Source organism: Citrobacter sp. FP75 (genome assembly GCF_018342065.1).
Lineage (GTDB): Bacteria > Pseudomonadota > Gammaproteobacteria > Enterobacterales > Enterobacteriaceae > Citrobacter.
On record NZ_JAFDOE010000006.1, the window covers coordinates 1 to 57,671 of the forward strand.

At 52.4% G+C, this 57,671-nt stretch carries 51 protein-coding genes and 3 tRNA genes (1 of these 54 running past the window's edge); 29 read left to right on the forward strand and 25 right to left on the reverse strand.

The window, feature by feature from the left end; all coding sequences use genetic code 11:
- Window positions 1-226 precede the first annotated feature (226 nt).
- The gene (locus JQ822_RS18400) at window positions 227-1,933 is read left to right on the forward strand and encodes a SulP family inorganic anion transporter (RefSeq protein WP_213134679.1); all 1,707 of its coding nucleotides are present in this window, start codon (window positions 227-229) and stop codon (window positions 1,931-1,933) included.
- Between the two features lie 67 nt (window positions 1,934-2,000).
- Here the strand turns inward: JQ822_RS18400 and JQ822_RS18405 are convergent, their stop codons facing one another.
- The 4 genes from JQ822_RS18405 to JQ822_RS18420 form a co-directional block, all read right to left on the reverse strand.
- Window positions 2,001-3,065 carry a sugar phosphate isomerase/epimerase family protein gene (locus JQ822_RS18405; protein WP_213134680.1) on the reverse strand — a complete coding sequence of 355 codons (1,065 nt, stop codon included), beginning with the start codon at window positions 3,063-3,065 and terminating at the stop codon, window positions 2,001-2,003.
- Window positions 3,066-3,136: 71 nt separating this feature from the next.
- Window positions 3,137-4,090 carry a substrate-binding domain-containing protein gene (locus tag JQ822_RS18410; protein WP_213134681.1) on the reverse strand — a complete coding sequence of 318 codons (954 nt, stop codon included), beginning with the start codon at window positions 4,088-4,090 and terminating at the stop codon, window positions 3,137-3,139.
- A 66-nt stretch (window positions 4,091-4,156) separates the two neighbouring features.
- Window positions 4,157-5,077 (reverse strand): ABC transporter permease, encoded by a 921-nt coding sequence (locus JQ822_RS18415; RefSeq protein ID WP_213134682.1) that lies wholly within the window; start codon window positions 5,075-5,077, stop codon window positions 4,157-4,159.
- 43 nt (window positions 5,078-5,120) lie between these two features.
- A complete protein-coding gene (locus JQ822_RS18420; RefSeq protein ID WP_213134683.1) occupies window positions 5,121-6,608 on the reverse strand; it encodes a sugar ABC transporter ATP-binding protein in 1,488 nt (495 codons plus the stop codon).
- 301 nt (window positions 6,609-6,909) lie between these two features.
- On the opposite strand from JQ822_RS18420, the gene JQ822_RS18425 reads away from it, so the two are divergent.
- Window positions 6,910-8,475, forward strand: coding sequence for a transglycosylase SLT domain-containing protein (locus tag JQ822_RS18425; protein WP_213134684.1), 1,566 nt, complete (start codon window positions 6,910-6,912; stop codon window positions 8,473-8,475).
- A gap of 83 nt (window positions 8,476-8,558) precedes the next feature.
- On the opposite strand, the gene JQ822_RS18430 is transcribed toward JQ822_RS18425, so the two are convergent.
- From JQ822_RS18430 to aspA, 7 genes are all read right to left on the reverse strand, one after another.
- Window positions 8,559-8,634: transfer RNA gene (locus JQ822_RS18430), tRNA-Phe, on the reverse strand.
- 114 nt (window positions 8,635-8,748) lie between these two features.
- Window positions 8,749-10,821 carry a DUF1176 domain-containing protein gene (locus JQ822_RS18435; protein ID WP_213134685.1) on the reverse strand — a complete coding sequence of 691 codons (2,073 nt, stop codon included), beginning with the start codon at window positions 10,819-10,821 and terminating at the stop codon, window positions 8,749-8,751.
- Window positions 10,822-10,888: 67 nt separating this feature from the next.
- Complete coding sequence (locus JQ822_RS18440; protein WP_213134686.1) at window positions 10,889-11,464, reverse strand: transcriptional regulator; 576 nt, start codon at window positions 11,462-11,464, stop codon at window positions 10,889-10,891.
- A 35-nt stretch (window positions 11,465-11,499) separates the two neighbouring features.
- Window positions 11,500-13,209, reverse strand: coding sequence for a protein-disulfide reductase DsbD (locus JQ822_RS18445; RefSeq protein ID WP_213134687.1), 1,710 nt, complete (start codon window positions 13,207-13,209; stop codon window positions 11,500-11,502).
- Window positions 13,185-13,532 carry a divalent cation tolerance protein CutA gene (cutA, locus tag JQ822_RS18450; RefSeq protein WP_213134688.1) on the reverse strand — a complete coding sequence of 116 codons (348 nt, stop codon included), beginning with the start codon at window positions 13,530-13,532 and terminating at the stop codon, window positions 13,185-13,187. The genes JQ822_RS18445 and cutA overlap by 25 nt, the downstream gene beginning before the upstream one ends.
- A 129-nt stretch (window positions 13,533-13,661) precedes the next feature.
- Window positions 13,662-14,963 (reverse strand): anaerobic C4-dicarboxylate transporter DcuA, encoded by a 1,302-nt coding sequence (gene dcuA / locus JQ822_RS18455; protein ID WP_135323446.1) that lies wholly within the window; start codon window positions 14,961-14,963, stop codon window positions 13,662-13,664.
- Between the two features lie 114 nt (window positions 14,964-15,077).
- Window positions 15,078-16,514 (reverse strand): aspartate ammonia-lyase, encoded by a 1,437-nt coding sequence (aspA, locus tag JQ822_RS18460; RefSeq protein WP_135323445.1) that lies wholly within the window; start codon window positions 16,512-16,514, stop codon window positions 15,078-15,080.
- Between the two features lie 337 nt (window positions 16,515-16,851).
- Here aspA and JQ822_RS18465 point away from each other — a divergent pair, with 337 nt between their 5' ends.
- The gene (locus JQ822_RS18465; RefSeq protein WP_213134689.1) at window positions 16,852-17,331 is read left to right on the forward strand and encodes an FxsA family protein; all 480 of its coding nucleotides are present in this window, start codon (window positions 16,852-16,854) and stop codon (window positions 17,329-17,331) included.
- 51 nt (window positions 17,332-17,382) lie between these two features.
- Here the strand turns inward: JQ822_RS18465 and yjeH are convergent, their stop codons facing one another.
- Entirely contained in the window at window positions 17,383-18,633 is a 1,251-nt protein-coding gene (yjeH, locus tag JQ822_RS18470; protein ID WP_213134690.1) for an L-methionine/branched-chain amino acid transporter, read from the reverse strand.
- A gap of 275 nt (window positions 18,634-18,908) precedes the next feature.
- On the opposite strand from yjeH, the gene JQ822_RS18475 reads away from it, so the two are divergent.
- The 3 genes from JQ822_RS18475 (at window position 18,909) to JQ822_RS18485 (ending at window position 21,498) form a co-directional block, all read left to right on the forward strand.
- Window positions 18,909-19,202, forward strand: coding sequence for a co-chaperone GroES (locus JQ822_RS18475; RefSeq protein WP_000027827.1), 294 nt, complete (start codon window positions 18,909-18,911; stop codon window positions 19,200-19,202).
- A 43-nt stretch (window positions 19,203-19,245) separates the two neighbouring features.
- Entirely contained in the window at window positions 19,246-20,892 is a 1,647-nt protein-coding gene (groL, locus tag JQ822_RS18480; RefSeq protein WP_213134691.1) for a chaperonin GroEL, read from the forward strand.
- Between the two features lie 252 nt (window positions 20,893-21,144).
- Window positions 21,145-21,498, forward strand: a complete 354-nt coding sequence (locus JQ822_RS18485) for a DUF4156 domain-containing protein (RefSeq protein ID WP_213134692.1) — start codon at window positions 21,145-21,147, stop codon at window positions 21,496-21,498.
- 119 nt (window positions 21,499-21,617) lie between these two features.
- On the opposite strand, the gene yjeJ is transcribed toward JQ822_RS18485, so the two are convergent.
- Window positions 21,618-22,481 (reverse strand): YjeJ family protein, encoded by an 864-nt coding sequence (gene yjeJ, locus JQ822_RS18490; protein ID WP_213134693.1) that lies wholly within the window; start codon window positions 22,479-22,481, stop codon window positions 21,618-21,620.
- Between the two features lie 184 nt (window positions 22,482-22,665).
- On the reverse strand, window positions 22,666-23,694 hold the full coding sequence (gene epmB / locus JQ822_RS18495; protein ID WP_213134694.1) for an EF-P beta-lysylation protein EpmB: 1,029 nt from the start codon (window positions 23,692-23,694) through the stop codon (window positions 22,666-22,668).
- 40 nt (window positions 23,695-23,734) lie between these two features.
- Between epmB and efp the strand changes: the two genes are divergently transcribed.
- The 3 genes from efp to ecnB all read left to right on the forward strand — a co-directional run bounded on the left by efp (window position 23,735) and on the right by ecnB (window position 24,746).
- A complete protein-coding gene (gene efp, locus JQ822_RS18500) occupies window positions 23,735-24,301 on the forward strand; it encodes an elongation factor P (protein ID WP_203359193.1) in 567 nt (188 codons plus the stop codon).
- A gap of 56 nt (window positions 24,302-24,357) precedes the next feature.
- Complete coding sequence (ecnA, locus tag JQ822_RS18505; RefSeq protein ID WP_213134695.1) at window positions 24,358-24,492, forward strand: lipoprotein antitoxin entericidin A; 135 nt, start codon at window positions 24,358-24,360, stop codon at window positions 24,490-24,492.
- A 107-nt stretch (window positions 24,493-24,599) separates the two neighbouring features.
- Window positions 24,600-24,746 carry a lipoprotein toxin entericidin B gene (gene ecnB, locus JQ822_RS18510; RefSeq protein ID WP_003025482.1) on the forward strand — a complete coding sequence of 49 codons (147 nt, stop codon included), beginning with the start codon at window positions 24,600-24,602 and terminating at the stop codon, window positions 24,744-24,746.
- Between the two features lie 30 nt (window positions 24,747-24,776).
- Here ecnB and JQ822_RS18515 read toward each other — a convergent pair whose 3' ends face one another.
- On the reverse strand, window positions 24,777-25,376 hold the full coding sequence (locus tag JQ822_RS18515) for a LuxR C-terminal-related transcriptional regulator (RefSeq protein WP_213134696.1): 600 nt from the start codon (window positions 25,374-25,376) through the stop codon (window positions 24,777-24,779).
- Between the two features lie 259 nt (window positions 25,377-25,635).
- Between JQ822_RS18515 and sugE the strand changes: the two genes are divergently transcribed.
- Entirely contained in the window at window positions 25,636-25,953 is a 318-nt protein-coding gene (gene sugE / locus JQ822_RS18520) for a quaternary ammonium compound efflux SMR transporter SugE (RefSeq protein ID WP_213134697.1), read from the forward strand.
- Here the strand turns inward: sugE and JQ822_RS18525 are convergent.
- Both JQ822_RS18525 and blaCMY read right to left on the reverse strand, forming a co-directional pair.
- The gene (locus JQ822_RS18525) at window positions 25,950-26,483 is read right to left on the reverse strand and encodes a lipocalin family protein (RefSeq protein ID WP_213134698.1); all 534 of its coding nucleotides are present in this window, start codon (window positions 26,481-26,483) and stop codon (window positions 25,950-25,952) included. The genes sugE and JQ822_RS18525 overlap by 4 nt on opposite strands.
- 91 nt (window positions 26,484-26,574) lie before the next feature.
- Window positions 26,575-27,720, reverse strand: coding sequence for a CMY-2 family class C beta-lactamase (gene blaCMY / locus JQ822_RS18530; RefSeq protein WP_213134699.1), 1,146 nt, complete (start codon window positions 27,718-27,720; stop codon window positions 26,575-26,577).
- A 131-nt stretch (window positions 27,721-27,851) separates the two neighbouring features.
- Between blaCMY and ampR the strand changes: the two genes are divergently transcribed.
- Window positions 27,852-28,727 carry a LysR family transcriptional regulator AmpR gene (ampR, locus tag JQ822_RS18535; protein WP_213134700.1) on the forward strand — a complete coding sequence of 292 codons (876 nt, stop codon included), beginning with the start codon at window positions 27,852-27,854 and terminating at the stop codon, window positions 28,725-28,727.
- Between the two features lie 41 nt (window positions 28,728-28,768).
- Here the strand turns inward: ampR and frdD are convergent, their stop codons facing one another.
- Genes frdD through frdA form a run of 4 tightly spaced genes read right to left on the reverse strand, consistent with a single transcriptional unit; the run spans window position 28,769 to window position 32,062 of the window.
- Window positions 28,769-29,128, reverse strand: a complete 360-nt coding sequence (gene frdD / locus JQ822_RS18540) for a fumarate reductase subunit FrdD (RefSeq protein ID WP_048212909.1) — start codon at window positions 29,126-29,128, stop codon at window positions 28,769-28,771.
- Window positions 29,129-29,138: 10 nt separating this feature from the next.
- A complete protein-coding gene (frdC, locus tag JQ822_RS18545; protein ID WP_213134701.1) occupies window positions 29,139-29,534 on the reverse strand; it encodes a fumarate reductase subunit FrdC in 396 nt (131 codons plus the stop codon).
- Window positions 29,535-29,544: 10 nt separating this feature from the next.
- The gene (frdB, locus tag JQ822_RS18550) at window positions 29,545-30,279 is read right to left on the reverse strand and encodes a fumarate reductase iron-sulfur protein (protein WP_135323432.1); all 735 of its coding nucleotides are present in this window, start codon (window positions 30,277-30,279) and stop codon (window positions 29,545-29,547) included.
- The gene (gene frdA, locus JQ822_RS18555; protein WP_135323431.1) at window positions 30,272-32,062 is read right to left on the reverse strand and encodes a fumarate reductase (quinol) flavoprotein subunit; all 1,791 of its coding nucleotides are present in this window, start codon (window positions 32,060-32,062) and stop codon (window positions 30,272-30,274) included. Before frdA ends, frdB begins: the two co-directional genes overlap by 8 nt.
- A 324-nt stretch (window positions 32,063-32,386) precedes the next feature.
- On the opposite strand from frdA, the gene epmA reads away from it, so the two are divergent.
- Complete coding sequence (epmA, locus tag JQ822_RS18560) at window positions 32,387-33,364, forward strand: elongation factor P--(R)-beta-lysine ligase (RefSeq protein ID WP_213134702.1); 978 nt, start codon at window positions 32,387-32,389, stop codon at window positions 33,362-33,364.
- A 211-nt stretch (window positions 33,365-33,575) separates the two neighbouring features.
- The gene (gene yjeM / locus JQ822_RS18565) at window positions 33,576-35,078 is read left to right on the forward strand and encodes a glutamate/gamma-aminobutyrate family transporter YjeM (protein WP_213134703.1); all 1,503 of its coding nucleotides are present in this window, start codon (window positions 33,576-33,578) and stop codon (window positions 35,076-35,078) included.
- 52 nt (window positions 35,079-35,130) lie between these two features.
- On the opposite strand, the gene mscM is transcribed toward yjeM, so the two are convergent.
- The 3 genes from mscM to rsgA form a co-directional block, all read right to left on the reverse strand.
- Entirely contained in the window at window positions 35,131-38,445 is a 3,315-nt protein-coding gene (gene mscM, locus JQ822_RS18570) for a miniconductance mechanosensitive channel MscM (RefSeq protein WP_213134704.1), read from the reverse strand.
- A 17-nt stretch (window positions 38,446-38,462) separates the two neighbouring features.
- Entirely contained in the window at window positions 38,463-39,431 is a 969-nt protein-coding gene (asd, locus tag JQ822_RS18575) for an archaetidylserine decarboxylase (protein WP_213134705.1), read from the reverse strand.
- A 92-nt stretch (window positions 39,432-39,523) separates the two neighbouring features.
- A complete protein-coding gene (rsgA, locus tag JQ822_RS18580) occupies window positions 39,524-40,576 on the reverse strand; it encodes a small ribosomal subunit biogenesis GTPase RsgA (RefSeq protein WP_213134706.1) in 1,053 nt (350 codons plus the stop codon).
- A gap of 105 nt (window positions 40,577-40,681) precedes the next feature.
- Between rsgA and orn the strand changes: the two genes are divergently transcribed.
- The 3 genes from orn to JQ822_RS18595 all read left to right on the forward strand — a co-directional run bounded on the left by orn (window position 40,682) and on the right by JQ822_RS18595 (window position 41,731).
- Window positions 40,682-41,227, forward strand: a complete 546-nt coding sequence (gene orn / locus JQ822_RS18585) for an oligoribonuclease (RefSeq protein ID WP_213134707.1) — start codon at window positions 40,682-40,684, stop codon at window positions 41,225-41,227.
- 196 nt (window positions 41,228-41,423) lie between these two features.
- Window positions 41,424-41,499: transfer RNA gene (locus JQ822_RS18590), tRNA-Gly, on the forward strand.
- 156 nt (window positions 41,500-41,655) lie between these two features.
- A tRNA-Gly gene (locus tag JQ822_RS18595) sits at window positions 41,656-41,731 on the forward strand.
- Window positions 41,732-42,000: 269 nt separating this feature from the next.
- Here the strand turns inward: JQ822_RS18595 and queG are convergent.
- Complete coding sequence (gene queG, locus JQ822_RS18600; RefSeq protein WP_213134708.1) at window positions 42,001-43,140, reverse strand: tRNA epoxyqueuosine(34) reductase QueG; 1,140 nt, start codon at window positions 43,138-43,140, stop codon at window positions 42,001-42,003.
- Between queG and nnr the strand changes: the two genes are divergently transcribed.
- From nnr to rnr, 13 genes are all read left to right on the forward strand, one after another.
- Window positions 43,139-44,689, forward strand: coding sequence for a bifunctional ADP-dependent NAD(P)H-hydrate dehydratase/NAD(P)H-hydrate epimerase (nnr, locus tag JQ822_RS18605; RefSeq protein ID WP_213134709.1), 1,551 nt, complete (start codon window positions 43,139-43,141; stop codon window positions 44,687-44,689). The genes queG and nnr overlap by 2 nt on opposite strands.
- Window positions 44,658-45,119, forward strand: coding sequence for a tRNA (adenosine(37)-N6)-threonylcarbamoyltransferase complex ATPase subunit type 1 TsaE (tsaE, locus tag JQ822_RS18610; protein ID WP_213134710.1), 462 nt, complete (start codon window positions 44,658-44,660; stop codon window positions 45,117-45,119). The genes nnr and tsaE overlap by 32 nt, the downstream gene beginning before the upstream one ends.
- Window positions 45,120-45,135: 16 nt before the next feature.
- Entirely contained in the window at window positions 45,136-46,470 is a 1,335-nt protein-coding gene (gene amiB, locus JQ822_RS18615) for an N-acetylmuramoyl-L-alanine amidase AmiB (RefSeq protein ID WP_213134711.1), read from the forward strand.
- Between the two features lie 9 nt (window positions 46,471-46,479).
- Complete coding sequence (gene mutL, locus JQ822_RS18620; protein ID WP_213134712.1) at window positions 46,480-48,336, forward strand: DNA mismatch repair endonuclease MutL; 1,857 nt, start codon at window positions 46,480-46,482, stop codon at window positions 48,334-48,336.
- Window positions 48,329-49,279 (forward strand): tRNA (adenosine(37)-N6)-dimethylallyltransferase MiaA, encoded by a 951-nt coding sequence (miaA, locus tag JQ822_RS18625; protein ID WP_213134713.1) that lies wholly within the window; start codon window positions 48,329-48,331, stop codon window positions 49,277-49,279. The genes mutL and miaA overlap by 8 nt, the downstream gene beginning before the upstream one ends.
- Window positions 49,280-49,487: 208 nt before the next feature.
- Complete coding sequence (gene hfq, locus JQ822_RS18630) at window positions 49,488-49,799, forward strand: RNA chaperone Hfq (protein ID WP_096758588.1); 312 nt, start codon at window positions 49,488-49,490, stop codon at window positions 49,797-49,799.
- Window positions 49,800-49,873: 74 nt separating this feature from the next.
- Complete coding sequence (gene hflX, locus JQ822_RS18635; protein WP_213134714.1) at window positions 49,874-51,154, forward strand: ribosome rescue GTPase HflX; 1,281 nt, start codon at window positions 49,874-49,876, stop codon at window positions 51,152-51,154.
- 189 nt (window positions 51,155-51,343) lie between these two features.
- Window positions 51,344-52,597 carry an FtsH protease activity modulator HflK gene (gene hflK, locus JQ822_RS18640; protein WP_213134715.1) on the forward strand — a complete coding sequence of 418 codons (1,254 nt, stop codon included), beginning with the start codon at window positions 51,344-51,346 and terminating at the stop codon, window positions 52,595-52,597.
- A 2-nt stretch (window positions 52,598-52,599) separates the two neighbouring features.
- Complete coding sequence (gene hflC, locus JQ822_RS18645) at window positions 52,600-53,604, forward strand: protease modulator HflC (protein ID WP_135323416.1); 1,005 nt, start codon at window positions 52,600-52,602, stop codon at window positions 53,602-53,604.
- Window positions 53,605-53,686: 82 nt separating this feature from the next.
- Window positions 53,687-53,884 carry a DUF2065 domain-containing protein gene (locus JQ822_RS18650; protein ID WP_096758584.1) on the forward strand — a complete coding sequence of 66 codons (198 nt, stop codon included), beginning with the start codon at window positions 53,687-53,689 and terminating at the stop codon, window positions 53,882-53,884.
- A gap of 102 nt (window positions 53,885-53,986) precedes the next feature.
- Complete coding sequence (gene purA / locus JQ822_RS18655) at window positions 53,987-55,285, forward strand: adenylosuccinate synthase (RefSeq protein WP_135323414.1); 1,299 nt, start codon at window positions 53,987-53,989, stop codon at window positions 55,283-55,285.
- A gap of 218 nt (window positions 55,286-55,503) precedes the next feature.
- Window positions 55,504-55,929, forward strand: coding sequence for a nitric oxide-sensing transcriptional repressor NsrR (nsrR, locus tag JQ822_RS18660; RefSeq protein ID WP_213134716.1), 426 nt, complete (start codon window positions 55,504-55,506; stop codon window positions 55,927-55,929).
- Window positions 55,930-55,967: 38 nt separating this feature from the next.
- On the forward strand, window positions 55,968-57,671 hold the 5' portion of the coding sequence (gene rnr, locus JQ822_RS18665; protein ID WP_213134717.1) for a ribonuclease R. 759 nt of this gene lie beyond the right edge of the window; only the first 1,704 of its 2,463 coding nucleotides appear in the window; it begins with the start codon at window positions 55,968-55,970; the stop codon falls past the right edge of the window.

Below are 57,671 nucleotides of genomic sequence, written 5' to 3' on the forward strand. Positions count from 1 at the left end.
TCTCCCCATGCGAGAGTAGGGAACTGCCAGGCATCAAATAAGTGAAGAAGCCCATCCTGCCGGATGGGCTTTTTTGCGTCTGCGTTTTTTGTTCTGTCCGGCCTGATATCTCTTCATCCTGCCCGTGCACGACACAGATTTCCTGATTTCCTGTGAAAATATCAGCCTCTACCGCAACGCCACCGTGTATCTTTATCTCTAAGCGAGGAAATATTCGGAGAATAGTGTGTTCGGAAACGTTTTATTAAACTACATGCCAGGGCTAAAGCATTTATTAGCGTATGAAAAAAGCTGGCTAAAACATGATGTTAAAGCTGGGTTGTCCGTTGCTGCTGTCGCGCTTCCGGTTGCTATTGCTTATGCTGAGCTGGCGGGGGTGGGGGCTATCGTAGGGTTGTATTCCTGCGTGCTCCCGATGATATTTTATGCGCTGTTTGGATCTTCCCGCCAGCTTATTGTTGGCCCTGATGCCACCACCTGTGCGGTGATTGCAGCGGTCGTGGTTCCTTTGGCTGCAGGAAATCCCGAACTTCACTGGCAACTGACGATCGTCATGACCTTGATGATGGGAGGATGGTGCCTGCTTGCCAGTAAATTTCGCCTGGGCGCACTTGCCGACCTGCTTTCTCATCCCATTCTGACAGGGTTGCTTAACGGTGTTGCCGTGACGATTATTGTCGGGCAATTCGGCAAGGTTTTGGGGATCTCGCTAAATGAAGAACAAGTGATCGAGAAAATCATTGCGCTACCCGGCCGAATTTCAGAGAGCCATTTATTAACCTTAGGGATATCCGTTTTAACTTTGGTGATTTTAATGGTTATCAAAACGTTTCGTAGCCATTGGCCAGCGCCTTTGATTGCCATTGTGATAGCCACGGCATTGGTATGGAGCACATCTGCGCAACAATATGGTATTGCCACTATTGGGAGTAATGGCTTCCAGTCGGGGCTGCCCGTTGTTCACTGGGGAGCATTCCAGCCTGCTCTGATGCGTGATTTAGTGATCCCAGCGCTGAACCTGGCGTTAGTCAGTTTTGTCAGCCTGATGCTGACCGCGCGAAGTTTTGCCGCCAGGAATGGGTATGAAATTAATGCTGATGCTGAGTTCAGAGCATTGGGCATCGCAAATATCATGTCTGGATTATCTCAGGGGTTTGCTATTAGTGGAGCCGATTCCAGGACCGCGGTTAATGATTCCAGTGGGGGAAAAAGCCAACTGGTTTCCGTGGTTGCCGCCTTAATCATTGGCATCGTCGTGGTATTTTTCACCCAGCCCTTACAATATATCCCGGTCGCTGCATTAGGCGTTGTTTTAATTTATGCCTCGTGGTCATTGATTGATTTACGAGGGCTATGGAGTCTGAGGCGAAGAAATAAGCAAGCTTTTCGCCTGGCCTGTTTTACTTTTGTCTGCGTTTTAATTATCGGCGTGATCCAGGGCATCGGCCTTGCGGTGTTACTTGGCCTGTTGCAGTTCCTGCGTACTGTCTTTCGTCCCACTGAACATCTTTTAGGCACTGATGAAAATGGAATGATTCACTCATTAGGGAATACCACCGATGTAAAAATGATCCCCGGTGTGCTGATGTATCGATTTAACTCACCATTGACCTATTTTAATGTGGCCTATTTTAAACGACGCGTATTGAATTTAGTCGATGGTGCAGCGCTACGACCGAAATGGGTGGTTATTGATGCCGTAGCGTGTTTCACCTATTCAGATATTAGCGTCTTAGCCACAATTAGTGAATTAAAGCGTGACCTGAAAGCGCGGCAAATTAAGTTAATCCTGGCGGGCAGAAAAACAGAATTAACGCGCTGGTTTAAGGACAGTCGGCCAACCATGAAAGATGATGATCTTATTCTGGTGCCAGACCTCTATCTGGCGCTGCGACTCATTCAAAGCAAAGAGAGTATGAGTGAGGGGGGATAAGGGGATGCGGAGCCAACCCGATGCGCGGTAGTCACGGTGCGTAGCGATCATCCCGTCGGGCGGCGATTCATGTTTTCGTCCCTATCCCCAGCAAGGTGGATAACTGAGCAGGATTGAGGTGGCTATCGGCAAAGTCATCGAAGGCATGTTCCGCCACCCGAATAATGTGCTGGCGAATGAACTGCGCCCCTTCAGCAGCCCCGCTCTCAGGGTGCTTAAGGGCGCATTCCCACTCGAGTACAGCCCAGCCTGAATAGTCATACTGGGTCAGCTTCGAGAAAATAGCCCCAAAGTCGATCTGACCATCACCCAGAGAGCGGAAACGGCCTGCACGATCCTGCCAGTCCTGATAGCCTCCATACACTCCGTGACGTCCGGTGGGGCGAAACTCGGCATCCTTCACGTGAAATGCTTTAATGCGTTGATGGTATATGTCGATAAATGCCTGATAATCAAGTTGTTGCAATAAGAAGTGACTGGGGTCATAGAGGATATTCGCTCTCGGATGCGCATCCAGTGCCGCCAGAAAACGTTCGAATGTCACTCCATCATGCAGATCTTCACCAGGGTGCAGCTCATAACAAACGTCAACACCCTGCTCATCAAAGACATCGAGGACAGGGCGCCAACGGCGTGCCAGCTCAGCAAAGGCTTCATCGATAAGCCCTGTCGGTCGTTGGGGCCAGGGGTAAAGATAAGGCCAGGCGAGGGCGCCGCTAAAAGTCGCATGTGCCGTTAGCCCCAGACGATGGGAGGCCTTTGCTGCGGCCTTCAGTTGATTAACCGCCCACTCGGTACGTGCGGTTGAATTCCCCCGTACTTCGGGTGCAGCAAATGGGTCAAACAGGGAATCATAGGCCGGATGCACCGCCATCAATTGCCCCTGCAAGTGTGTAGAAAGCTCCGTAATGACGAGCCCATGTTCTGCCAACTGTCCGGCGATCTCGTCACAATAGGTTTGACTCTGTGCAGCCTGGTTCAAATCGAACAGATGGGGATGATTCGTGGGGAGTTGGAGACCCTGGAAACCCAGACCTGCGGCCCAGCCAGCTAATCCCTGTAATGTATTGAAGGGAGGGTGTTCACCGATAAATTGTGCAAGAAAGATCGCCGGTCCTTTGATGGTTTTCATGCGCTGCTCCTTCATCATGCAGTGATAGTAGATGTTGCAGGGTGCTCGGCACACCCCGCATGGAGGAAAACTCAGAACGGTGAATCAGGGAAGTAGAACTCTTTGGCATTTTCTTTGGTGATTAACACCGAAGGAATAATGGTTTTGGCGGGCAGGTCTTTGCCCTGCAGGCGTGCCTCTGCGGTCAGTTTGATCGCATCGTAGATAAACTTGGGTGAATAAGAGACATTCGCCTGGATGCGCGGATCGCTTCCCTCTATTAACGTTTTGATCGCCCCTTTGGCACCTGCGCCACCAAAGACAATTTTGATGTCATCACGTTTGGCCTGGTTAATGGCCTTGAGCACGCCTACCGCCATATCATCATCGGCAGCCCAGACGGCATCGATATGCTTATAGCGTGTGAGGTAGTCTTGCATCACTTTGAAGGCATCATCCCGGTTCCAGTTGCCATATTTGGCATCAAGAATTTTCATATCAGGATATTGTTTTATCACTCCAGAGAATGCTTCAAAACGCTCATTATCCAGTGTGGTCGGAATGCCGCGCAAGACGACCAGATCGCCTTTACCGCCCATGGTCTTCGCCAGATATTCGGCAGGCAGTTTACCAAAGGCTGTGTTGTCACCAGCAACGTAAGCATCCTGGGCTTTGGCGTCGGTCAGCCCTCTGTCAACGACCGTGACATACACGCCTTTTTCTTTAACCTGAGCCACTGGCTTGGTCAGCGTTGCGGATTCAAACGGGAAAATTACCAGGGTATTCATTTTGTTTACTGTCAACAAATCCTGCAGCTGGTTAGCCTGCTCGGGGGCGTTAGCGGCCGTTTTCACGATGACCTTGAGATCGGGATGCTCCTTCTCTAAATCTTGTTTGGCCTTGTTGGCCCACCAGACAATACCGGAGGTGAAGCTGTGGGTAGCTGTAGGAATAGAAACACCCATCGTTACACTCTCTGCCGCCCAGCTCGTGTTGAGCGAACACGCAAGGACACTGGCACCAATAATGCGAAGCACGTTATTCATCGAGTTATCTCCAGTTAATCGAACGGTTTGCCCGCGTGCCCGCGGATTTCCTCTGTTGCCACTACCTCAGCGCCCACGTTGCAGAAACGCGACGATGATAATCACCACCCCCTGAACGGCGGCGTTGAGATAAACACTGATGATGCTAGTGAGATTAAGAATGTTACTGATCACGGAAAGCAGGATGGCACCGATCACCGTACCAACAATGCGGCCTTCGCCACCCTTGAGGGTCGTCCCGCCCACTACTACGGCAGCGATCGCTTCCAGCTCCCACAACAAGCCGGTGCTCGGTGTGGCGGAGCCCAGTCGTGGAACATACAGTAAGGTCGCGATCCCTACACAGAAACCGAGCAGCGCATAAGCTAAGATCTTGATGCGATCGACGCGGATCGCGGCATAACGAGCGACTTGTTCGTTCGAACCGATGGCCTGCGCGTAGCGGCCAAAAGCAGTACGATTGAGTAACAGCCAGCCCGCCAGCGCCACGATGGCAAACACCCAAACCGGAATAGGCACGCCGAGCAAATTGCCATAATAGACAGGGCTGTAGATATCCGCCTGCGCGTCAGCGAGAGTGAGTGCGCCCCCATCGGCCAGCCAGGTGAGGCAGGCCCGAAAAATACCCAGGGTGCCCAGAGTGACGACAAAGGCTTCGATTTGCCCTTTGGTAATTAAAACGCCATGTAAGGTACCAAACAGTGCGCCCAGCACCAAAGCAAACAGCGCCCCCAACACGACGCTGGCCAGGGGGTTATCGGTGAAGTGATTAATAAACAGGATCACGCAGCCGGCGATCAGTGCTGCCATGGAACCAACCGAAAGATCGATACCACCGGACATAATGACAAAGGTCATACCCACTGCAATGATGCCGATGAAAGCCGTGCGGGTCAGCACATTCATCATGTTATCGAAGGTGGCAAAATCTGGGTTAAGCAGGGTGCCGGCGACACATAGCAGAATCAAGCCAATCAGTGGGCCCACTCCCGAAAGATGAGCCCAGGTGCGGCGGAAGACCAGAAAACGATCAGCAGGTACCGGTGGCATGGGTGATCAGCTCCTTTTCGTTCAGGTTCTCTGCACTAAGCTCTGCCTGCAACCGTCCCGCACGTAACACCAGTACGCGATGGCACAAACCGATCAGTTCAATCAACTCGCTGGAGATGACGATGACGGCTCGTCCTTCTGCTGCGAGTTGCTGAATCAAAAAATAGATGTCCCTTTTGGCCCCCACATCGACGCCTCGGGTGGGCTCATCAAGCACGATGATGCGCGGGTCCGGGTGCAGGTATTTGGCAAGCGCCAGTTTTTGCTGATTCCCCCCAGAAAGCATGCGCGCCCTGGCGCTAAGATCGCCTACTTTGAGCCCAAAGAGCGTTACCGCCTGCTTAAGCGCCTCCTGCTCAGCACGTTGATTGAGTAAGGGTCTGGCGTAGCGATCTAAGGTCATCAGCGTCAGGTTTTCGCTCAGCCCGAGGTTGATATGTAAACCTTTGCCTTTGCGATCTTCCGGCAAATAGGTGAGACCATGACGCATGGCATCGCGTGGGTTATCGCACTTCACTGTTTTTCCCCCCAGCGTTACTGTACCTGCACTGCGTGGTCGCAGCCCGATGATCGCTTCAAAAGCCTCAGTGCGCCCGGCACCCACCAGACCGGCGAAGCCGAGGATCTCTCCCGCGTGCACGTTAAAGCTGAGCTCGTCGATCCAGTCAGGTACTGACAACCCCTCCACGGCCAGAGCAATGAGCGCCTCGCTGGCAGGTGAAACCTTCGGCGGAAACATGTCGGACATGTCACGCCCCACCATCAGGTTTGCCATCTGTTGGCGCGTAAGATCGGCGGTGGCGGCACGGGTAACGAAGCGGCCATCGCGCATCACGATAACCTCATCGGTGATGCTTTTGACCTCATCAAGTTTGTGAGAGATATAGATAACGGTGACCCCATTTTCCTTAAACTTGCCTATCAGTGCGAATAATCGCTCTGTTTCCGCGGGTGTCAGCGTGGCGGTAGGTTCATCCATGATCAATAAACGCGCCTGGCGTGATAACGCTTTGGCGATCTCGACTAACTGCTTTTCTGCGACGATCAGCCGCCGTACCAGCGTATTCGGCGAGATTCTGAGACCTACTTCGGTAAGACAGTGCGCGCTCGCTTTTTCCATCGCGCGCTCATCAAGCAGCCAGCCCCGTTTGTATTCATGGCCGAGGAAAATATTTTGGGTAATCGAGAGATGTTCGGCTAGGTTGAATTCCTGATGGATCAATACGATACCGGCCTGCTCTGCCTCACGAGAAGAACGGAAGTGGCAGGCAGTGCCGTCAATACGCAGCTCTCCTTCACTGGCCTGCTCGTACCCGGCGAGGATTTTCATCAGGGTCGATTTACCGGCACCGTTTTCCCCCAGTAGGCCGTATATTTTTCCCGGTGCCAGCGCAAAACTCACCCCATGCAACACGCGCACCGGTCCAAATGCTTTGCAGATATCGACAAATTCAATGGTGAGGCTCACAAGAACGTCCCTTGTGTTACCACACCCGGTGCCGGGTACATCTCCTCCCACGCTGCGTCGCTGATCCCCATCATTCTCACCCGATGTTGTCGTTTGTCTCCTGAATTTGAGTGCAGTGCACAAGGTCTAAAAATGCAAGTCAGCACAATGATTTCTGCCGAGCGGCGCAATATTTGGGTTTTTAAACGCGTCAGAAATGACGTAACGCAGTTTCAGGAAACAGTCGAAGTGCAGCAGATATGCACCAGAGAGCTTCGGCGTTGGCTAAAATGAATAGATGCACCATGCGGAGTCTCGCGCTATGAATGCCCTCTCTGTTCACCGTTTTTTCATCGCTCTTATTGCCGCTCTGCTGCTCGTCTTCCCCCTGCTTGCTGTTTCTGCTGAGCAAAGTCAGTCTCGGCAGGAGGAGCGAGAGGCGCTTGAAGTCAACAAGGATGAGCTGTTGCAACCCTGGCTAGGCGATCTGCCTGGGATGGTCGATCGCCGGGTGATCCGGGTACTGACGACCTACAGCAAGACGTTTTTCTTCATCAACAAGGGAACTCAGCGCGGCGCTACCCATGACATGTTTATGGCGTTTGAACGCGAATTTAACGCCAGATTACTAAAGGAGGAGAAGCTACAACAACGTCACCTCAAGGTGCGTATTATCTTCGTACCGGTGGCGCGTGATCGGCTATTTGCGGCTCTCAATGAGGGACGGGGAGATATCGCTGCCGCAAATCTGACTATCACCCCGGACCGTCAAAAACTTGTGGATTTCACTATCCCCCTGTACCTCAATGTCCACGAGCTGCTGCTTTCGGGTCCCAACTCCCCGAAAGTAGAAACCCTGGAGCAACTTTCGGGCAAGACGGTATTTGTGCGGCTTTCATCAAGCTATTACGATAGCCTGAAGGCGCTTAACGCACGCTTTGCTAAAGCGTCGCTTCCCCCTGTTGTTCTCGAAGTCGCACCTGAATCACTTGAGGACGAAGATCTTATCGAAATGCTGAATGCTGGCCTCATCCCGCTGATCGTCGTCGATCGCTATAAAGCTGAGTTCTGGAAACAAGTATTTCCAAAAATTCAGATACATGAAGATATCGTGTTGCGTAATGATGCCAATATCGCGTGGGCAGTACGCAAAAATAGCCCAGAACTTCTGGCGCAGCTGAATGACTTCGTTAAGGAAAATGGTCAGGGTAGCAAACTGGGTAACACGATTTTGTTTCGTTACCTGAAGAGCGCAGAATATGTCAAAAGTGCGGCAGCTGAGAAAGAGCGTCGGAAGCTTCTGAAAATGATTGATTTATTCAGAAAGTACGGCGAGCGCTATGACGTAGACTGGTTGCTGATGGCTGCTCAAGGCTATCAGGAGTCGCGGCTCAATCAGTCGGCCCGAAGCCATGTCGGAGCCATTGGCGTCATGCAGGTGATGCCGCGCACGGGCAAGGAACTGAAAGTGGGCGACATCCGTAAGCTGGATCCCAATATCCATGCTGGGGTGAAATATATGCGATGGATGATAGACAATTACTATGGCGATGAGCCAATGACTCAACTGGATAAGGCGCTTTTTGCATTCGCTTCTTACAACGCGGGTGCGGCCCGCATTGCCCGGTTACGTGCTGAAACAAAGGCGCGTGGCTTTGACCCTGATGTCTGGTTTGGCAACGTAGAATATCTGGCCGCTGAGCGGATCGGCGCCGAGACCGTCACCTATGTGAGTAACATCTACAAGTACTACATCGCCTATCGACTCATCATGGACGAAGTCGCGCGTAAAGCGAAAGACGCAGAGGAATCACGGAGTGAATCTGCCTTAGAACAGGTCAACAAGGCCACTGAGGGTGTGAGAAAAACTACCGCAGATAAGTTGTGATGGGGGGTTATGTCAGGACGACAAGATATTTATCAAACCTCCGAAAAGCAAAAACCCAGCCATAGGCTGGGTTCTTTAAATAGTGGTGCCCGGACTCGGAATCGAACCAAGGACACGGGGATTTTCAATCCCCTGCTCTACCGACTGAGCTATCCGGGCAACGGGCCGCATTAAACCGTAATCCACACACCCCGTCAACCAAATTTCTCATTTTCCCGTCTGGTTGCTTAACTTTGCGGCGATTTTGGGGCAGGCTTACGTTTTTGCTTAAAATCACGGTACACCGTTGTCGCTTTCTCTCTGCTTCCAGCTACTTTTTACCGATGTTACATGCCGTAGGCCAGAAATCGCGTAGCCGCCTATGACATCATTCTCTTCATCGGGAGAACTGAGGGTGATTTCTGCATCTACGCCATTGCGATAATAACCGTGATGACTGGCGACGGTGCCGATATAACATTTATCATTCAGCCAGACGGGGATCCAGGCGACGCTCTCATAGACATAATGCAGGGCGATACCGGTACTGTAGTTGGCCGCGTTTTCCGCCGATGTGCCGGGCGGTATCGGGCAAACAGGGCCAGTTTGCTGATCCGAAGACTGATCTTTAAACAGATGATCCTGCATCACATCCAGCGCCTTTAATAATCCGGTTCTGTCCTTGTCGTTCAGGGGAGGCGTCAGGGGCTGACCTTCTTCCGCTGAGTCGATGACATCCAACGTATAGCGATAGCGCACGGTCACCGCGGGAACCCGATCGTCGGTACTAAACGGACGCAGCAGATAAAGATTATCCTCACCAAACTGCCCGTTGAACCAGAGCGCGTAAACCTGACCGCTGATGCGCACCCATTGGCTCCACTGGTTGGCGCCGCGGCCATTTTCTGAAAATAACGCGCCGGGTAAGCCAAAGTCATCATCATCCGCATTGCCGCTGATGGCAATAAACTTATCTTCGCTACGCTTGAGTACGCCGGTGTAGCTGAAAAGACCCGTCCCACCAACATAACTGTTGATGATGAGGTCGCGTTTACCGTCGCCGTTCAGATCGATAAGCGTGTAGCTCACTTGGCCGTTTTCTGATTCGGCGCTGATGGATGAACGTAAAAATGCCTGCCATTCGTCATCGCTTATCTCCGGGGACGGTTTGGCCGTGGGCTGCGGTGAATCTTCATTGTATGAGAGAGTGAATTCGACGATCTTGCCCTTCAACGGGAATCGATCGGCGATTATGCTGAGATCCAGCTCCGGATCGGTTTTTTGCCGTTCGGTAACGGCATGATGTAATGCCTCCAGCGCTGCGCTGTCCGCTATTTTTTCCTGCTGTGACTCAACCCGGCTGACAAAGGTTGGCAGCATCCAGGTTCCACCCAACACGATTTCCCGGCAGCTACCGGTGCTGTATTCCAGACTGCGGACAAAAGACTTGCCGTCCCACACCCACTCTGCTCCGCTGACGCAATCAGCCATGCCGCGCCCTTTATTGAAGAAGGTGATTTTGCCATCGGCATAGCTGGAGGCATTCGTTGTGATGAGTTCAGGCGCGTTCTTAAGCGCGCTATCGACCACCCACACGGCATATCCCATATTGTAGGCTGTGCGCCAGCAAACGGTCTGAATCAGCGAGTGCGTGTTATCCAGTTCAATCAGCGTCAACTGGCGCTCCTCCGCCGGAGTTGCGTCATCATCCCAGTCATCGCACTCTGTATGCTGTGCGGCTATCTGAGGCGCTATCTTTTGGCGCTGTGCCGGCATCAGCGGTTTTTCGCGAGCTGAAGGTATCATCGGCGCGGCATTGATGACCGGGGGCGGAAGGGCCTTGAGCACCTGTTGATCGTCGGATTCTCCTTTGCGTATCAGCGCATTTTGCGTTCCAATACGCTGCTGATACTCATCAATCTTCAGAAAAACAGCATTCACCCCGGCGCTGGAAAGCGTTTTTCGCTGCCCGTTAAGCGAGATCTCAATTTTTTGATCGCGTACAAGCGCCTGAAGCAACGCGGTTACCTGAGCATCGTCGAAACGAAAACGATCGTTGCCCTGCGCGATCGGTTTGCCCCGATCCCGATTATCAATGAACAGGTTCACGCTGGCGTTGACGGGGATGTCATTCTCAACCTGGGCAAAGGTGACCTCGCCTTTAACACGCTGCACTGGACCTGCCTGGCGAGTGAGTAACACACTGATTTCGCCAGCATTGACGCCATAACCCGCCGCCCGGCAGGTGCCGGTATTATCACAGGCGACCTCCCAGTCTTTATGCGCAAAATTAAAACCGGTTAACGGTTTGGCAAACAGGGGGGCAGAAAAAATACCTGCGAGGAGAACGCAGTGAAGAAGACGCATATAATTCCTTTTAACGTGTTGCTGTTGTCGAAATTGTATGCGGTTCGGCAGAGTAATGAAATCTGAATCAGGTCAGCGCACCACCCTGACGACACTGGGCGAAGCGCAGAATATCTTCCGCCAGACGGTGTGCGGTCTCCACGTCGGCGTGGCTACGATTGACCAGCATTCGGCTCAGGCAGCCCTCCAGCACCAGTTCCATCTGTTTGGCGACCATTGCCGGGTCGTCAACTTCCAGCGTTGTCAGCAGTTCATGGGTAAAATGATGTGCTGCCTTTTTTTGTTGATCCGCTAACTGATGGATCGGATGCCCGGGATCGGGGTAGAACGTACAGGCCGCGATGAACAGGCAGCCGGGATAGCGGTTGTTGCTCACGCAATCGGCCAGGGCACTATAGCGAGCCAGTAACTTCTGCTCAGTGCTCAGGGTGTCATCCAGCAAAAGCTGACGCCGCCAGACATCTACCCGCTGACTGAGGTAACGCAGAGCATCGTACAGGATGGCCTCTTTATCGGGCCAGAAGCGCTGTAGTTCATCAAGCGGATAATCAGTGTGATTGGCCACCATTTCGAGTGTGGTATTGGCTATCCCTTGAACTTCTAGTAATTTCAGGGCTTCTCCCAGAACATCTTCACGTTGCACGGTATTCTCCTCCGTTTTCCTTTTGCAAGTGTCGCTCACGGTTGGCGATCGTGCAAATGTGCGCTAAAGGTCGCGGCATCCATAAAACCCGTTACCCGCGCATTTGGCTGCTCTTTACCCTGAGCATCAAAGAACAGGATCGATGGCAGCCCTAGAACTTGTAGATGTTTCAGCAATGCGACATCCTGGGCGTTATTTGCCGTGACGTCCGCCTGCAGTAATACCGTGTCGCCTAACGCCTGCTGAACCTGCGGATCGCTAAAGGTGTATTTCTCAAACTCTTTGCAGGCTACGCACCAGTCGGCGTACAGATCCAGCATTACCGGTTTGCCTTTTGCCTCCGCCAGCGCCTGATTTAACGCATCAACCGTTGCGATCGGCTTGAAATTCAGGTGTGTCTGCGTTTGGGCATGCGGCGCGCCGAATGCCCAGTCCTGCAATGGGCGTACGCTCACCAGTGCGGCGGCGAGTAGGGCAATTTGCATAATGCGCATCCATGGGCGCTTCGCTTGCAGGCTCGTAATGAATGCCCAGCCAAAGAACGCGACGCCGAGTAGCGACCACAAGCGGATCCCCCATTCGTCGCCGATAATACGCTCCAGTAAAAACACGGGAAGCGCCAGGATGACAAAACCAAAGGCGGTTTTGACATGCTCCATCCACGGGCCGCTTTTCGGCAGCAGACGGTTACCAAAGACGGTAATAAGCATCAGGGGTAATCCCATTCCCAGCGCATACAGATACAGCGTGCCGCCGCCCAGCCACATGTCTCCGCTCTGGGCGATATACAGCAAAATCGCGCTCAGTGGGGCGGTGGTGCAAGGCGAACAGATCAGACCGGCAATCGCCCCCATCGCAAACACGCTGCCGGGAGAACCACCTTGCTGGCGGTTACTCATTAGCGTGAGGCGTGTTTGTAGTGAAGAGGGCAGTTGTAGCGTGAACAGGCCAAACATTGACAGGGCCAGCAGCGTAAAGACGATGGCAAGGCCAACCAGTACATAAGGATGCTGTAGCGCCGCCTGGAACTGCAATCCGGCTGCGGCAACGACCAGACCCAGAGCGGTGTAGGTGAGCGCCATTCCCTGGACGTAGATAAAGGTTAGCAGCAATGCCCGTCCGGTTGATAAGCGTTGTTTGCCACCCAATACGATACCGGAAATCAGCGGGTACATCGGTAATACGCAAGGTGTAAAGGCGATGCCAATCCCGATCAGCAATGCCCACAGCGCGGAAAAGGGCAGTTGGGCTGTGGGTTGTGGTTTCTCTTGCGGCGCGACAGCGGCAGGGACTGGTGCAGGTGTTGCCCTGGTATCGGCAGACACTTCACTTAACGGTACGGTTTTGGTTTCTGGCGGATAGCAGAATCCGGCGTCGGCGCAGCCCTGGTAGGTGACCGTTAGCGTAGCACCCGCGGCAGCGTGCTCGACCGTGACGGGGATGTTCAACTGCTGACGATAAATTTCACTCTTGCCGTAAAACTCATCTTCATGCCAGACCCCTGGCGGCAGTTTCACCTCGGCAATACCGGCTTGAGACGGGGTTATGCCTATCTGTTTACGATAAAGATAATAGCCGTCTTTTACCTGCCAGGAGAGGTTCAGATCGTGTTGGTTTTGCTGGAAATCAAACACGAATGCCTGGTCGGCAGGGACAAACTGCGAGCGACCAGGCGCGTCAAATAAGCCAGCAAAAGTCGATGTGCTGCAGAGCAGCAGGATCAGCGTAAGGATGCGTTGAGCCATGAGCGGTAATTACAATCTCCGTGGGTGACGGGTAAAACCAGAAGTTCAGGTGTTTGGTACGGGTGATGTGACTTCAGGCAATCGAGAAGCGCTTGCTGGTGCGTGACGGCGGTTTTTAAAATCATCTGCACTTCATATTCTTGCTCCAGCTTACCTTCCCAATAATAGAGGGAGGTCGCACCGGGCAGCAGTGTGACGCAGGCGGCCAGTTTTTCTGCCAGTACTTTGGCGGCAAGATCCTGGGCGGTTGCTTCATCCGGAGCGGTACAGAGCACCACTACGGTATCGGGGATGGAGATATCCTGACTCTTTACATCCAGCATATACACCTCGAAAGAACTGAGTAACCAGCAAGAGAGGGGTCACTATACAACGGACGAGGGAAGGATGTTAGTCAAAGCGAGGCGGGAGGAAGGAACTGCAGGGCGCATAAAGCACCCTGCAGGTAAAACTTACAGCATAAAGCTGCCCAGCAAGAAGCCGAAGCAGACAGCCAGTACCACACCCAGCGTACCCGGGATGAAGAACGGATGGTTAAAGACGAATTTACCGATACGGGTTGTACCGGTGTCATCCATCTGAACCGCCGCAACCAGCGTTGGGTAGGTTGGCAGAATGAACAGACCAGAAACGGCGGCGAAAGACGCAACAGCCGTCAGCGGAGAAACGTTCAGTGCCAGAGCCATCGGCATCAGCGCTTTCGCGGTTGCTGCCTGAGAGTACAGCAGCGCAGAAGCAAAGAAGAAGATGACGGCCAGCAGCCACGGATGGCCCTGAATGACGCTACCTGCAGTATCTTTGATCCAGTCAATGTTGTGAGAGACGAAAGTATCACCCAGCCATGCAACGCCCAGGATACAAATACAGGCGCTCATACCGGCTTTGAAGGTGCTGGAGTTCAGGATGGAGTCTGTTTCAACGCGGCAGATGATCGTGGTCAGCGTCGCGATGCTCAGCATGATAATCAAGATAGCGTTGGTGGTGTTCATCAGCGGCTTAGCGACCAGACCGAGGCTTGGGCTGTTGATGATGGCATAAGCCACCACACAAACCACGCCCAGCAGGAACAGCCATACGGAGGTTTTTGCGCCCGCTTTGATTTCAACTTGTCTTTCACCGCGCAGTTCGACCAGACCTTCTTCCAGACGTTTGCGGTAAACCGGATCGTCAGACAGTTTGGAGTTGAACAGCATAGTGACCAGGAAGGACATCACCAGTACCGCCAGCAGAGTGGACGGAATGACCACGGACAGAAGGTGGATGTAGCTGATGCCATGACCTTCCATGACGGAAGACATGTAAACCACGGCTGCAGAGATTGGCGAGGCAGTAATCGCAATCTGTGCAGAAACCACTGCAGTAGACAGAGGACGGCAAGGTTTGATCCCTTGTTCCTTCGCCACTTCAGCGATAACCGGCAGCGTTGCCAGAGAGATGTTGCCTGTACCTGCAAAGATAGTCAGGAAATAAGTCACGATAGGTGCAAGGATCGTGATGTATTTTGGGTTCTTACGCAGCAGTTTTTCAGTTTGGTGAACCAGGTAGTCCAGACCACCTGCAATCTGCATGGCAGAGATAGCAGCGATAACTGCCATGATAATGGAAATAACATCGAACGGAATATTACCTGGTTTTACGCCAATAGCGGCGAGAACCAGAACACCCAGCCCACCTGCAAATCCAATACCGATACCCCCAAGTCTGGCACCTAAAAAGATTGCCAGCAAAACGATGATAAGTTCTAAAACTATCATATTAGCCTTCCTTGTTGTTTAACAAGTTGATATTAAATTGTTGTTTTTAAGTAACTTGGTGCAAGAAAAAAGGCACGTCATCTGACGTGCCTTCTCTGGTACTACCCTACACGATTACTGTTCGCTTTCATCAGTATAACGTTTTGCTTTATAAGCAGGGTGCATCAGGTTCTGAGCAGAGAAGATATCGTCCAGTTCAGCTTCGGTCAACAGACCGCGTTCGAGGACAACTTCACGGACGCTCTTACCGGTTTCGGCACAGATTTTACCGACGATATCGCCGTTGTGGTGACCGATGAACGGGTTCAGGTAAGTTACGATACCGATGGAGTTATAAACGAATGCTTCACACACTTCTTTGTTAGCGGTGATACCGTTAACGCATTTCTCCAGCAGGTTGTAGCAGGCGTTGCTCAGAATATGGATGGATTCGAACATTGCCTGGCCGATTACCGGCTCCATTACGTTCAGCTGCAGCTGACCTGCTTCTGACGCCATGGTGACGGTGATGTCGTTACCGATAACTTTAAAGCACACCTGGTTGACGACTTCCGGGATTACCGGGTTTACTTTTGCTGGCATGATAGAAGAACCTGCCTGCAGTTCCGGCAGGTTGATCTCGTTCAGGCCGGCACGTGGGCCAGAGGAGAGCAAACGCAGGTCGTTACAGATTTTGGACATCTTCACAGCCAGACGTTTCAGTGCACTGTGCACCATAACGTATGCGCCGCAGTCGGAGGTCGCTTCAATCAGGTCTTCAGCCGGTACACAGGCAAAACCAGTGACTTCAGCCAGTTTTTGTACTGCCAGCGGAGAGTACTCTTTCGGGGTGTTCAGACCTGTACCGATGGCGGTTGCGCCGAGGTTTACTTCCAGCAGCAGCTCAGCAGTACGGCCAATGTTTTTCACTTCTTCTTTCAACAGAACGCTGAAAGCACGGAATTCCTGACCGAGGGTCATCGGTACAGCATCCTGCAGCTGGGTACGACCCATTTTCAGGATGTCCTGGAATTCAACGGCTTTTTGTTCGAAGCCTTCACGCAGCTGGTTCAGGGCATCAATCAGTTTGATGATGGATGCGTAAACGGCGATACGGAAACCGGTCGGGTAAGCGTCGTTGGTGGACTGACATTTGTTCACGTGGTCGTTCGGGTTCAGGTACTGATATTCACCTTTCTGGTGACCCATCAGTTCCAGACCGATATTGGCCAGCACTTCGTTGGTGTTCATGTTGACGGAGGTACCCGCACCACCCTGGTAAACATCTACCGGGAACTGATCCATGCATTTTCCGTTATTCAGGACTTCATCACACGCTGCGATGATGGCATTTGCCACGCTCTTAGGAATGGTTTGCAGCTCTTTGTTGGCCAGGGCCGCTGCCTTTTTCACCATTACCATACCGCGAACAAATTCAGGGATATCACTGATTTTGTTGTTGCTAATGTAGAAGTTTTCAATCGCTCTCAGAGTATGAACACCGTAGTAGGCGTCCGCTGGAACTTCCCTGGTACCCAACAAGTCTTCTTCGATACGAATGTTGTTTAACATGTGAACCTTCTTTTTCAAGCTGCCAATGATTTTTGACTAAACACACAGGATATATGTGATTTCGATTGTTTCTCGACCGACGATTATCCCCTGCATCGGTCTGATATCCGAGATCATATGCTGGTTCAGGATTTCTACCGTAATCTGGATCACTTAAAGCGTGGAATTTACTCCTTATTTATTATTTTGTGAAATAGATCACCCCTTTAGTATTAACTCCAAAGATAAGTGTACAAGTAGCTTGAAATTTTGCTAACCACCTCCACATCTTTCCGATGCGAGACGCACAATTTTTCGACAGACGTTACGAAACGGCTGTTATTAACAGGAGAACCCTTTGCGCTGGATACCATTACTTGCCATTTTTCTCTATGTTTACATAGAGATATCTATTTTCATCCAGGTTGCCCATGTTATGGGCGTCCTGATGACCCTGATTTTGGTTATTTTTACCTCAGTTATCGGTATGTCTCTGGTTCGTAACCAGGGTTTTAAGAACTTTTTACTGATGCAACAAAAGATGGCAGCAGGTGAAAGTCCGGCTGCAGAAATGATCAAGAGCGTGTCGCTGATTATTGCCGGTTTGCTACTGGTGCTGCCGGGCTTCTTCACCGATTTCCTTGGTCTTCTTCTCTTATTACCTCCGGTGCAGAAGCATCTGACGATGAAGTTGTTACCGCACCTGCGCTTTTCGCGTATGCCTGGGGGCGGCTTTAGTGCCGGAACCGGTGGGGGGGATACCTTTGACGGTGAGTTTCAGCGTAAAGACGACGATCGCAACCGTCTTGATCATAAAGATGACGATCGCCGGGATTAAATTGCGCCACCGGGCATGTAGGCCAGATAGCGACGAAACGTCTTGTCTGGCTTACATTTGGTGGGTAGCTATTTTTCGTTTGGGTAAAAAAAGCCACAGTCCAGCCAGCATAATCAGAGCGTACAGACTCTTCCAGCCGACCATTGCCAGCAACAGCAGGCACAGCAGGCAGCCAATCACCGCCAGCGTGCGATAATGCCCTTTAAGAAGTCGACATCCTGCCAGCATGCACAGCAGATAAATCATGATAAAGATGCCGTTGGCATAGATGATTAATGCGTCGAGGTTGATTTGCAGTATATAGATGCACAATGTGCTGACCACGCAGCAACCTAATACAGCGTTCAGCGCATTGCGCGGAAGATGGCGAGGGGACAGGCGAGCCAGATAACTCTCCGGTTTATATTGCGCTTGCGTCCACACCAGGCGGGAGAAACTCTGAATATAAATGTTCAGACTGGCAAAGCACGCCAGATAGCCAATCACACAGGCGACCCACAGCGCTTGTACTCCAAACAACCGAACGACAATTTCGGGCAGTGATGCCGCCGCAGCCATCTGTTCGCCATAGGCACCAAAATGTAGCACCACGACCGTACACGCCCAATAGACGGAACCAGCCAGCAGCAGGCCAATCATCAGTGCGCGCGGGAAGTCCCGCTCTGGGTTTTTGAACTCGGAGGCCAGGTGTGCGAATGCTTCAAGGCCGACAAAACACCAGAACATCACCGACAGCGCTGCGAATAACCCGGGCAGTTCAATATCGGTCACGGCAGGGAAGGGGATTTCACCGGGTTTCAGATCGCCCGCCCACCAGATGGCGACAATAAGGGCAACAATCAGCCCGGCGATCGCTGTTTGCAGGTTGGCGCTGGAGCTGGCACCACGGGAGCCAACGTACCAAACCAACGCCAGCGTACCGAGTTCGGCCAGCAAAAGCTGCCAGCCATGCCAGCCAAACATTGCCTGACCGAATCCGGCGGCAATGTGCAATGCCGCAGGCAGCCCGACGGGAATCACCGATAAAAACAGCCAGCCGGTAACGCGCTCCAGGCGGGGTCCAAAGGCCATGCCGACAAAATGCGCCACGCCACCTGCGCTGGGGAAGTGGCGACCAAGCACGGCAAAAACAATCGCCACGGGAAAGACTAAAACGATGAGGACCGGCCATGCCCACAGGCTATTGTTACCTGCCACCAGCGCCGCCAGCGCGGGGACGGCAAAAACGCCCGTTCCTAACAGTGATGTCGACAACAGGCCAATACCCTGAGCCAGTCCCAGCTCTTGCTTCAGTCCACTCATAAGTTGTTATCCGGTTACGCCCGTTAAGCGGGTTACAGCACAGATTTTTGATGGTATCACAATCGGATTTGCTTATGACGACGTGGCTGCAATCGTTATGAAATGTGAGGTTCGTCGGTGTTTTGACGGGATTTTCTCCTGATAAAAATTTTTTTTCGCTTGCCCCCTTGAAGGGGTAAAGCCTCATCCCCATCTCTCTGGTCACTAGCCGGGAAACCGTTCACGGGCCGGCGCCACCCATAACTGATAAAGACTTTCTCAAAGGAGAGCTATCAATGAGTATTCGTCCGTTACATGATCGTGTGATCGTCAAACGTAAAGAAGTTGAATCCAAATCTGCTGGCGGCATCGTACTGACCGGTTCTGCAGCGGGTAAATCAACTCGTGGCGAAATCATCGCTGTCGGTAAGGGCCGCATCCTGGACAACGGTACCGTACAGCCGCTGGACGTGAAAGTTGGCGACATCGTCATTTTCAACGATGGCTACGGTGTTAAATCTGAGAAGATCGACAATGAAGAAGTGTTGATCATGTCTGAAAGCGACATCCTGGCGATTGTTGAAGCTTAATCCGCGAACGACACTGAACATACGAATTTAAGGGAAAGAGAAAATGGCAGCTAAAGACGTAAAATTCGGTAACGACGCTCGTGTGAAAATGCTGCGCGGCGTGAACGTACTGGCAGATGCAGTGAAAGTTACTCTCGGTCCGAAAGGCCGTAACGTAGTTCTGGATAAATCCTTCGGTGCACCGTCCATCACTAAAGACGGTGTTTCTGTAGCACGTGAAATCGAGCTGGAAGACAAGTTCGAAAACATGGGCGCGCAGATGGTGAAAGAAGTTGCCTCTAAAGCGAACGACGCTGCAGGTGACGGTACTACCACTGCAACCGTACTGGCTCAGTCCATCATTACTGAAGGTCTGAAAGCCGTTGCTGCGGGCATGAACCCGATGGATCTGAAACGTGGTATCGACAAAGCTGTCGCTGCTGCGGTTGAAGAACTGAAAACACTGTCTGTACCGTGCTCCGACTCTAAAGCAATTGCTCAGGTTGGTACCATCTCCGCTAACTCCGACGAAACCGTAGGTAAACTGATCGCTGAAGCGATGGACAAAGTCGGTAAAGAAGGCGTGATCACCGTTGAAGACGGTACCGGTCTGCAGGACGAACTGGACGTGGTTGAAGGTATGCAGTTTGACCGCGGCTACCTGTCTCCTTACTTCATCAACAAGCCGGAAACGGGCGCAGTAGAACTGGAAACTCCGTTCATCCTGCTGGCTGATAAGAAAATCTCCAACATCCGTGAAATGCTGCCGGTTCTGGAAGCCGTTGCGAAAGCTGGCAAACCGCTGCTGATCATCGCTGAAGATGTTGAAGGTGAAGCACTGGCTACCCTGGTGGTTAACACCATGCGCGGCATCGTGAAAGTGGCTGCGGTTAAAGCACCTGGCTTCGGCGACCGCCGTAAAGCTATGCTGCAGGACATCGCGACGCTGACCGGCGGTACCGTTATCTCCGAAGAGATCGGTATGGAGCTGGAAAAAGCGACCCTGGAAGATCTGGGCCAGGCAAAACGCGTAGTAATCAACAAAGACACCACCACCATCATTGATGGCGTGGGTGAAGAAGCGGCAATCCAGGGTCGTGTAACCCAGATTCGTCAGCAGATCGAAGAAGCAACTTCCGACTACGACCGTGAAAAACTGCAGGAGCGCGTTGCGAAACTGGCAGGCGGCGTTGCAGTCATCAAAGTGGGTGCTGCTACCGAAGTTGAAATGAAAGAGAAGAAAGCACGCGTTGAAGATGCCCTGCACGCGACCCGTGCTGCGGTAGAAGAAGGCGTGGTTGCTGGTGGTGGTGTTGCGCTGATCCGCGTAGCTTCCAAACTGAGCGAGCTGCGTGGCCAGAACGAAGACCAGAACGTGGGTATCAAAGTTGCGCTGCGCGCAATGGAATCCCCGCTGCGTCAGATCGTTCTGAACTGCGGCGAAGAGCCGTCTGTTGTGGCTAACACCGTGAAAGCAGGCGACGGTAACTACGGTTACAACGCGGCAACTGAAGAATACGGTAACATGATCGACATGGGTATTCTGGATCCGACCAAAGTAACCCGTTCTGCGCTGCAGTACGCGGCTTCTGTCGCGGGCCTGATGATCACCACCGAGTGCATGGTAACCGACCTGCCAAAAGGCGATTCCCCTGACTTAGGTGGCGCTGGCGGTATGGGCGGCATGGGTGGAATGGGCGGCATGATGTAATTTAATCTTCATACTTCAAGCCGCAGGTTCGTTGGCTGCGTTCGTTCACCCCAGTCACTTACTTATGTAAGCTCCTGGGGATTCATGAACTTGCCGCCTGCCTGCAACCTGAATTATTTGATTAAATACATATCTCGCGAAAAATGAGAAACCCTCGGGCAGAAATGTCCGGGGGTTTTTCTTTTGGTCATATTTTTAGTATATGATTCAGCTACGGACAAAACGTCCAGCGCATTGATTATGGGGAATAACATGCACGTGAAATATTTAGCAGGGATCGTTGGTGCCGCGCTACTGATGGCGGGTTGTAGCTCCAGCAACGAACTGAGTTCAGCCGGACAAAGCGTACGCTTTGTTGAAGAGAAGCCTGGTACAGAGTGTCAACTGGTTGGCACCGCAACCGGTAAGCAGAGCAACTGGCTTTCTGGTCAGCACGGCGAAGAAGGCGGCTCTATGCGTGGTGCGGCAAACGATCTGCGTAATCAGGCCGCAGCAATGGGCGGTAACGTGATTTATGGTGTTAGCAGCCCATCACAAGGTATGCTGTCGAGCTTTGTGCCGACCGCCAGCGAGATGATTGGTCAGGTTTATAAGTGCCCTAACTGATTACACTTCATCTTTCAATCTGCCTCTTTGTTGGCTTCGCTGTGAAACCCCAGTCACATAGTTATCTATGCTCCTGGGGATTTCTTCGCTTGCTCGTAGGTCTGATAAGCGCAGCGCCATCAGGCATTCTGAGCTTTATGCGCAGACTGAACGTGTAAATGATGTAGCGCGCGCAGGCACTGATCCTGGGTGAGTTTTTGCGTTTTGTCACCCGTCAGCGTTCTGACAAACACCTGACACGGTACACCTGCAAGCTTTTTCAGTCTTGGGCTGAAATCGAGAAGTCGGCGTGAAATAGCTTCGACTTCTTTGCTGCCAGAAGGCATGCGGGTTTTCACTATTGAACCACAGAACTGAGCTTTACCTGTTTCGTCCTTATAGCTGTAGATCACCGCCAGATAATGATTGAACAGATTATGCTTCCATTCAGGTTGTGTATAAGAATCGTATTCAAGATTGTCGTTTTGCTGACAATCAACATCATATAGCGGTAGGTAATCCAGTAATGATGTAATTCGTAGCGCCAACTCTCGCATGTTCGCATTATTTATTGCATGAATAATTGCATGAGCCAGAACCGTAATTTGCAGCTCATTAATTAATAGTTCGCAGACTTGGCCATCATGCAGCGTAAGAGATAGCGTTAAGTTTTCGCCTTCGTCACTCACTAATGTCAGTGAGTTTACCCGACGATTAATATTTGCATTTTTAAGTTCATCTTCCTGAATTAATGGAATGTTTTCATGCATTTTCTGACTGGCTTTGTCGCGCTCTTTTTCATATTGCAAGCGAGCGTCTTCGCTAAGCTGGTGCTTTGCATGGAGCCTGCTCTCCAGCGCGATGAGCAGATCTCTTAGTCCAAGCGGAGAGAGAAAAAACAGCGACTCTTTATTTCTCGGTTCTTTTATCTTTAATGCCAGAGCAACAAATTCATTCTTCTGACGAATAACACCCGTATTAATGCCCTTAATACTAATGGCCATAAAAGGTTCTCCCTAACCATATATTTATTGAAAAATTAGATTTGAGTTTATTTATGTATTTTGCAAATAATTCATTGCACGCAGTCCGTTAAAATAGCACATATTAAAAGTGCGACTCCACCTGCAGGGATATTAAATAGTCGGGATCGGTAATGAGTGTCCGTAACCGGACACTCACTAAGGATTATTGCTGACGTAATTGTAGATCCAGTGGTGTTTTACTCGGCTCTCCACCAATTTCACGCGCCAGTTTAGGTACCATATAGCCGGAAACCAGCGTCAGTAACTCACGCATGATTTGACGAGCTTCGTCGTCGCTGACCATAAAGTGGGCTGCCCCCTGAACCTTATCCAGTACGTGCAGGTAATAGGGCATCACTCCAGCATCAAATAGCGCGTTGCTGAGATTCGCCAGCGTCTGAGCGTTGTCGTTCACACCGCGTAACAACACGCTTTGGTTGAGCAGCGTGACGCCAGCCTGACGCAGTTTTGCCATCGCCTGACGAAATGTCACATCGATTTCGTTGGCGTGGTTAATGTGATTCACCAGCAGAATTTGCAGGGCAGAGCGCGCAAAGCGTTCGGCCAGACCCTCGGTAATTCGCGCCGGAATGACAATCGGCAAACGGCTGTGAATACGCAGGCGTTTAATATGCGGGATGGCTTCCAACTGTGTGAGCAACCAGTCCAGTTCGTGGTCTTTGGCCATTAGCGGATCGCCGCCGGAGAAGATAATTTCATCCAGTTCCGGGTGCGCTGAGATGTAATCCAGCGCAGCCTGCCAGTTACGCTTGTTCCCCTGGTTTTCGGCATAGGGGAAGTGGCGACGGAAGCAGTAGCGGCAGTTGACCGCACAGCCGCCTTTTACCAGCAGTAACGCCCGGTTGCGATACTTATGTAGCAATCCTGGCACGACGCTGTGCTGTTCCTCCAGCGGGTCGGTCGAGAACCCTGGAGCTGCAACGAACTCATCCTGCGAGGTAAGAACCTGGCGCAGCAGCGGATCGTTGGGATTGCCTTTTTCCATACGTGCGATAAACGAACGCGGGACGCGCAGGGCAAAAAGACGTTTTGCCTCACGACCTGCGAGCAAACTTTCATCAGCGTCTATATTCAAAAGACGTAATAGTTCATCCGGATCGGTGAGAACATCGGCAAGTTGTACTAACCAATCTTCTCTGGATGGGGTGTTTAGGGTTACAATATGCGCCATTTTGTGGCTTAGCTACCAGTTAACAATTTCAGAGGGCCTTATGGCGACTTACTATAGCAACGATTTTCGTGCCGGTCTTAAAATCATGATGGACGGCGAACCTTATGCGGTTGAAGCCAGTGAATTCGTTAAACCGGGTAAAGGCCAGGCTTTCGCACGCGTTAAGCTGCGCCGCCTGCTGACCGGTACTCGTGTAGAGAAAACCTTCAAATCCACCGACTCCGCTGAAGGCGCAGACGTTGTAGATATGAACCTGACTTACCTGTACAACGACGGTGAGTTCTATCATTTCATGAACAACTCCACTTTCGAACAGCTTGCTGCTGACGAGAAAGCGGTAGGCGATAGCGCTAAATGGCTGCTGGATCAGGCCGAGTGCATCGTAACCCTGTGGAACGGCCAGCCTATCTCCGTGACCCCGCCGAACTTTGTTGAGCTGGAAATCATTGAAACCGACCCTGGTCTGAAAGGCGACACCGCAGGTACGGGTGGTAAACCAGCGACTCTGTCCACCGGCGCTGTCGTTAAAGTTCCGCTGTTCGTACAGATCGGCGAAGTGATCAAAGTGGATACTCGCTCAGGCGAATACGTTTCCCGCGTTAAGTAATCCATCCTATTTGATCTATGGCGCAGGCCGCTGCGCCATACTTTTCCAGGGCAGGAATGATGAAACGTCTTCTCGGTCTTGTAATGTTTATCCTGTTCACCAGCACACTTCTGACGGGCTGTAATACCGCGCGTGGCTTCGGTGAAGACATCAAACATCTTGGTAGTTCAATCTCTCACGCAGCCAGCTGAACCTTTCATAATGTCTTAAAAACGCGCGTTTATCCGCCAACTCTCCGGATCTTGTCTATCATTAAGTAGCTATACACAAACAATATTGGCTAGAAAAGGAAGACGTTATGGTTAAGAAAACAATTGCTGCGATCTTTTCTGTGTTGGTACTTTCTTCTGTTTTAACCGCGTGCAATACGACACGAGGTGTTGGGCAGGACATTTCTGAAGGTGGTAGTGCCATCTCCGGTGCAGCGACAAAAGCTCAGCAATAGTCATGAACGGTACGACGTTGCGTCGTACCGTTAATTCATTTTCTCCGGCAGTGACAGAAACGGTGAAAAACGGTTTCCTAAATGCAGCTTGATACGAATATTACGTTTGTAGGTGTAGACCGTTTTGCCATGAATGCCGAGCGCGGCGGCTATTGCGTTGTTACTCACGCCGTCCATCCACATCGACTGTACTTTCTCTTCCTGCGGCGTAAGTAATGGTGTCGCGTTTTTGGTCGTCTTCAGCGCAGGACGAACGCGTAGCGCGTCCTGAATACTGTCTGACAGTTCAGTTAACAGGGTGCGTTTGGATAATACCGAATGGATGGAGTATTGCGGGTTATGGGCGGGTACAGGCTCTCTGTCTCCTGATTGCAGTAAAATCAGAGGGATCGGGCCGCAGCTCATAAAAAAAGGCGCAATCGGTGGGCTGGAGTGCACATCGCTGAGAAAACCATATAAATCAGCGATCACCAGATGCGGTTTCCACTGCGAAATATGCTCTTTTGCCAGTAAGAGGTTATTGATTCCTGATACCAGAAACGAAGAATTGAACCGACCAGAATGATTAAGCAAGGCCTCGATCCCCGTGCGGGTAAAGTGGCACCGGTCAATCACTAAAATTTTATGCATAAACTTTTCGCATTCAGAAGTGGGGCAAACGGCTTCCTGACTTCAGAAAGCCCTTCATCATAGAGAACTCCGATGAGTGCCAAATGCGGGAACTACGCTGCTAATTGTGCTTAATTCTTGCTTTAAGCAGACAATTGATAAAAAGGTTGAAATTCATTTTCTCTCGGGCAAAAATGCCTTTTCATACTTTGGCGTTGCGGGACGACCTGCACACGCTTTTCTCACCGGGGACGGCCCCATTATTTATCTGGAGCCTGATATGTCCTGGATCGTTTTGCTCGTTGCTGGCCTGCTCGAAGTTGTCTGGGCAATTGGCCTGAAATATACCCACGGTTTTACCCGTCTGACGCCGAGCATTATTACCATTGCGGCCATGATCGTCAGTATCGCTATGCTTTCCTGGGCGATGCGAACGCTGCCGGTTGGTACGGCCTACGCGGTCTGGACCGGCATTGGCGCGGTAGGGGCTGCGATCACCGGTATTCTGTTGCTCGGTGAATCGGCCAACCCGGCCCGTTTGCTGAGCCTGGGTCTGATTGTCGCAGGAATTATTGGTCTGAAGCTTAGCACCCACTAAGCGCCGGGTTGTTTCACCCAAATCAGTTTATTCACCTCAAACCCTTCCCGGGTCGCGACAGCCAGCATCTGTTGTTTCATTTCATCTGAAATAGTGGGTGTCCGTGAGAGGATCCACAGGTAGTCGCGGTCCGGGCCACAGACCAGCGCATGGCGATATTCCCTATCGAGCGCAATCACGTTATACCCGCCATAGAAAGGGCCGAAGAACGAGACCTTGAGCGCAGCACGGTTTGGGTCGCCGGTGAAGTAGGCTTTACCCTCGGTTTTCTGCCACATTTCCCTGTCCGGGTTATAGCCCTTGTTGATCACGTTGATACCGCCGTCGTCGCGCAGGCTGTAGGTGGCGGTGACTTTATCCAGCCCACGCTCGAAGCGATGATCGAAGCGTGCGATTTCGTACCAGGTCCCGAGATAGCGTTTAGCATCAAAGTTATTTACAACGGTAACGCCTTTGGGCGGCGTGGGGGAACTGCAAGCGACGACCAGAAATGCAGCCGTAACTGCAGCAACGACGGGCAGAATGCGCATGGGATTTTCCTTGCTGTTTTTTGTTAAGTGTAGATGACAGCAGGAAAAAAAGAGCAAGGAAGGAGGTCCGAATATTCGGACCTCACGTTATTTATTGTAGTTTTTCAAGGATGCGCCAGGCCGCATCGACGCGCGCCGGGTTAGGGTAACTTTTGTTTGCCAGCATCACGATGCCAAGATTTTTTTCCGGGATGAAGGCAACATAGCTACCGAAGCCGCCAGTTGAACCCGTTTTATGTACCCACGAGGCTTTTACGGCAGGTGCGGGGGGGGTTACCTCAACGGCAGGGAGCGCCGCCAAAGCAACCTTGCTGTCGCTGCCGTTGATAATCGTGTCGGCTTTCACCGGCCAGTTTAACATCTCCCAGCCCAGTCCCTGGTACATATCGCCAATACGCCAGTAACGAGACTGCGCAAGTTCGATGCCCTGCCGTAGCGTTTTATCCTGAACATGGCTGGCATCCATATTTGCCTGAACCCAACGGCTCATATCGACAACGCTGGATTTCACACCATAAGCTTCGGCATCAAGTTGACCCGGAGAAACGTGTACGGGATTTCCTTCGCGATAGCCCCAGGCATAATCATTTTGTTCGCTCTGCGGAACCGTAATCCAGGTATGCGTCAGTTTTAATGGCTGCAGGACGCGCTTCGTCATCGCCTCTTCGTAACTCATTGCGGAAGGTTTCACCGCCAGTGCGCCAAACAGGCCAATACTGGAGTTAGCATAGAGACGTTTAGCACCCGGGGCCCATTGTGGTTGCCAGTTTTGATAAAAACGCAGCAATGCGGCTTTATCTGTAACGTCGTCGGGTATCTGAAGCGGCAGGCCGCCTGCCGTATAGGTGGCTAAGTGCAGCAGGTTGATACCCTGCCACTGTTTACCCGTTAGCTCGGGCCAGTATTGGGTAACGGGATCGCTGAGCTTGATTTCACCACGGGCGATAGCATCGCCGCCCAGCACGCCGTTGAAAGTCTTACTTACCGAGCCGAGCTCAAAAAGTGTCTGTTGGGTGACTGGACGGTTATTGGCGATGTCAGCTTTACCCCAGGTAAAATAATAGGGTTTTCCCTGGTAGATAACCGCAACGGCCATACCCGGAATCTCTTGTTCTTTCATTAACGGGGTGATGGTACGGTTAACAATATCGGCAATCTGTTGTTCTGTTTTTGAGGCGGCAAACGTTGAGAAAGAGGCTGTCAGCAGCAGCGCGCAGTATAACGATTTTTTCATCATGAAATCAGTTCCGTAATAAAAAGCGAAAGGGTGTCCGGGCTCATCAGACGCGCTCAGTTTGTTTGATTTTCCGCGTGTTGACAAACGGTTAAATTTAGCAGCAGATATAAGTTTTTCTAACAGGAAATATGATGACGCGTAGCTATATTCCGCTTAACTCGCTGCGGGCTTTTGAAGCCGCCGCCCGACATCTCAGTTTTACCCGCGCAGCAGTTGAGCTGAACGTTACGCACTCTGCTATCAGCCAGCATGTAAAAGCGCTGGAGCAACAGCTCAATTGTCAGCTTTTTGTTCGTGTTTCACGTGGCTTAATGCTGACGACAGAAGGGGAAAGTCTGTTACCTGTACTTAATGACTCTTTCGATCGCATGGCGGGAATGCTGGATCGTTTTGCGACTAAACAGACCCAGGAAAAACTGAAAATTGGTGTGGTGGGCACCTTTGCGGTTGGTTGTCTGTTTCCTTTGTTGGCTGATTTTAAGCGCAGTTATCCACATATTGATTTGCACGTTTCCACCCACAACAACCGTGTGGATCCCGCCGCCGAAGGACTGGATTATACCATTCGTTATGGTGGCGGTGCCTGGCACGATACTGATGCGCAATATTTATGTAGTGCGCTAATGTCTCCGCTTTGTTCGCCGATATTGGCCTCGCAGATTAGGGCGCCTGCGGACATCCTGAAATTTCCGTTATTACGATCGTATCGGCGTGATGAATGGACGCTTTGGATGCAGGCAGCAGGAGAGGCTCCTCCGTCACCGACGCACAGCGTGATGGTGTTTGATTCGTCCGTCACAATGCTGGAAGCTGCGCAGGCGGGAATGGGCGTGGCGATTGCGCCGGTAAGAATGTTCGCGCATTTACTCGGCAGTGAACGTATCATTCAACCGTTTTTAACGCAGATTGATCTGGGGAGTTACTGGATAACGCGTTTGCAATCCCGCCCGGAGACACGCGCCATGCGAGAGTTTTCCCGCTGGTTGACCGGTGTTTTGCACAAATAAAAAGGCCCGCCAGCGGCGGGCCAGATAAGCAGCGTATGCGATTAGATGGTCAGAATACCGATCGCTGTTACAACGGTCAGGATCGCAGCCAGACCGTAGAATACCCACTTGCCAGCCGGCACGTGGATTTTCAGGTCATGCATCGCGTGGTGCATGCGGTGTAAACCACACCACAGCGGCAGAACGATCATCAGGAAAAGGAATGCACGTCCGATGAAGCTCTGGGCAAATGCCATAATGCGCTCATAGCTCAGCGCGTCGCCCGGAAACAGACCCAGCGGTAGCATAATACCCACCAGCAGAACCACTACCGGCGCAATGATCGCGCCCCACATACCACCTGCACCAAACAGTCCCCAAAATACGGGTTCGTCAGAGCGTTTTGGATTTGGATTAATCATCCCGGACTCCTTACCAGTACAGGGCAACATACAGAATGACTACGGTCGCAACCGCAGTAACTACCCAGAGACCTTTGATAATCGGCTCTGGCCCCATTTTTTCGTCTTTTACGATGATGTTGGCCGCTTTTGGCGCCAGTTCAAACCAGGTCTTGGTATGCAGCAGCGCTGCTGCCAGCACGACCAGGTTAAGGATCACCACCACTGGGTTTTGCAAAAAGCTGACAAAGCCCATCCAGGATTCAGCGCCATGCTTGAGGGCAAACAGGCCGAAAATCAGTTCGATACTGAACCAGACTGCCGGAACTGCTGTACCTTCGCGCAGCATGTAAAAGCGATAAAACGGCAGTTTTTTCCACCAGGTGGACGTCATTGGCCGCACATAGGGTTTGCGTTTAGTCGTCATCTTGCACTCCTTAGCGTGGTTTCAGGGTTGCGATAAGAAAGTCTTTTGAACTTTCTACTTTACCCTGCTGAATGGCCGCAGCCGGATCGACGTGTTTCGGGCAGACTTCGGAGCAGTAGCCCACGAAAGTACAGGTCCAAACGCCGTTCGGGCTGTTTAACTGCGCCATACGCTCCTTCTTACCGTGGTCGCGGCTGTCTTCGTTATAACGATGCGCCAGGGTGATTGCAGCCGGTCCAATGAACTCAGGATTCAGGCCGAACTGCGGGCACGCGGCATAGCACAGACCACAGTTGATGCAACCGGAGAACTGATGATACTTCGCCATCTGCGCCGGAGTCTGGGTGTTTGGACCCTGATCCGGAGTGCGTGGGTTACCAATGATGTACGGCTTGATAGCTTCCAGGCTTTCGATAAAGTGCGTCATATCGACAACCAGATCGCGTTCAATCGGGAAGTTGCCCAGCGCTTCAACCTTCATGCCGTTGGTGTATTCACGCAGGAAGGTTTTGCACGCCAACTTAGGCACGTTATTGACCATCATGCCGCAGGAGCCGCAGATTGCCATACGGCAGGACCAGCGATAGCTCAGATCCGGTGCCAGGTTATCTTTGATGTAGCCCAACGCATCCAGCAGCGACGTTGTTTCATCATAAGGAACTTCATAGAAAGCACTGTGCGGCGCGGTATCGGTTTCCGGGTTATAGCGCACCACCTCAACTTTCAGGTTTTTCATCTCAGCCATTCGCCTTCTCCTTCTTATCGGCTGCTTCCGCTTCGCCACCATACATACGTTTAGCTGGCGGCAGAGTGGTGATTTTCACGTCGCTGTATTCCAGGCGAGTTGTGCCGTCAGCATCGCGGAAGGCGAGGGTGTGTTTGAGGAAATTGACGTCGTCACGCTCGGTGCAGCCTTCATCCAGACGCTGATGCGCGCCGCGGGATTCTTTACGTGCCAGAGCAGAGTGCGCCATACATTCAGCAACGTTCAGACCGTGACCCAGCTCGATGGTGTACAGCAGGTCGGTGTTGAAGACGCTGGAGGTATCGGTGATACGCACGCGCTTGAAGCGTTCCTGCAGTTCGGCCAGCTTATCAACGGTTTTCTGCATGAGTTCCGGCGTACGGTAGATACCGCAACCTTCTTCCATAGACAGACCCATTTCGTCGCGGATTTTGGACCAGTTTTCGTTGCCTTCCTGGTTAACCAGATCTTTCAGACGTTTTTCAACGCCAGCAACCTGCGCGTCGAGTGCTGCACCGTTTGCAGCGCCTGCAGTTGAAGCGCGTTCCATCGCTTTCTCACCGGCCATGCGGCCAAAGACCACCAGCTCTGCCAGAGAGTTAGAGCCCAGACGGTTAGCGCCATGCAGACCAACAGACGAACATTCGCCGACGGCGAACAGACCCTTAATGCGGGTTTCACAGTGCTGATCGGTTTCGATACCGCCCATGGTGTAGTGCGCGGTCGGACGTACCGGGATCGGTTCTTTAACCGGATCGACACCCACGTAGGCTTTGGCCAGTTCGCAGATGAACGGTAAGCGCTCGAGCAGTTTTTTCTCGCCGAGGTGACGCAGGTCGAGGTAAACCACATCGCCACGCGGGGTGGAAATGGTGTTGCCTTTACGCCATTCGTGCCAGAACGCCTGAGAAACTTTGTCACGCGGACCCAGTTCCATATATTTGTTCTTCGGCTCGCCCAGCGGAGTTTCCGGGCCCATGCCGTAGTCCTGCAGATAGCGATAGCCATCTTTGTTGACCAGAATACCACCTTCACCACGGCAGCCTTCGGTCATCAGGATGCCGGAACCTGGCAGACCAGTCGGGTGATACTGAACGAATTCCATATCACGCAGCGGAACGCCGTGGCTCAGCGCCATGCCCATACCGTCGCCGGTGACGATGCCGCCGTTAGTGTTGTAACGGTACACACGGCCTGCGCCGCCTGTTGCCATGACAACCGCGTTAGCACGGATTTGCATCAGCGTGCCTTCCATCATGTTCATCGCAACCAGGCCGCGAGCCTGACCGTCATCAACCAGGATGTCCAGGACGAAGTGTTCGTCGAAACGCTGAATTTGCGGGAACTGCAAAGATGTCTGGAACAGCGTATGCAGCATATGGAAGCCGGTTTTATCCGCGGCAAACCAAGTACGCTCAATTTTCATACCGCCGAAGCGACGTACGTTGACGCTACCGTCTTCACGACGGCTCCATGGACAACCCCATTGTTCCAGTTGCGTCATTTCAGTTGGGCAGTGGTGGACAAAGTAATCCACGACATCCTGCTCACACAGCCAGTCTCCGCCAGCTACCGTATCGTGAAAATGGTAGTCAAAGCTGTCATGATCCTGCGCGACAGCAGCAGAGCCGCCTTCGGCAGCAACGGTATGGCTGCGCATTGGGTACACTTTTGAGATCAGTGCGATTTTAGCGTTGGGATTTGCTTGTGCGGCAGCAATTGCAGCACGTAATCCCGCGCCACCGGCGCCAATTATGGCAAGATCGGCTTGAAAGGTTTGCACGACATTCCTCCAGATTGTTGTTATTTCATCCCCGCCCGTAATCAGATGCTTCATCTGAGTCAAACGGGTTATGAACGCGTTTCCACTGCTCCTTTATAGGTACAATAGTATAGTCTCAGGGAGGTGAGGGAAATTTGACGTGTTCGATTTTTTTAGCGTATCACAGGGGTGAATTATCATTGATTTTGATTAATTTAATTACTAAACCACCCAATGTTGCTTTTTTTAGCTACCCGTCCGTGTTTGTTATTCCCCCCTGAAATTTGTCTCGCTAACGCGTTACGAGTAGACTTCGTGCCCTTGTCTTAAATCGGAGAAACAACCATGAGCGAAACGGCAACCTGGCAGCCGAGCGCGTCCATCCCCAATCTGTTAAAACGAGCTGCAATTATAGCGGAAATCCGCCGCTTTTTTGCCGACCGTGGCGTGCTTGAGGTTGAGACACCTTGTATGAGTCAGGCGACGGTTACCGATATTCATCTGTTCCCGTTCGAAACACGTTTCGTTGGTCCTGGTCATTCTCAGGGCATGAATCTCTATTTAATGACCAGCCCGGAATACCATATGAAGCGCCTGCTGGTGGCAGGGTGTGGCCCGGTTTACCAGCTGTGCCGCAGTTTTCGTAACGAAGAGATGGGGCGTCATCATAATCCTGAGTTCACCATGCTTGAGTGGTACCGTCCTCATTACGACATGTATCGTCTGATGAATGAAGTGGACGATTTACTCCAGCAGGTATTGGACTGCTCGCCTGCGGAAAGCCTCTCATACCAGCAAGCCTTCCAGCGTCACCTGGAGATAGACCCGCTGTCAGCGGATAAAACTCAGCTACGCGAAGCGGCGGCTAAACTGGATCTCAGCAATATCGCGGACACCGAAGAAGACCGGGATACCTTGTTGCAACTGCTGTTTGCGATGGGCGTTGAGCCGCATATCGGGAAAGATAAACCGACGTTTGTGTATCATTTCCCGGCAAGCCAGGCCTCGCTGGCGCAAATCAGTACCGAAGATCACCGCGTTGCCGAACGTTTTGAGGTGTACTACAAAGGTATTGAACTGGCGAATGGTTTCCATGAGTTGACCGACGCCCGCGAGCAGCAGCAACGCTTCGAACAGGATAACCGCAAACGCGCGGCCCGTGGTTTGCCACAACAGCCAATCGACAATAATCTGCTTGAAGCGCTGAAAGTTGGCATGCCTGATTGTTCCGGTGTGGCTCTGGGCGTTGATCGTCTGGTTATGCTGGCGCTGGGGGCCAATAGCCTGGCCGACGTTATCGCTTTTACCGTTGATCGTGCATAACGTACTCTTCTCGACGCAAAGTGGCGGTAAAAACGCCACTTTGTAGCATATATTTTCATTTCCCCTCTAATAGCCACAATTTACACCTGGATATCTGATACCGTTCGGGTATCAATTCTGTGTTGATTTCTTATTGCTGTCTTCCGTTCAGAGGACAGTGCAAATCGGTGAGCGCTGTTTCACGGACGCTCCCAGAGTAAGGGATGGTTAAATGACCCAAACAATAAAAAAGATGAGCCTGATAGGCCTCATCCTCATGATATTTACGTCAGTTTTCGGATTTGCAAATAGCCCCTCAGCATTCTATTTAATGGGGTATAGCGCAATCCCGTGGTATATATTTTCTGCATTATTATTCTTTATCCCATTTGCTTTAATGATGGCTGAAATGGGATCCGCTTATCGGAAAGAAGAAGGCGGAATCTATTCATGGATGAATAATAGCGTTGGGCCACGCTATGCGTTTATTGGCACGTTTATGTGGTTTTCTTCCTACGTTATCTGGATGGTCAGTACCGCGGCGAAAGTTTGGGTGCCTTTTTCCACCTTTATGTTTGGCGCAGATATGACGCAGACCTGGCGTATCGCAGGGCTTGAGCCAACACAGGTCGTCGGACTGCTTGCCGTCGCCTGGATGGTGCTGGTGACCGGCGTGGCGTCACGGGGTATTAATAAGATTGCGCGTATTACGGCGGTTGGCGGAATTGCCGTCATGTGTCTTAATTTGGTTCTGTTGTTAGTGAGTGTCGCTATTTTGTTATTAACCGGTGGACACTTTGCACAGGATATTAATTTTATCTCCTCACCGAACCCGGGATATCAGTCCGGCCTGGCCATGTTGTCATTTGTGGTGTTTGCTATTTTCGCTTATGGCGGAATTGAAGCCGTGGGCGGGCTGGTTGATAAAACAGAGAAACCCGAAAAGAACTTTGCGAAAGGAATTGTCTTTGCTGCGGTTGTCATTTCAGTCGGTTATTCGTTGGCTATCTTTTTATGGGGTGTTAGCACCAACTGGCAGCAAGTGTTAAGTAATAGTTCAGTAAACCTGGGTAATATTACTTATATCCTGATGAAAAGCCTCGGAATGACGTTGGGTAATGCGCTGCATCTTTCTCCGGAGGCAGCAATAACCATGGGCATCTGGTTTGCGCGCATTACCGGACTGTCGATGTTCCTTGCCTATACCGGTGCTTTTTTCACGCTTAGCTACTCGCCGCTGAAAGCGATTATTCAAGGGACACCGAAAGCATTGTGGCCTGCTCCAATGACAAAGCTGAATGCCATGGGGATGCCGACGACGGCAATGTGGATGCAGTGTCTGCTGGTGAGCCTGTTTATTTTGCTGGTGTCGTTTGGCGGCGATACGGCTTCCGCGTTTTATAACAAACTGACCCTGATGGCGAATGTCTCCATGACGCTGCCGTATCTGTTCCTTGCGCTGGCATTCCCATTCTTTAAATCTCGTGTCGGCCTGGAAAGACCGTTCGTTGTCTTTAAAACCCGAGCGGCGACGTTACTGGCAACAAGCGTGGTGGTGCTGGTGGTGACGTTCGCCAACGTGTTCACCATCATCCAGCCGGTGATTGAAGCCGGGGACTGGAACAGCGCGCTGTGGATGACCGGTGGTCCGATCTTCTTCTCGATGCTGGCGATGGCTATCTATCAGAACTACACCCGTCGCACGGCCAATGAGCCGCAGTGGGTGGCTGAGTAATGTATCTTGCCGGATGAGGCGCGATAGCGCCACCATCCGGCATCATTCACGTTTACAAACTCCCCGCCGGGCGGCTGCCTCTGCCCGCAGAGCTCAAGGTTCTCCCCGTTTGCTTGCCGCCCAGACTCTCCAGACGCATCTGGAACGGTGGGAATGGCATATCGATGCCGTGCTCGCGGAAGCCTGCCAGAATCAGCTGGTGGATCTCATGGCGCAGCGGCATACGGTGTCCCATCTCTGCGGCATAGATACGCAGCTCAAAGATTTGAATCCCCTGCTGCAGATCAACCAGGAAGACTTCTGGCGCCGGGTTATCGATAACCAGCGAGCAGCGGTGTGCGGCAGTAAGCAGGATCTGCGTGACCTCCTCGCTGTTGGCCTCTGACGGCGCAGGAATGGTCAATACCACACGGGTAACCGAATCGGACAGCGACCAGTTGATAAACTGCTCGGTGATAAACGCCTTGTTGGGCACGATTATCTCTTTGCGGTCCCAGTCGCTGATGGTGGTGGCGCGGGTGTTAATTTTCGTCACGCTACCGGTGAGATCGCGAATGGTCACCGTGTCGCCAATACGAATCGGTTTTTCAAACAGGATGATCAGGCCGGAAATAAAGTTAGCGAAGATCTCCTGCAAACCAAAGCCCAGACCGACACCGAGAGCGGCAACCAGCCACTGCAGTTTTGACCACTCAATACCAATCATCGAGAAGCCCACCAGACCGCCAATCAGCATCAGCAGGTACTTGGTAATGGTGGTGATGGCGTAGCCGGTGCCGGGCGTTAAATCCAGGTGCTGCAACAGTGCCAGTTCCAGTAACGCAGGTAGGTTACGTACCAACTGGGTGGTGATGATAAACACCAGAATGGCAATTAACACTGCGCCCAGCGTAATTGGCTCTAAGCTTTCTACGCCCTGCACCGTAGAGGTCACATCCCATAACGAGATATTTTCCAGGAAGCCGAAAGCAGAATGAATTTCTGACCACAGCACGATGACCGAAAGCAGGGCGATAAGCATCAGGATAGAACGCACCAGACGCAGTGACTGCGCGCTGATTGCATCCAGATCCACTTCGCTTTCATCAACATCAATCGTGCCTTCAAGGCTGGTGGAATGTGGCGGTTCTTCTTCACCACGCGCGCGTTGCGCCAGCATTTCTGCGCGCCGGTGTTTGGCGCGGTCAAAGGCCAGACGACGGCGCTGGATCAGCATCCAACGGCGAATGACGTGATAAACCACCAGCAATAAGAACCAGATAGCCACGGACGTCTCAAGGCGGGTCAGCAGTGCTTGTGCCGTGGCTAAATAACCTACTGCGGCTGCAAGAATAGCAACCAGCGGGGCACCCATCAGCATATTCCACAGCATGCTGTTGACCATATTGTCGCCGTTGCCCTCTTTGTCGAGGTACAGCGGGATTCCGGCGCGTTTCAGACTCAGGGTGACAATCGCCAGCGCGCCACAGATCAACATAAAACACAGACGCCCCAATGAGGCGGAGAATTCCCGATCATTGAGATTATCAAACATGATCACCGCCATGATCAGCGGAACAATCAGTCCGATGCTCATCAGATAATAGTGCATGGCCTTCGCGACGCGGTTGCGCGGCCAGCCAAAGTGCGCGATGAACAGGCCGTTAGGGCGCGCAAAGGTGGCGCAAATCATCACCGCCCACAGCATGGGTACCGTGGCGGTCACGCCATCGCCAATGGCGACGGCCAGTGGGTAGGGCCAGGCTTCCTGCAGGCCATAACCCAACGTCGCCCATAGTACTGGCAGCGGCGAGGCGACGAGGATTGACCAGAACACCGTGCGTATTGTCAGCCAGAAGTGGTCCTGGGTGACTTTACCGACTCGCGCAGACGATCGCTCAAGAAAACGGGTGAAATGCTTACGCGAATAGAGGCTAAAACCAACCAGCACCAGCGCGCCGAACAGCGGTAGCAGCGTGGCCTTGCTGGTGAGCATCATGACGCTGGCTTTACCGAGCTGATTAAACGTATCTAATGAGATTAGACGACGTAGATCCTGAACCAAATCGACCGGCCAGGAGAGTGAGATTGGGCTGACGTCAGAGGTCCAGAACAGATACCGGTGAGTGGCTTCGTTAACCTCTTTCAGCGCGTCTTCCAGCTGACTATTGGATACTTTCAGCTTGGTTAACTCGAGTATCAGCGTATCACCGCCCTGTAGCAGGGAATTCAGCAGCTCACGCTGGGTACGCAGTTGCGCATTGAGAATGCGGGTCTGCTCTGCGGTCAGCGGCTGCCCATCCATCTGATGGATCTGGCGCAACTGCGGCTGTTTGTTGAGGAGATCTTCATAGCGCATACGGTGCACGCGAAGCTGCGCCATTTCGGTATCAAGCTGCTGGGGCTTAGGCATTTCTGGCAGACGGGAAACCTGAGCACGCAGGGCTTCGCCCAGCATATTCGATGCGCCCAGCCACTGTGACTGTTCACGCAGCGTGTTCAACGCCTGGCGTACCTGTAGCGTTTGGCTGGTGGCCTGACGCTGTTGAGAAGCCACCAGGTCCATACGCTGTGCCTGCTGGTTTAAAGCTTGTGACAGTTCACGGTTAACCTTGAACTGGTCGACAATACCCTCTGGCAGTCCCGCGCTGTTTTCTGCCAGTAGTTCAGTGCTTTCCAGCGCCCGTTCCGCTTCACGCTGACGCTGGCTGTTGAGCTGGTTACGTAATGCCTGCAGATAAGCGTCGAGCTGCTGGCTCTGTTTTTCTGCCAGTTCGGAGCGCATTCGCGCCAGTTCCTGACGGTTGTTAGCGGAAAGCTGAGCCAGTTCCAGTTCATCAACCAGCGCTTTGAGCCTGGCTGATTCAGCCTGCATCGACTGATTGAGCGGCGTATTGCCGTTAGCCACGCCAAGGCGTCGTTCAATCTCATTTAACTGACGGCGGGCATCGGTTTGCTGTTGTGGGAGCTGGCTTAATGAATCTGCGATTTCTCGGGCGCGATCCTGTTCCTGCTGGGCCTGACGGCTTTTTTCCAGCAATTGACTGCTAACCTGGAGGATCTCCTGGTTTAAGGCATCAGTAGAGAGATCTGTCGGGATGCTGCGCGGTTCATCGCGCAGGTTGTTAAGCTGTGCGCGCAGCGTTGCGGACAGCTTGGGGAAGTTATCAATAACCTGCTGATACTGTTCGGCGCGCTCGAGGGAGCCTTTACGTTCTTCAAGGGCATTCAGCGCGGACTGGAGCGCCTCGACGGCTTCTGGCTGAGCGGGTTTTGCCGCTTTAGCCTGCTCCAGTTCCTGGGTGATTTGTTTGGTATCGGGGGCCGTCGCAGCGTACGCCCCCTGGCTGAGGCACCAGGCCATCAGAAAAGTGATAATCAGGCGCACAGCAGCGATTCCTATGTTTAACTTTCGTCTTTTTTGTCGTCAACCAGCGGGCTGGCGTCGTGTTCTGCTTCGATTTCGTCTTTCGCAAGTGGAGCCGGTTCAGCCTCTGGCGACACGAATGTCTCGGTAGAGATAGCCATCGGTTGACCGATTTTAGTGACTGAAAGGTCCTGCAACTGCTCGACCAGATTAACTTTACCTGGCGCAAACAGGTTGATAACGGTTGAACCAAGCTTAAAGCGGCCCATTTCCTGGCCTTTCAGCAGCGCCACCGACCCTTCGCTTTCGCCTTCAGGCCATGTCCAGCGTTTAATCACCCCTTCACGCGGCGGCGTAATGGTGCCAGCCCAGACGGTTTCGATGCTACCGACGATGGTTGCGCCGACCAGAATTTGCACCATCGGGCCAAACTCGGTATCAAACAGGCAAATAACGCGTTCGTTACGGGCAAACAGGTTTGGCACGTTTTGCGCAGTCAGAATGTTGACCGAGAAGAGATCGCCCGGCACGTACATCATTTCACGCAGGATACCGTTACACGGCATATGCACACGGTGGTAATCGCGCGGAGATAAGTAAGTGGTCACAAATGTACCGTTGCGGAATTTGTCCGCCATCTGGTAGTTGCCCGCCAGCAGCGCTTCAAGGCTGTAGCTGTGCCCTTTGGCCTGCAGCAGCTTGTCTTCTTCGATGTTCCCCAACTGGTTAATCACGCCGTCAGCTGGCATAACCAGAACATTTGGGTCGGTATTAATCGGGCGAGCATCGTCGCGCAGTGGGCGTACGAAGAAATCGTTAAAGGTACGATAGCTGGCGGTATCTGGCTTCTGCGCCTCTGTCATATCGACCTTGTAATATTTCACGAACAGATCGATAACCAGTTTAGTTAGCCATCCTGCTCGTTTGCTCGCACCCCAACCCGCCAGGCGAGTGAGCCATAGTTTCGGCAGAATGTATTGTAGCGAAAGCTTAAATGAGTTTAACAAGGTAGCCTCCAGGCCATAATTTGTTCCCGATCCGGCATACGGGCCGGATCCTGAAAAAAGGGGGACGATTCTAGCGATGCTTAGCTTAGTTGTCAGTTGTCAGTATCAGAAAAGTTTTTACGCGTTTTTACCTGCGCCATGCTTTCGAGGATACGGTGATAATTCTCAAACCGAGTTTCGGCTATTGCCCCTTTCTCTACAGCCTCACGGATAGCGCAGCCGGGATCCGCATCATGTTTGCAGTCGCGATATTTGCAATGGCCCAGGTAGTCATGGAATTCGACAAAACCGTGGGTGATTTGTTCCGGCTCAAGATGCCACAGCCCAAACTCACGTACGCCGGGAGAGTCAATGACGTCACCACCGTGCGGGAAATGGTACAGGCGAGAGGCGGTCGTGGTGTGTTGTCCCAGACCGGAGTTATCGGAGACATCGTTGGTCAGGATCTCTTTTTGCAGGCCGAGCAGGTTATTGAGCAGGCTGGATTTGCCTACGCCTGACTGACCGGCAAAAATGCTAATACGATCGGTCAAGGCTTCTTCAAGCGGCTGTAGCCCGTCTTTTTTATGGCTTGATACCATCAACACGCGATAGCCAATATTGCGGTAGATATCCATCTGCTCGTTCACGAAGGCCATACCTTCATCGTCGAGCAAATCGATCTTGTTGAGTACGATAATGGGCTCGACCTGCAATGTTTCGCAGGCAACCAGATATCGGTCGATAATATTGAGCGACAGCTCGGGTAAGATGGCCGAAACAATGACGATTTGGTCAATGTTAGCCGCAATGGGTTTTACGCCGTCGTAAAAGTCAGGGCGCGTAAGTACCGAGGTACGTTCGTGTACCGCTTCAACGATCCCTTTCACGTTCACGCCTTCGGCCGCGGCTTTACCCGGACGCCAGACCACGCGATCGCCGGTAACCAGCGAACGAATTGTACGGCGGATGTTGCAACGGTGAACTTCGCCTTCGGCAGATTCCACATCGGCATGCATGCCAAAACGGCTGATAACAATGCCTTCAGCGGTCTCGCCAAACAGGTTGTCGTCATAGTCTGGCTTCTCCGTGGACGTTTTAAGACGACGCTGGTGATTGGCGTTCACGCGGCGCTGTTGGCCTTTGGAGAGTTTATTCTTACTCAATCGGACTGGCTCCTGGTCGCCCATTATGGGCAAAACATTTATGATACACGCAATTTTAGACGAATATAGTCACACTGAATGTGACGCTGAAGGGTGGAAAATAGCATGAGTGGCAATGAAAACAACCTGATTTGGATCGATCTGGAGATGACCGGTCTGGATCCCGAGCGCGATCGCATTATTGAGATCGCTACGCTGGTGACTGATGCCAACCTGAATATTTTGGCTGAAGGGCCGACGATTGCCGTCCACCAGTCCGACGAGCAGCTGGCGTTGATGGATGACTGGAACGTGCGCACGCACACCGGAAGTGGGCTGGTGGAGCGTGTGAAGGCGAGCACCATGGGCGATCGTGAAGCGGAGCTGGCGACGCTGGCGTTTTTAAAAGAGTGGGTTCCTGAAGGGAAATCACCTATTTGCGGCAATAGCATCGGTCAGGATCGTCGCTTCCTGTTTAAATACATGCCGGAGCTGGAGGCCTATTTCCATTATCGTTACCTGGACGTAAGCACGCTGAAAGAACTGGCTCGTCGTTGGAAGCCGGAGATCCTTGATGGCTTCACGAAGCAGGGGACGCATCAGGCGATGGACGACATTCGTGAATCGGTTGCCGAGCTTGCTTACTATCGCGAACATTTTATTAAGCTTTGATTTTATTCTCCGGTGGCTTGCGTCACCGGTTTTTTGACGCTAAATTGTTCACCTTGATTGTAAAGTAATCACTTGAACGAATTTTCAAAAAAAACGTATTCATGGGGGTTGCAGCTAAACGGATTTCTCGTATAATGCGCCTCCCGTAACGATGCAGAAATGCAGATTACGACAGCAACAAAAGCAGCACAGATTTGCGGGAATAGCTCAGTTGGTAGAGCACGACCTTGCCAAGGTCGGGGTCGCGAGTTCGAGTCTCGTTTCCCGCTCCAAAATTTGAAAATGCTTGTAAAGCACAGACCACCAATCGCAGGATTTCGAAGTGCGACAAGGCGGCAACTGAATGAGTCCTTGGGAGCTTACTGAAGTAAGTGGCTCAGGCGAATGAAGGCAGCCAACGCAGTAGCGGTTCGAAAGACGAAGATTATGCGGGAATAGCTCAGTTGGTAGAGCACGACCTTGCCAAGGTCGGGGTCGCGAGTTCGAGTCTCGTTTCCCGCTCCAAATTCTTATCTCAAAAAACATATCCACAACGAATAATCGCGTTGGGGCTGTTTTCTTTTGTCTTTGACATACTCTTGTAAACAGACTTATCCACAGGTTCGGGTATTATTCCTGGAATACAAAAAACTTCGCCTGGTGAATAGTATCTTTGTAACTAATTGAAATTAATAAATTAATTATCATTTCAAATTGTTAAAGCGATCACTTGACGATTTTTTCCCTCTTGAATATCAATGTGTTTTTATTTTTATACACAAGCTGTGGATGACTTAAGCGTCACGCGGCAGACCCTTTTCAATGACCCTGACCAGACGTTGTTTCTTCGGTAACTGCACCTCAATCACGCATGCATTTCGTTTCTCAATCTGCTGCGCAATCGCCCATTCTATGTGCTCGTCGAGAAGTGGGTGCTCACCTCGGCGATTTTCCAGCGCATTAATCACGGCTTCATCCCAGGGGGCATTTCCCAGCGCGACGGCGATATTTCGTAACCAGCGCAGGTGCCCAATGCGGCGAATAGCCGAACCTTCCGTCACTTTTAAAAACCACGCTTCGCTCCAGCTAAACAGCTCAATCAGTTCCGGGGCATGTAGCTGTTTGCGCGGGCTAAAGTCATCTTCTACGGTGAGCTGCGAATAGCGATTCCAGGGACAAATGAGCTGACAGTCATCGCAGCCATAGATTCGGTTGCCTAACAGTGGTCGAAATTCTTCCGGGATAGCGCCTTCCAGCTCGATAGTGAGATAGGAAATACAGCGGCGGGCATCAACGGTGTACGGTTCAACGATGGCCCCCGTGGGGCAAATGGTCATACAGGCCATGCATTTGCCGCAGCCTTCTTCTACGGGCCTATCCACAGGTAGCGGTAAATCGATCAGCAGTTCACCGAGGAAGAAAAATGATCCGGCTTCGCGGTTAAGAATTAGTGAGTGCTTACCAACCCAGCCAAGTCCGGCTTTTTCCGCCAGCGGACGCTCAAGAATGGGCGCAGAATCAACAAAAGGTCTAAAATTCAGCGAAACGCAATGCTGCTGGATCAACTCTCCCAGTTTTTTTAAGCGGTTACGCAGTAGCTTATGGTAGTCACGGCCCAGCGCATAACGGCTGACGTAGCCCAGAGAAGGATTTTTTAACGTGCTGGCAAACGCTGCGTTGGCGGGGAGATAGTTCATCCGCACGCTGATGACGCGCAAAGTGCCGGGCAATAATTCGTGGGGGCGGGCGCGCATCATGCCGTGACGGGCCATCCAGTCCATTTCGCCGTGGTATTGTTTATCCTGCCAGGCCTGCAGTTTGGGTTCGGCTTCGCTAAGGTCTGTATCAGCAATACCGACCTGCTGAAAGCCAAGTTCCAGGCCCCACTGCTTAATTTTTTGTGCTAACTGATTGAGATCGAGGGGCTCTGACATGACGGACCATACAATGAAGAAAAACCCCGCAAGTATACCACACTCCATCTGGCACGCCGATGACATCAGGCGGATGGAGCGAGAGGCGGCAGACTGCCTTGGGCTGACGCTGTATGAGCTGATGCAACGCGCGGGAGAGGCGGCGTTCCAGGTTGTCCGCAACGCGTACCCTGACGCGCGGCACTGGCTGGTGCTCTGCGGCCACGGTAATAACGGCGGCGATGGTTATGTCGTGGCGAGGCTTGCCAACGCGCTGGGCCTTGAGGTCACATTACTGGCCCAGGAGAGCGACAAACCGCTCCCGGAAGAGGCAGAACAGGCTCGTAACACCTGGCTGAATGCGGGGGGCATTATCCATACTCCAGATATCATCTGGCCTCAGGAGGTGGATGTTATTATCGATGCGCTGTCAGGTACCGGCTTAACACACGCGCCGCGCGAGCCTCTGGCTAAATTAATCGAACGAGCGAATGCCCATACAGCCCCGGTGGTAGCGATCGATATCCCTTCCGGTCTGCTGGCGCAGACGGGGGCGACACCGGGCGCGGTGATTAATGCAGTCCATACTGTCACCTTTATTGCGTTGAAGCCTGGCTTGCTCACCGGCAAAGCGCGTGATGTCACCGGGCGCATCCATTTTAATGCGCTAGGGCTGGACGCCTGGCTTGCCGAACAGGACGCGCCGATTCAGCGCTTTGATGCTTCACAACTTGCACATTGGTTAACGCCACGTCGGCCCACCTCGCATAAAGGTTCCCACGGTCGGCTGGTGATTATAGGCGGCGACCACGGCACGGCAGGCGCAATACGCATGGCCGGTGAAGCGGCGCTCCGCGCTGGTGCCGGATTGGTTAAGGTACTCACGCGCAGTGAAAATATTGCGCCGATTCTCACAGCCCGCCCGGAACTGATGGTCGATGCGCTGACGCCGCACACTTTAGATGAAAGTCTGGCGTGGGCGGATGTGGTGGTCATCGGACCTGGGCTTGGGCAGCAGGAGTGGGGCAAAAAAGCGCTGCAAAAAGTTGAGAATGTTCGTAAACCGATGCTCTGGGATGCCGATGCGCTTAACCTGCTGGCAATCAATCCCGATAAACGTCACAATCGCGTGATCACGCCGCATCCGGGTGAGGCTGCGCGTCTGCTGGGCTGTTCCATTACAGAAATTGAAGACGATCGCTTACTTTCTGCACAACGTCTGGTAAAACGGTACGGAGGTGTGGTGGTGCTGAAAGGCGCGGGTACGGTTGTGGCCTCTGAACACAATGCGTTAGGCATTATTGATGCCGGTAACGCAGGAATGGCCAGCGGCGGTATGGGCGATGTGCTCTCCGGCATCATTGGTGCATTGCTCGGACAGAAGCTTACCCCGTATGATGCTGCGTGTGCGGGATGTGTGGCGCACGGCGCGGCAGCAGATGTGCTGGCGGCGCGTTTTGGTACGCGCGGCATGCTGGCGACTGATCTCTTTACCACGCTACAACGTATTGTTAACCCTGATGTGATTGACGTTTATCATGATGAATCGAGTAATTCCGCTACCGGATGAACAGGCGACGTTAGACCTGGGACTGCGGGTAGCCAAGGCCTGTGACGGCGCGACGGTTATTTATTTGTACGGCGATTTGGGCGCGGGTAAAACCACCTTTAGCCGGGGATTCCTGCAGGCGTTAGGTCATAAAGGCAATGTAAAAAGCCCCACCTATACGCTGGTTGAACCCTATTCGCTCGAGAATTTGATGGTGTATCACTTCGATTTGTACCGACTTGCGGACCCGGAGGAGCTGGAATTTATGGGGATCCGCGATTATTTTGCCAATGATGCAATTTGCCTGGTGGAATGGCCACAACAAGGTAAAGGTGTACTGCCAGACCCGGACGTCGAAATACACATTGAATACCAGGCGCAAGGTCGAGAGGCGCGCGTAAGTGCCGTCTCCTCATCGGGTGATTTATTGCTGGCGCGTTTAGCCGATTAACCTTAAGGGTGGCGGGATGATTTATCGCATCAGAAACTGGCTGATGGCAACCCTGGTCCTGCTGTGCGCGCAGGCAGGGGCCGCCAGCCTTTCCGATCTTCAGGTTTCCAATGGTGAACAACAGGCGCGGATTACGCTCAGCTTTATTGGCGAACCTGAATATGCCGTTTCGCAGGACGGGAAGCGAACCGTTGCGCTGGATATTAAACAAACCGGTGTGATTCAGGGATTACCGCTGTTGTTTAGCGGGAATAACCTGGTGAAGGCGATTCGTGCGGGCGCACCGAATGATCCACAGTCTTTGCGACTGGTCGTCGATTTAACCGAGAACGGAAAAGCTGCCGCGGTAAAACGGCAAAACGGTGGCAACTATACCGTCGTGTTTACCATTAATGCTGATGCCCCTCCGCCGCCGCCTCCACCTCCTGTGGTGGTAAAGCGCGTTGAAGCGCCCGTTGTCGCTCCGCGTCCGGCAGAGCCTGCGCGAAACCCGTTTAAAACGGAAAACAATCGCACGACTGCCGTGACTAACAGTAATACGGCTACGCGACCCGCCGCTCGGGCGACGAGCAGCAATAATGGCGACAAAGTGGTCATTGCAATTGATGCAGGGCACGGCGGGCAAGATCCTGGCGCGATTGGGCCTGGCGGCACGCGTGAGAAAAACGTCACCATCGCCGTCGCGCGTAAGCTGCGTAGTTTGCTCAATGATGATCCGATGTTTAAGGGCGTACTCACCCGTGACGGCGATTACTTTATCTCGGTGATGGGGCGTTCCGACGTCGCGCGTAAACAAAATGCCAATTTTCTGGTCTCAATTCATGCGGATGCCGCGCCAAACCGGGATGCCACAGGCGCATCCGTGTGGGTGCTGTCAAACCGTCGGGCCAACACTGAAATGGCCGGCTGGCTGGAACAGCACGAGAAACAGTCAGAGCTGTTGGGCGGCGCAGGTGATGTGCTGGCAAACAGCCAGTCCGACCCGTATTTGAGCCAGGCGGTGCTGGACCTGCAGTTCGGTCATTCACAGCGCGTAGGGTATGATGTGGCGACCAGCATGATTGGGCAGCTAGAGCGTATTGGTTCGATGCATAAGCGTCGTCCGGAACACGCCAGCCTGGGCGTATTGCGTTCGCCTGATATCCCGTCAGTGCTGGTTGAAACCGGCTTTATCAGTAACAACAGCGAAGAGCGTTTGTTGGCGAGCGATGATTATCAGCGGCAACTGGCCGAGGCGATTTACAAAGGACTGCGTAACTATTTCCAGGCGCACCCGATGCAAACCGGGCCGCAGGGCGCACCGGCACAAACCGCCAGCGCTGTCTCGCCGGGTGACACGTTAACCAATTAAGGATTAGCCATGCCGATTCAGGTTCTACCGCCACAGCTGGCGAACCAAATTGCCGCAGGTGAAGTGGTAGAACGACCTGCGTCAGTGGTCAAAGAGCTGGTAGAAAACAGCATCGATGCGGGTGCAACGCGTATTGATATTGATATCGAACGCGGCGGCGCCAAGCTTATCCGCATTCGTGATAACGGCTGCGGCATTAAAAAAGACGAGCTGGCACTGGCGCTGGCGCGTCATGCGACCAGTAAAATTGCCTCGCTTGACGATCTCGAAGCCATCGTGAGCCTCGGATTTCGCGGGGAAGCGCTGGCTAGCATCAGCTCGGTTTCTCGTTTAACGCTGACGTCACGTACGCAGGAACAACCCGAAGCCTGGCAGGCCTATGCCGAAGGGCGCGACATGGATGTGACGGTTAAACCTGCCGCGCATCCGGTTGGCACTACGCTGGAGGTGTTGGATCTGTTTTACAACACGCCAGCACGGCGTAAGTTCATGCGTACCGAAAAAACCGAATTTAACCACATCGATGAGATTATCCGCCGTATTGCGCTGGCGCGTTTTGATGTGACAATAAATTTATCGCACAACGGAAAAATGGTTCGTCAGTACCGCGCAGTCGCAGCCGATGGTCAGAAAGAGCGTCGTCTGGGCGCGATTTGCGGCACACCGTTTCTGGAGCATGCGCTGGCGATTGAGTGGCAGCATGGTGATTTAACGCTGCGTGGATGGGTGGCTGACCCGAATCACACCACGACGGCGCTGGCGGAAATACAGTACTGCTATGTGAATGGCCGTATGATGCGCGATCGGCTGATCAACCACGCTATTCGTCAGGCCTGCGAAGATAAACTCGGGGCCGATCAGCAGCCTGCATTTGTCCTGTACCTGGAGATCGACCCGCATCAGGTGGATGTTAACGTGCATCCTGCCAAGCATGAAGTCCGTTTCCATCAGTCCCGACTGGTACATGATTTTATCTATCAGGGCGTGCTGAGCGTATTGCAGCAGCAGCTTGAAACCCCGCTGCCCCTGGCCGATGACGAAGAGCTTGCGCCAAGGTATATCCCGGAAAACCGGGTAGCGGCAGGACGTAACCACTTTGCCGAACCGGCCCCTGCGCGTGAGCCGACTACACCGCGTTACTCTGCTGGTGTCGGTGCCGCTCGTCAGACGAGCGCCAGTTGGCCTCATGCCCAGCCCGGATATCAAAAGCAGCAGGGGGAAATTTATCAGCAACTGCTGCAGACGCCTGTGTCAACGCCAACTAACAAACCCCCTGTGTCTGAAACACCTGCAGTACCTCTGACCGGAAACAGCCAAAGTTTTGGCCGTGTATTGACGATCGTTGGGGCAGACTGCGCATTACTGGAATGTGATGGTCATATTCGCCTGCTGGCGTTGCCGGTGGCCGAGCGCTGGCTGCGTCAGGCGCAGTTAACGCCAGAGCAAGGGCCCATCTGCGCCCAGCCGTTGCTCATCCCATTGCGTTTGAAAGTGACCCATGATGAGAAGGCGGCGCTGCAAAAAGCGCAGAGTCAGTTGGCCGAATTGGGCATTGAATTTCAACTGGATGCGCAGCATGTGACCATCCGGGCAGTGCCTTTACCCTTACGCCAACAAAATTTACAAATCTTGATTCCTGAACTGATAGGCTATCTGGCGCTGCAGTCCGTATTCGAACCTGGCGATATTGCACAGTGGATTGCGCGAAACGTCATGAGTGAACATCCGCAGTGGAGTATGGCCCAGGCCATTACGTTGTTAACGGATGTTGAGCGGCTATGCCCACAATTAGTGAAGGCGCCGCCGGGTGGTCTGTTGCAACCTGTTGATTTACATTCGGTAATGAACGCCCTGAAACATGAGTGATATCAGTAAGGCGAGCCTGCCAAAGGCACTATTTTTGATGGGGCCGACGGCCTCCGGTAAAACGGCATTAGCAATTGAATTGCGTAAAGTTTTGCCAGTAGAGTTGATAAGCGTTGATTCCGCCCTTATTTACAAAGGGATGGATATCGGTACAGCTAAGCCGGATGCTGAAGAGTTAAAGGCCGCGCCGCATCGACTGCTGGATATTCGCGATCCGGCACAGGCGTATTCTGCTGCAGATTTTCGTCGCGATGCGCTAGCTGAGATGGCTGATATCACCGCGGCGGGACGCATCCCGCTGTTAGTGGGTGGCACAATGTTATATTTCAAGGCCTTGCTGGAAGGATTGTCGCCGTTACCGTCGGCAGATCCGGAAGTCAGGGCCAGGATTGAGCAGCAGGCGGCAGAGCGTGGATGGGACGCGTTACACCGACGGCTTCAGGAGATCGATCCGGTCGCTGCGGCGCGGATTCATCCAAATGATCCGCAAAGACTTTCCCGGGCACTGGAAGTTTTTTTCATTTCGGGTAAAACTTTAACGGAGCTGACGCAAACGTCAGGAGATGCTTTGCCGTATCAGGTGCATCAGTTTGCAATCGCCCCGGCGAGCCGTGAACTGCTCCATCAGCGAATTGAGCAGCGTTTTCATCAGATGTTAGCTTCAGGTTTTGAAGCAGAAGTCCGGGCGCTTTTTGCCCGAGGAGATTTGCATACGGATTTGCCTTCCATTCGTTGTGTAGGGTATCGCCAGATGTGGTCATACATTGAAGGCGAAATTTCATACGATGAAATGGTTTATAGAGGTGTTTGCGCCACGAGGCAGTTGGCGAAGCGGCAAGTAACCTGGTTGCGTGGTTGGGAAGGGGTGCACTGGCTTGACAGTGAAAAGCCTGACCAGGCGCGAAACGAAGTATTACAGGTTGTTGGTGCTATCGCGAATTGAATGTGTACAATTGAAACGTATCGTGCGCAATTTTCAGAACCATAAGGTTCAATACGCAAAATCATTCAAGTTGCATCAAGGCAGCGAGAGAGTGAATCCCATGAGCTTACTCAAGTAAGTGACCGGGGTGAACAAACGGAGCTAACGCAGAGGCAGCCTGAAGGATGAAACGTATTAAGTACAAATAAGCATATAAGGAAAAGAGAGAATGGCTAAGGGGCAATCTTTACAAGATCCGTTCCTGAACGCACTGCGTCGGGAACGTGTTCCAGTTTCTATTTATTTGGTGAATGGTATTAAGCTGCAAGGTCAAATCGAGTCTTTTGATCAGTTCGTGATCCTGTTGAAAAACACGGTCAGCCAGATGGTTTATAAGCACGCGATTTCTACTGTTGTCCCGTCTCGTCCGGTATCTCATCACAGTAATAATGCCACCGGCGGCACTGGTAGCAGTAACTACCATCACGGTAGTAGCGCGCAGGGTTCTTCTGCGCAACAGGACAGCGAAGAAACCGAATAAGGTTGTTAGCTGTTTTACACACGGGGAGCCAGAGATCCTGCGTTCCCCGTTGATACATATTAAGGGGTTGACGCTTGTTTGACCGTTATGATGCCGGTGAGCAGGCGGTACTGGTACACATCTATTTTTCGCAAGACAAAGATATGGAAGACCTCCAGGAGTTTGAATCTCTGGTTTCTTCCGCCGGTGTCGAAGCAATGCAGGTGATTACCGGGAGCCGTAAAGCACCGCACCCGAAGTTTTTTGTTGGTGAAGGTAAGGCAATCGAAATTGCGGAAGCCGTAAAAGCGACTGGCGCTGCGGTGGTGATTTTTGATCATGCTTTGAGCCCTGCCCAGGAACGTAACCTGGAACAGTTATGCCAGTGTCTTGTTATCGACAGGACCGGTCTCATTTTAGATATTTTTGCCCAGCGTGCGCGTACCCATGAGGGTAAGTTGCAGGTTGAGCTGGCGCAGTTGCGCCATATGGCTACGCGTCTGGTCCGTGGCTGGACCCACCTTGAAAGGCAAAAGGGCGGGATTGGTTTGCGCGGTCCGGGTGAAACCCAGCTCGAAACCGACCGTCGTTTGCTGCGTAATCGTATTTTGCAGATCCAGTCGCGCCTGCAAAAAGTTGAAAAGCAACGTGAGCAGGGGCGGCAGTCGCGCAAGAAAGCGGATGTTCCAACCGTCTCACTGGTGGGATATACCAACGCCGGAAAATCCACCCTGTTCAACCAGATAACCGAAGCCCGGGTTTATGCAGCGGATCAGCTGTTTGCAACCCTGGATCCGACGTTACGGCGTATTGACGTAGCGGACGTCGGCGAAACCGTGCTGGCGGATACTGTAGGGTTTATCCGTCATTTGCCGCACGACCTGGTGGCGGCATTTAAAGCCACTTTGCAGGAGACTCGTCAGGCGACATTGCTGCTGCATGTTATTGATGCGGCGGATTTTCGTGTGCAGGAAAACATTGAGGCCGTCGACACGGTGCTCGAAGAGATCGACGCGCACGAGATCCCGACCCTGCTGGTGATGAATAAAATCGATATGCTGGACGATTTCGAGCCGCGTATCGACAGAGATGAAGAAAATAAACCAATCCGCGTTTGGGTTTCAGCACAAACCGGTATTGGCATACCACAGCTTTTTCAGGCTTTAACAGAGCGTCTTTCTGGTGAGGTTGCGCAGCATACGTTGCGTTTGCCGCCGCAGGAAGGGCGTCTGAGAAGCCGGTTTTACCAACTTCAGGCAATAGAAAAAGAGTGGATGGAGGAGGACGGCAGCGTAGGTCTGCAAGTTCGCATGCCAATCGTTGACTGGCGTCGCCTCTGTAAACAAGAACCGGCACTTGAAGACTATGTTGTCTGACCTGACGGATATGGCCTGAAGATTTTTTCGCCTCTATACCTCGTGGATTTTGTGCGGCAGGAAGGCGGTAAGTCCTGAAATCCCCTGGAGCATAGTCAACTATGTGACTGGGGTTGAGGGACGTAGCCAACGCATCTGTAGCGTAAAAGACGCAGGTATAGCATCGCATAACAAATATGGAGCACAAAAATGGCGTGGAATCAGCCCGGTAATAACGGACAAGACCGCGACCCCTGGGGAAGCAGCAAACCTGGCGGCAACCCTGAGGGAAATGGAAACAAAGGTGGTCGCGATCAGGGACCTCCCGATCTTGATGATATCTTCCGTAAGCTGAGTAAAAAACTCGGCGGTCTGGGGGGCGGAAAAGGTACTGGCTCTGGTGGCGGTAGTTCATCGCAAGGCCCGCGTCCGCAACTGGGCGGTCGAGTCTTTACTATTGCCGCAGCAGCTATTGTCATTATCTGGGCAGCCAGCGGTTTCTACACCATTAAAGAAGCGGAACGTGGCGTGGTGACACGCTTCGGTAAATTCAGCCATTTGGTTGAGCCGGGTCTGAACTGGAAACCGACATTTGTTGATACCGTCACGCCGGTGAACGTTGAAGCCGTGCGTGAGCTGGCAGCCTCCGGTGTGATGCTGACCTCTGACGAAAACGTCGTGCGCGTTGAGATGAACGTGCAGTACCGTGTAACCGATCCGCAGAAGTATCTGTTTAGCGTGACCAGTGCTGATGACAGCCTGCGTCAGGCAACCGACAGCGCCCTGCGTGGAGTTATCGGTAAATACACCATGGACCGTATCCTGACCGAAGGGCGTACCGTTATTCGTAGCGATACCCAACGTGAACTGGAAGAGACCATTCGTCCGTACAACATGGGTATTACTCTGCTGGACGTCAACTTCCAGGCAGCACGTCCGCCGGAAGAGGTGAAAGCGGCGTTTGACGATGCCATCGCGGCGCGTGAAAACGAACAGCAGTACATTCGTGAAGCTGAAGCGTACACCAACGAAGTACAGCCGCGTGCTAACGGTCAGGCGCAGCGTATTCTTGAAGAAGCGCGTGCGTACAAAACACGAACCATCCTGGAAGCACAGGGTGAAGTGGCGCGTTTCGCAAAAATCCTGCCGGAATATAAAGCCGCACCGCAGATTACTCGCGAGCGTCTGTATATCGAGACCATGGAAAAAGTGCTGAGCCATACCCGTAAAGTGTTGGTTAACGACAAGGGTGGCAATCTGATGGTTCTGCCGTTGGATCAAATGCTAAAAGGCGGCAACGCCCCGGCAGCAAAGGGTGAGGGCAGTTCAAACCTGCTGACTCTGCCGCCAGCATCGTCTTCCAGCACGGGAGCAAGCAACACCTCGTCCACCAGTCAGGGCGATATTATGGACCAACGCCGCGTTAACGCGCAGCGTAACGACTACCAGCGTCAGGGGGAATAACGATGCGTAAGTCAGTTATTGCGATTATCATCATCGTTCTGGTAGTGCTGTTCATGTCTCTCTTTGTGGTCAAAGAAGGCGAGCGTGGTATTACCCTGCGCTTTGGCAAAGTTCTCCGTGACGATGACAACAAACCGCTGGTCGTAGCACCGGGCCTGCACTTCAAGATTCCGTTTATTGAATCAGTGAAGATGCTTGATGCGCGTATTCAGACCATGGACAACCAGGCCGATCGCTTTGTTACCAAAGAGAAGAAAGACCTGATCGTTGACTCCTACATCAAGTGGCGTATCAGCGACTTCAGCCGTTACTACCTGGCAACAGGCGGTGGCGATGTTTCTCAGGCAGAAGTCCTGTTAAAACGTAAGTTCTCTGACCGTCTGCGTTCTGAAATCGGTCGTCTGGACGTAAAAGATATCGTTACCGACTCCCGTGGTCGCTTAACGCTGGAAGTCCGTGATGCGCTGAACTCGGGTTCTGCAGGTACAGAAGACGAAGTCGCGACGCCTGCGGCGGACAGTGCGATTGCTGAAGCGGCTGAACGTGTTCAGGCTGAAACCAACGGTAAAGTCCCGGTCATCAACCCGAACAGTATGGCGGCGTTGGGGATCGAAGTGGTTGACGTGCGGATTAAGCAAATCAACCTGCCTGCTGAAGTGTCTGAAGCCATCTACAACCGTATGCGCGCTGAGCGTGAAGCGGTAGCGCGTCGCCATCGTTCACAGGGTCAGGAAGAAGCGGAAAAACTGCGTGCAACAGCGGACTATGAAGTCACCAAAACGCTGGCAGAATCTGAGCGTCAGGGCCGTATTATGCGCGGTGAAGGCGATGCAGAAGCTGCGAAACTGTTTGCTGACGCTTTCAGTCAGGATCCCGACTTCTACGCCTTCATCCGTAGCCTGCGTGCTTACGAGAAGAGCTTCGAAGGTAATCAGGACGTGATGATTATGAGTCCGGACAGTGATTTCTTCCGCTACATGAAGACACCGAATACCGCGACACGCTAAACTCGCACCTGCGGTTTTAGACCAACAAAACCACCAGCGTCCCCAGGGATGCGGTGGTTTTCTTTTTATATAAGGACAACGGATGAATTCGACAATTTTGCTGGCGCTCGCGCTGGTTTTGGTGCTGGAAGGTCTGGGTCCGATGCTTTATCCCAGTGCCTGGAAGAAAATGATCGGGGCAATGGCGCAACTTCCGGAAAATATTTTGCGTCGTTTTGGCGGAGGTCTTGTGGTTGCGGGCGTGGTGGTCTACTACATGTTGAAGAAAACGATTGGCTGAACAATAAGTAGACTAATTTGCGGTTTTTCGCATGCAAAAAGTGCTGTATATCTGAAAAAGCGGTGGTAGAATCCATTTTTAAGCAAACGGTGATTTTGAAAAATGGGTAACAACGTCGTCGTACTGGGCACCCAATGGGGTGACGAAGGTAAAGGGAAGATCGTCGATCTCCTGACTGAACGGGCTAAATATGTTGTGCGCTACCAGGGTGGTCACAATGCAGGCCATACTCTCGTAATCAACGGTGAAAAAACCGTCCTCCATCTTATTCCATCAGGCATTCTTCGCGAAAACGTCATCAGCATCATCGGTAACGGTGTTGTGCTGTCTCCGTCCGCGCTGATGAAAGAGATGAAAGGACTGGAAGACCGTGGGATTCCTGTCCGTGAGCGCCTGCTGCTGTCTGAAGCGTGTCCGCTGATCCTTGATTATCATGTTGCGTTAGATAATGCGCGTGAGAAAGCGCGTGGCGCGAAAGCGATCGGCACCACGGGTCGTGGTATCGGGCCTGCTTATGAAGACAAAGTAGCACGTCGCGGTCTGCGCGTTGGCGATCTGTTTGATAAAGCAACCTTCGCTGAAAAACTGAAAGAAGTGATGGAATATCACAACTTCCAGCTGGTGAATTTCTATAAAGTTGACGCTGTTGACTACCAGAAAGTGCTGGATGATGTGATGGCGATTGCCGACATCCTGACCTCTATGGTTGTTGATGTCTCCGATCTGCTGGACCAGGCGCGTAAGCGTGGCGATTTCGTCATGTTTGAAGGTGCGCAGGGTACGCTGCTGGATATCGACCACGGTACCTATCCGTACGTAACGTCCTCCAACACCACTGCGGGTGGCGTGGCGACCGGCTCCGGCCTGGGCCCGCGTTATGTGGACTACGTTCTGGGTATCATCAAAGCTTACTCGACTCGCGTAGGTGCAGGTCCGTTCCCGACCGAGCTGTTTGATGATGTCGGCGAGTTCCTGTGCAAGCAGGGTAACGAATATGGCGCGACCACCGGTCGTCGTCGTCGTACCGGCTGGCTGGACTCCGTTGCTGTGCGTCGTGCAGTACAGATTAACTCCCTGTCTGGCTTCTGCCTGACCAAACTGGACGTACTGGACGGTTTGAAAGAGGTGAAAATCTGTGTGGCTTACCGTATGCCGGATGGTCGTGAAGTGACGACTACCCCGCTGGCTGCTGACGACTGGAAAGGCATCGAGCCGATCTACGAAACCATGCCTGGCTGGTCTGAATCTACTTTCGGTGTGAAAGAGCGTAGTGGTCTGCCGCAGGCAGCGCTGAATTACGTCAAGCGTATTGAAGAGCTGACCGGTGTGCCGATTGATATTATTTCAACTGGCCCAGACCGTACTGAAACCATGATTCTGCGCGATCCGTTCGACGCATAATTTGGGTTGTTGCGTAGCGTCAGATGGCGCTACGCTTGCTTTATCGTAGGCCGGATGAGAGGCTTTGCATCGGTATTTGGCTTAAAATTACGTAAGTTCCTCGCTTTTTTCCTTCCCGAACTGAAATAAATTAGCGACCTGGCTGGTGGCTGGTTTATCATCAATATAATTAATACCACCAGGCTTATCCGTTTTATCCTTTTTTTCCTGAGGTTGATGTGCAGTTAACAAGTTTCACCGATTACGGATTACGTGCGCTAATCTATATGGCGTCGCTACCCGAAGGACGTATGACCAGCATTTCTGAGGTGACAGACGTCTACGGCGTGTCCCGTAATCATATGGTCAAAATAATCAATCAACTTAGCCGGGCGGGCTTTGTTACTGCTATTCGTGGAAAAAATGGCGGTATCCGCCTGGGCAAAGCGGCTAAGGATATTGTTATTGGTGATGTGGTCCGCGAGCTGGAGCCGTTGACGTTGGTCAACTGCAGCAGCGAGTTTTGCCACATTACCCCTGCCTGTCGACTCAAACAGGCACTTTCTAAGGCAGTGCAAAGTTTTCTCACGGAACTGGACAACTACACACTTGCTGATTTGGTTGAAAAGAATCAACCGCTTTATAAATTATTGCTGGTGGAGTGACGAAAATCTTCATCAGAGATGACAACGGAGGAACCGAGATGTCACATGATCCTTTCCAGGAACGCGAAGCAGAAAAATACGCGAACCCCATCCCGAGCCGGGAATTTATCCTCGAACATTTAACCAAACGTGAAAAACCGGCCAACCGCGATGAGCTGGCCGTTGAACTCAACATTGAAGGCGAAGAGCAGCTTGAAGCGCTTCGCCGTCGCCTGCGCGCGATGGAGCGTGATGGGCAACTGGTCTTCACGCGTCGCCAGTGCTACGCGCTGCCGGAGCGTCTTGACCTGCTGAAAGGCACCGTTATTGGCCATCGTGATGGCTACGGTTTTCTGCGCGTTGAAGGCCGCAAAGACGATCTGTACCTTTCCAGTGAGCAGATGAAAACCTGCATCCATGGCGATCAGGTGCTGGCGCAACCGCTGGGCGCGGACCGTAAAGGGCGCCGCGAAGCGCGGATTGTGCGCGTACTGGTGCCGAAAACCAGTCAGATTGTCGGACGTTACTTCACCGATGCGGGCGTAGGTTTTGTGGTCCCTGATGACAGCCGTCTCAGCTTCGACATCCTGATCCCGCCTGAAGAGGTGATGGGTGCACGCATGGGCTTTGTGGTGGTGGTTGAACTGACCCAGCGCCCGACCCGTCGTACCAAAGCGGTGGGTAAAATCGTTGAAGTACTCGGTGACAACATGGGCACCAGCATGGCTGTTGATATGGCCCTGCGTACGCATGAAATTCCTTATATCTGGCCTGAGGCGGTAGTTAAACAAGTCGCCGGGCTGAAAGAAGAAGTCCCGGAAGAAGCCAAAGTCGGTCGTGTTGACCTGCGTGATTTGCCGCTGGTGACAATTGATGGCGAAGATGCGCGTGACTTTGATGACGCGGTCTACTGCGAGAAGAAACGTGGAGGCGGCTGGCGTTTGTGGGTGGCTATCGCTGACGTAAGCTATTACGTTCGTCCGCCGACTCCGCTGGACCAGGAAGCGCGCAGTCGCGGTACTTCCGTCTACTTCCCGTCGCAGGTTGTGCCGATGCTGCCGGAAGTCCTTTCCAACGGTTTATGTTCGCTGAACCCGCAGGTGGACAGACTGTGTATGGTCTGTGAAATGACCATTTCCACGAAAGGGCGTCTGACGGGCTACAAGTTCTATGAAGCGGTGATGAGCTCTCATGCGCGTCTGACCTACACCAAAGTCTGGCACATGCTGCAGGGTGATGAGGAACTGCGCGAGCAATATGCACCGTTGGTAAAACACATTGAAGAGCTGCACAATCTCTACAAGGTGCTGGATAAAGGCCGTGAAGAGCGCGGCGGAATCTCGTTTGAGAGTGAAGAAGCGAAGTTTATCTTCAATGCTGAACGTCGTATTGAACGTATCGAGCAGACGCAGCGTAACGATGCACACAAGCTGATTGAAGAGTGCATGATCATGGCGAATATCTCAGCGGCGCGATTCGTTGAGAAAGCCAAAGAGCCGGCGCTGTTCCGTATCCACGACAAGCCGACGACCGAAGCCATCACCTCCTTCCGTTCCGTACTGGCGGAACTGGGGCTGGAGCTGCCGGGCGGTAACAAACCTGAGCCGCGTGATTACGCCGAACTGCTGGATTCAATTGCCGACCGTCCTGACGCAGAAATGCTGCAAACTATGCTGCTGCGTTCCATGAAGCAGGCGATTTACGATCCGGAAAACCGTGGTCACTTTGGCCTGGCGCTGCAATCTTATGCGCACTTTACCTCG

Bases quoted from the DNA above. Each gene is read 5' to 3' on its own strand.
- JQ822_RS18405 (WP_213134680.1), bottom strand. From the start codon at position 3,065: ATGAAAACCATCAAAGGACCGGCGATCTTTCTTGCACAATTTATCGGT.
- JQ822_RS18410 (WP_213134681.1), bottom strand. From the start codon at position 4,090: ATGAATAACGTGCTTCGCATTATTGGTGCCAGTGTCCTTGCGTGTTCG.
- JQ822_RS18425 (WP_213134684.1), top strand. From the start codon at position 6,910: ATGAATGCCCTCTCTGTTCACCGTTTTTTCATCGCTCTTATTGCCGCT.
- JQ822_RS18435 (WP_213134685.1), bottom strand. From the start codon at position 10,821: ATGCGTCTTCTTCACTGCGTTCTCCTCGCAGGTATTTTTTCTGCCCCC.
- JQ822_RS18445 (WP_213134687.1), bottom strand. From the start codon at position 13,209: ATGGCTCAACGCATCCTTACGCTGATCCTGCTGCTCTGCAGCACATCG.
- cutA (WP_213134688.1), bottom strand. From the start codon at position 13,532: ATGCTGGATGTAAAGAGTCAGGATATCTCCATCCCCGATACCGTAGTG.
- dcuA (WP_135323446.1), bottom strand. From the start codon at position 14,963: ATGATAGTTTTAGAACTTATCATCGTTTTGCTGGCAATCTTTTTAGGT.
- aspA (WP_135323445.1), bottom strand. From the start codon at position 16,514: ATGTTAAACAACATTCGTATCGAAGAAGACTTGTTGGGTACCAGGGAA.
- yjeH (WP_213134690.1), bottom strand. From the start codon at position 18,633: ATGAGTGGACTGAAGCAAGAGCTGGGACTGGCTCAGGGTATTGGCCTG.
- JQ822_RS18475 (WP_000027827.1), top strand. From the start codon at position 18,909: ATGAGTATTCGTCCGTTACATGATCGTGTGATCGTCAAACGTAAAGAA.
- groL (WP_213134691.1), top strand. From the start codon at position 19,246: ATGGCAGCTAAAGACGTAAAATTCGGTAACGACGCTCGTGTGAAAATG.
- JQ822_RS18485 (WP_213134692.1), top strand. From the start codon at position 21,145: ATGCACGTGAAATATTTAGCAGGGATCGTTGGTGCCGCGCTACTGATG.
- yjeJ (WP_213134693.1), bottom strand. From the start codon at position 22,481: ATGGCCATTAGTATTAAGGGCATTAATACGGGTGTTATTCGTCAGAAG.
- epmB (WP_213134694.1), bottom strand. From the start codon at position 23,694: ATGGCGCATATTGTAACCCTAAACACCCCATCCAGAGAAGATTGGTTA.
- efp (WP_203359193.1), top strand. From the start codon at position 23,735: ATGGCGACTTACTATAGCAACGATTTTCGTGCCGGTCTTAAAATCATG.
- ecnA (WP_213134695.1), top strand. From the start codon at position 24,358: ATGATGAAACGTCTTCTCGGTCTTGTAATGTTTATCCTGTTCACCAGC.
- ecnB (WP_003025482.1), top strand. From the start codon at position 24,600: ATGGTTAAGAAAACAATTGCTGCGATCTTTTCTGTGTTGGTACTTTCT.
- JQ822_RS18515 (WP_213134696.1), bottom strand. From the start codon at position 25,376: ATGCATAAAATTTTAGTGATTGACCGGTGCCACTTTACCCGCACGGGG.
- sugE (WP_213134697.1), top strand. From the start codon at position 25,636: ATGTCCTGGATCGTTTTGCTCGTTGCTGGCCTGCTCGAAGTTGTCTGG.
- JQ822_RS18525 (WP_213134698.1), bottom strand. From the start codon at position 26,483: ATGCGCATTCTGCCCGTCGTTGCTGCAGTTACGGCTGCATTTCTGGTC.
- blaCMY (WP_213134699.1), bottom strand. From the start codon at position 27,720: ATGATGAAAAAATCGTTATACTGCGCGCTGCTGCTGACAGCCTCTTTC.
- ampR (WP_213134700.1), top strand. From the start codon at position 27,852: ATGACGCGTAGCTATATTCCGCTTAACTCGCTGCGGGCTTTTGAAGCC.
- frdD (WP_048212909.1), bottom strand. From the start codon at position 29,128: ATGATTAATCCAAATCCAAAACGCTCTGACGAACCCGTATTTTGGGGA.
- frdC (WP_213134701.1), bottom strand. From the start codon at position 29,534: ATGACGACTAAACGCAAACCCTATGTGCGGCCAATGACGTCCACCTGG.
- frdB (WP_135323432.1), bottom strand. From the start codon at position 30,279: ATGGCTGAGATGAAAAACCTGAAAGTTGAGGTGGTGCGCTATAACCCG.
- epmA (WP_213134702.1), top strand. From the start codon at position 32,387: ATGAGCGAAACGGCAACCTGGCAGCCGAGCGCGTCCATCCCCAATCTG.
- yjeM (WP_213134703.1), top strand. From the start codon at position 33,576: ATGACCCAAACAATAAAAAAGATGAGCCTGATAGGCCTCATCCTCATG.
- orn (WP_213134707.1), top strand. From the start codon at position 40,682: ATGAGTGGCAATGAAAACAACCTGATTTGGATCGATCTGGAGATGACC.
- nnr (WP_213134709.1), top strand. From the start codon at position 43,139: ATGACGGACCATACAATGAAGAAAAACCCCGCAAGTATACCACACTCC.
- queG (WP_213134708.1), bottom strand. From the start codon at position 43,140: ATGTCAGAGCCCCTCGATCTCAATCAGTTAGCACAAAAAATTAAGCAG.
- tsaE (WP_213134710.1), top strand. From the start codon at position 44,658: ATGATGAATCGAGTAATTCCGCTACCGGATGAACAGGCGACGTTAGAC.
- amiB (WP_213134711.1), top strand. From the start codon at position 45,136: ATGATTTATCGCATCAGAAACTGGCTGATGGCAACCCTGGTCCTGCTG.
- mutL (WP_213134712.1), top strand. From the start codon at position 46,480: ATGCCGATTCAGGTTCTACCGCCACAGCTGGCGAACCAAATTGCCGCA.
- miaA (WP_213134713.1), top strand. From the start codon at position 48,329: ATGAGTGATATCAGTAAGGCGAGCCTGCCAAAGGCACTATTTTTGATG.
- hfq (WP_096758588.1), top strand. From the start codon at position 49,488: ATGGCTAAGGGGCAATCTTTACAAGATCCGTTCCTGAACGCACTGCGT.
- hflK (WP_213134715.1), top strand. From the start codon at position 51,344: ATGGCGTGGAATCAGCCCGGTAATAACGGACAAGACCGCGACCCCTGG.
- hflC (WP_135323416.1), top strand. From the start codon at position 52,600: ATGCGTAAGTCAGTTATTGCGATTATCATCATCGTTCTGGTAGTGCTG.
- JQ822_RS18650 (WP_096758584.1), top strand. From the start codon at position 53,687: ATGAATTCGACAATTTTGCTGGCGCTCGCGCTGGTTTTGGTGCTGGAA.
- purA (WP_135323414.1), top strand. From the start codon at position 53,987: ATGGGTAACAACGTCGTCGTACTGGGCACCCAATGGGGTGACGAAGGT.